This window comes from Achromobacter arsenitoxydans SY8 (assembly GCF_000236785.1).
GTDB classification, from domain to species: Bacteria; Pseudomonadota; Gammaproteobacteria; order Burkholderiales; family Burkholderiaceae_B; genus Achromobacter; species Achromobacter arsenitoxydans.
Window position 1 is genome coordinate 1 of the sequence record NZ_AGUF01000052.1, and the last position, 57,671, is coordinate 57,671.

General features: G+C 66.0%; 44 protein-coding genes (1 of these 44 running past the window's edge). 17 read left to right on the plus strand and 27 right to left on the minus strand.

Features of this window, described 5'->3' with window-relative positions; all coding sequences use genetic code 11:
* On the plus strand, positions 1 to 1,154 hold a 1,154-nt coding region (locus tag KYC_RS14200), incomplete at its 5' end, for a TerC family protein (RefSeq protein ID WP_008163381.1).
* A gap of 34 nt (positions 1,155 to 1,188) precedes the next feature.
* On the opposite strand, the gene KYC_RS14205 is transcribed toward KYC_RS14200, so the two are convergent.
* The 4 genes from KYC_RS14205 to KYC_RS14220 all read right to left on the minus strand — a co-directional run bounded on the left by KYC_RS14205 (position 1,189) and on the right by KYC_RS14220 (position 16,517).
* Entirely contained in the window at positions 1,189 to 1,695 is a 507-nt protein-coding gene (locus KYC_RS14205; RefSeq protein ID WP_043518446.1) for a hypothetical protein, read from the minus strand.
* A gap of 198 nt (positions 1,696 to 1,893) precedes the next feature.
* Positions 1,894 to 14,796 (minus strand): autotransporter-associated beta strand repeat-containing protein, encoded by a 12,903-nt coding sequence (locus KYC_RS30055; RefSeq protein ID WP_008163385.1) that lies wholly within the window; start codon positions 14,794 to 14,796, stop codon positions 1,894 to 1,896.
* Positions 14,797 to 15,417: 621 nt separating this feature from the next.
* Positions 15,418 to 16,059, minus strand: coding sequence for an FMN-dependent NADH-azoreductase (locus KYC_RS14215; protein ID WP_008163386.1), 642 nt, complete (start codon positions 16,057 to 16,059; stop codon positions 15,418 to 15,420).
* Positions 16,056 to 16,517 carry a GNAT family N-acetyltransferase gene (locus KYC_RS14220; RefSeq protein WP_008163388.1) on the minus strand — a complete coding sequence of 154 codons (462 nt, stop codon included), beginning with the start codon at positions 16,515 to 16,517 and terminating at the stop codon, positions 16,056 to 16,058. Before KYC_RS14220 ends, KYC_RS14215 begins: the two co-directional genes overlap by 4 nt.
* Positions 16,518 to 16,631: 114 nt before the next feature.
* Here KYC_RS14220 and pdxR point away from each other — a divergent pair, with 114 nt between their 5' ends.
* Positions 16,632 to 18,056, plus strand: coding sequence for a MocR-like pyridoxine biosynthesis transcription factor PdxR (gene pdxR / locus KYC_RS14225; protein ID WP_043518514.1), 1,425 nt, complete (start codon positions 16,632 to 16,634; stop codon positions 18,054 to 18,056).
* A 14-nt stretch (positions 18,057 to 18,070) separates the two neighbouring features.
* On the opposite strand, the gene KYC_RS14230 is transcribed toward pdxR, so the two are convergent.
* Positions 18,071 to 18,550, minus strand: coding sequence for a carboxymuconolactone decarboxylase family protein (locus KYC_RS14230; RefSeq protein WP_008163391.1), 480 nt, complete (start codon positions 18,548 to 18,550; stop codon positions 18,071 to 18,073).
* A 237-nt stretch (positions 18,551 to 18,787) separates the two neighbouring features.
* On the opposite strand from KYC_RS14230, the gene chrA reads away from it, so the two are divergent.
* On the plus strand, positions 18,788 to 20,044 hold the full coding sequence (gene chrA / locus KYC_RS14235) for a chromate efflux transporter (RefSeq protein WP_008163392.1): 1,257 nt from the start codon (positions 18,788 to 18,790) through the stop codon (positions 20,042 to 20,044).
* Between the two features lie 14 nt (positions 20,045 to 20,058).
* On the opposite strand, the gene KYC_RS14240 is transcribed toward chrA, so the two are convergent.
* Positions 20,059 to 20,853, minus strand: coding sequence for an enoyl-CoA hydratase (locus tag KYC_RS14240; protein ID WP_008163393.1), 795 nt, complete (start codon positions 20,851 to 20,853; stop codon positions 20,059 to 20,061).
* Positions 20,854 to 20,897: 44 nt separating this feature from the next.
* Positions 20,898 to 22,100 (minus strand): multidrug effflux MFS transporter, encoded by a 1,203-nt coding sequence (locus KYC_RS14245; RefSeq protein ID WP_008163394.1) that lies wholly within the window; start codon positions 22,098 to 22,100, stop codon positions 20,898 to 20,900.
* 99 nt (positions 22,101 to 22,199) lie between these two features.
* Here KYC_RS14245 and KYC_RS14250 point away from each other — a divergent pair, with 99 nt between their 5' ends.
* Positions 22,200 to 22,520, plus strand: a complete 321-nt coding sequence (locus KYC_RS14250; RefSeq protein ID WP_008163395.1) for an Rdx family protein — start codon at positions 22,200 to 22,202, stop codon at positions 22,518 to 22,520.
* A 78-nt stretch (positions 22,521 to 22,598) separates the two neighbouring features.
* On the opposite strand, the gene KYC_RS14255 is transcribed toward KYC_RS14250, so the two are convergent.
* The 5 genes from KYC_RS14255 to KYC_RS14275 form a co-directional block, all read right to left on the minus strand.
* Entirely contained in the window at positions 22,599 to 24,125 is a 1,527-nt protein-coding gene (locus KYC_RS14255; protein WP_008163396.1) for a tripartite tricarboxylate transporter permease, read from the minus strand.
* A 3-nt stretch (positions 24,126 to 24,128) separates the two neighbouring features.
* A complete protein-coding gene (locus KYC_RS14260) occupies positions 24,129 to 24,599 on the minus strand; it encodes a tripartite tricarboxylate transporter TctB family protein (RefSeq protein ID WP_008163397.1) in 471 nt (156 codons plus the stop codon).
* Positions 24,600 to 24,835: 236 nt separating this feature from the next.
* Entirely contained in the window at positions 24,836 to 25,315 is a 480-nt protein-coding gene (locus KYC_RS14265; RefSeq protein ID WP_008163398.1) for a nuclear transport factor 2 family protein, read from the minus strand.
* Between the two features lie 63 nt (positions 25,316 to 25,378).
* Complete coding sequence (locus KYC_RS14270) at positions 25,379 to 25,957, minus strand: TetR/AcrR family transcriptional regulator (RefSeq protein ID WP_008163399.1); 579 nt, start codon at positions 25,955 to 25,957, stop codon at positions 25,379 to 25,381.
* 60 nt (positions 25,958 to 26,017) lie between these two features.
* Positions 26,018 to 26,245: a TonB-dependent receptor gene (locus KYC_RS14275; RefSeq protein WP_008163401.1), complete on the minus strand. Its 228-nt coding sequence runs from the start codon at positions 26,243 to 26,245 to the stop codon at positions 26,018 to 26,020.
* A gap of 227 nt (positions 26,246 to 26,472) precedes the next feature.
* On the opposite strand from KYC_RS14275, the gene KYC_RS29660 reads away from it, so the two are divergent.
* Positions 26,473 to 26,628, plus strand: coding sequence for a hypothetical protein (locus KYC_RS29660; protein ID WP_008163402.1), 156 nt, complete (start codon positions 26,473 to 26,475; stop codon positions 26,626 to 26,628).
* A gap of 7 nt (positions 26,629 to 26,635) precedes the next feature.
* Here the strand turns inward: KYC_RS29660 and KYC_RS14280 are convergent, their stop codons facing one another.
* From KYC_RS14280 to KYC_RS14290, 3 genes are all read right to left on the minus strand, one after another.
* Positions 26,636 to 28,354: a GGDEF domain-containing protein gene (locus KYC_RS14280; RefSeq protein ID WP_238531927.1), complete on the minus strand. Its 1,719-nt coding sequence runs from the start codon at positions 28,352 to 28,354 to the stop codon at positions 26,636 to 26,638.
* A 225-nt stretch (positions 28,355 to 28,579) separates the two neighbouring features.
* A complete protein-coding gene (locus tag KYC_RS14285) occupies positions 28,580 to 30,130 on the minus strand; it encodes a sensor domain-containing diguanylate cyclase (RefSeq protein WP_008163407.1) in 1,551 nt (516 codons plus the stop codon).
* A gap of 85 nt (positions 30,131 to 30,215) precedes the next feature.
* On the minus strand, positions 30,216 to 31,295 hold the full coding sequence (locus KYC_RS14290) for a site-specific integrase (protein ID WP_008163408.1): 1,080 nt from the start codon (positions 31,293 to 31,295) through the stop codon (positions 30,216 to 30,218).
* 367 nt (positions 31,296 to 31,662) lie between these two features.
* Between KYC_RS14290 and KYC_RS14295 the strand changes: the two genes are divergently transcribed.
* Positions 31,663 to 32,688: a DNA-binding protein gene (locus KYC_RS14295; protein ID WP_008163409.1), complete on the plus strand. Its 1,026-nt coding sequence runs from the start codon at positions 31,663 to 31,665 to the stop codon at positions 32,686 to 32,688.
* Between the two features lie 71 nt (positions 32,689 to 32,759).
* Here KYC_RS14295 and KYC_RS14300 read toward each other — a convergent pair whose 3' ends face one another.
* The 4 genes from KYC_RS14300 to KYC_RS14315 all read right to left on the minus strand — a co-directional run bounded on the left by KYC_RS14300 (position 32,760) and on the right by KYC_RS14315 (position 41,071).
* The gene (locus KYC_RS14300) at positions 32,760 to 33,428 is read right to left on the minus strand and encodes a response regulator (protein WP_008163410.1); all 669 of its coding nucleotides are present in this window, start codon (positions 33,426 to 33,428) and stop codon (positions 32,760 to 32,762) included.
* Positions 33,429 to 33,805: 377 nt separating this feature from the next.
* Positions 33,806 to 37,078: a hybrid sensor histidine kinase/response regulator gene (locus KYC_RS14305; RefSeq protein ID WP_008163411.1), complete on the minus strand. Its 3,273-nt coding sequence runs from the start codon at positions 37,076 to 37,078 to the stop codon at positions 33,806 to 33,808.
* A gap of 10 nt (positions 37,079 to 37,088) precedes the next feature.
* Positions 37,089 to 38,309, minus strand: coding sequence for an EAL domain-containing response regulator (locus KYC_RS14310; RefSeq protein ID WP_008163412.1), 1,221 nt, complete (start codon positions 38,307 to 38,309; stop codon positions 37,089 to 37,091).
* On the minus strand, positions 38,309 to 41,071 hold the full coding sequence (locus KYC_RS14315; protein WP_008163415.1) for an ATP-binding protein: 2,763 nt from the start codon (positions 41,069 to 41,071) through the stop codon (positions 38,309 to 38,311). Before KYC_RS14315 ends, KYC_RS14310 begins: the two co-directional genes overlap by 1 nt.
* A gap of 393 nt (positions 41,072 to 41,464) precedes the next feature.
* Here KYC_RS14315 and KYC_RS14320 point away from each other — a divergent pair, with 393 nt between their 5' ends.
* From KYC_RS14320 to KYC_RS14350, 7 genes are all read left to right on the plus strand, one after another.
* Positions 41,465 to 42,244: a hypothetical protein gene (locus KYC_RS14320; protein ID WP_008163417.1), complete on the plus strand. Its 780-nt coding sequence runs from the start codon at positions 41,465 to 41,467 to the stop codon at positions 42,242 to 42,244.
* A gap of 77 nt (positions 42,245 to 42,321) precedes the next feature.
* Positions 42,322 to 42,678 (plus strand): hypothetical protein, encoded by a 357-nt coding sequence (locus tag KYC_RS14325; protein ID WP_008163419.1) that lies wholly within the window; start codon positions 42,322 to 42,324, stop codon positions 42,676 to 42,678.
* A gap of 173 nt (positions 42,679 to 42,851) precedes the next feature.
* Positions 42,852 to 43,943 (plus strand): AI-2E family transporter YdiK, encoded by a 1,092-nt coding sequence (gene ydiK / locus KYC_RS14330; protein WP_274428544.1) that lies wholly within the window; start codon positions 42,852 to 42,854, stop codon positions 43,941 to 43,943.
* 189 nt (positions 43,944 to 44,132) lie between these two features.
* Positions 44,133 to 44,858, plus strand: a complete 726-nt coding sequence (locus KYC_RS14335; protein WP_008163422.1) for an RNA pseudouridine synthase — start codon at positions 44,133 to 44,135, stop codon at positions 44,856 to 44,858.
* Between the two features lie 196 nt (positions 44,859 to 45,054).
* Positions 45,055 to 46,002 carry a S66 peptidase family protein gene (locus KYC_RS14340; RefSeq protein WP_043518523.1) on the plus strand — a complete coding sequence of 316 codons (948 nt, stop codon included), beginning with the start codon at positions 45,055 to 45,057 and terminating at the stop codon, positions 46,000 to 46,002.
* A 126-nt stretch (positions 46,003 to 46,128) separates the two neighbouring features.
* Positions 46,129 to 46,473 carry a helix-turn-helix domain-containing protein gene (locus KYC_RS14345; RefSeq protein WP_008163426.1) on the plus strand — a complete coding sequence of 115 codons (345 nt, stop codon included), beginning with the start codon at positions 46,129 to 46,131 and terminating at the stop codon, positions 46,471 to 46,473.
* A 44-nt stretch (positions 46,474 to 46,517) separates the two neighbouring features.
* Positions 46,518 to 47,807: a type II toxin-antitoxin system HipA family toxin gene (locus KYC_RS14350; RefSeq protein ID WP_008163427.1), complete on the plus strand. Its 1,290-nt coding sequence runs from the start codon at positions 46,518 to 46,520 to the stop codon at positions 47,805 to 47,807.
* Here KYC_RS14350 and KYC_RS14355 read toward each other — a convergent pair.
* The 4 genes from KYC_RS14355 to KYC_RS14370 form a co-directional block, all read right to left on the minus strand.
* Entirely contained in the window at positions 47,798 to 48,262 is a 465-nt protein-coding gene (locus KYC_RS14355; protein ID WP_043518449.1) for an Rrf2 family transcriptional regulator, read from the minus strand. The two genes, KYC_RS14350 and KYC_RS14355, sit on opposite strands and share 10 nt — an antisense overlap.
* A 106-nt stretch (positions 48,263 to 48,368) precedes the next feature.
* Positions 48,369 to 49,247 carry an SAM-dependent methyltransferase gene (locus KYC_RS14360; RefSeq protein WP_008163432.1) on the minus strand — a complete coding sequence of 293 codons (879 nt, stop codon included), beginning with the start codon at positions 49,245 to 49,247 and terminating at the stop codon, positions 48,369 to 48,371.
* Between the two features lie 39 nt (positions 49,248 to 49,286).
* Positions 49,287 to 50,636: an APC family permease gene (locus KYC_RS14365; RefSeq protein WP_008163435.1), complete on the minus strand. Its 1,350-nt coding sequence runs from the start codon at positions 50,634 to 50,636 to the stop codon at positions 49,287 to 49,289.
* Positions 50,637 to 51,063: 427 nt separating this feature from the next.
* Entirely contained in the window at positions 51,064 to 51,549 is a 486-nt protein-coding gene (locus KYC_RS14370) for a hypothetical protein (RefSeq protein ID WP_139026516.1), read from the minus strand.
* A gap of 208 nt (positions 51,550 to 51,757) precedes the next feature.
* Between KYC_RS14370 and KYC_RS14375 the strand changes: the two genes are divergently transcribed.
* The 4 genes from KYC_RS14375 (at position 51,758) to KYC_RS14390 (ending at position 55,373) form a co-directional block, all read left to right on the plus strand.
* Positions 51,758 to 53,839, plus strand: coding sequence for a hypothetical protein (locus tag KYC_RS14375; protein ID WP_043518452.1), 2,082 nt, complete (start codon positions 51,758 to 51,760; stop codon positions 53,837 to 53,839).
* A 37-nt stretch (positions 53,840 to 53,876) separates the two neighbouring features.
* The gene (locus tag KYC_RS14380; protein ID WP_008163441.1) at positions 53,877 to 54,353 is read left to right on the plus strand and encodes a type III secretion system chaperone; all 477 of its coding nucleotides are present in this window, start codon (positions 53,877 to 53,879) and stop codon (positions 54,351 to 54,353) included.
* A gap of 126 nt (positions 54,354 to 54,479) precedes the next feature.
* Positions 54,480 to 54,866 carry a DUF6152 family protein gene (locus KYC_RS14385; RefSeq protein WP_043518454.1) on the plus strand — a complete coding sequence of 129 codons (387 nt, stop codon included), beginning with the start codon at positions 54,480 to 54,482 and terminating at the stop codon, positions 54,864 to 54,866.
* Between the two features lie 21 nt (positions 54,867 to 54,887).
* A complete protein-coding gene (locus KYC_RS14390) occupies positions 54,888 to 55,373 on the plus strand; it encodes a DUF6644 family protein (protein ID WP_008163444.1) in 486 nt (161 codons plus the stop codon).
* Between the two features lie 30 nt (positions 55,374 to 55,403).
* Here the strand turns inward: KYC_RS14390 and KYC_RS14395 are convergent, their stop codons facing one another.
* From KYC_RS14395 to KYC_RS14410, 4 genes are all read right to left on the minus strand, one after another.
* Positions 55,404 to 56,339 (minus strand): SMP-30/gluconolactonase/LRE family protein, encoded by a 936-nt coding sequence (locus KYC_RS14395; protein ID WP_008163446.1) that lies wholly within the window; start codon positions 56,337 to 56,339, stop codon positions 55,404 to 55,406.
* A gap of 124 nt (positions 56,340 to 56,463) precedes the next feature.
* Positions 56,464 to 56,838, minus strand: a complete 375-nt coding sequence (locus tag KYC_RS14400) for a DUF1294 domain-containing protein (RefSeq protein ID WP_008163448.1) — start codon at positions 56,836 to 56,838, stop codon at positions 56,464 to 56,466.
* Positions 56,839 to 56,853: 15 nt separating this feature from the next.
* A complete protein-coding gene (locus tag KYC_RS14405; protein ID WP_008163450.1) occupies positions 56,854 to 57,540 on the minus strand; it encodes a GntR family transcriptional regulator in 687 nt (228 codons plus the stop codon).
* Between the two features lie 46 nt (positions 57,541 to 57,586).
* A protein-coding gene (locus tag KYC_RS14410) for an aspartate/glutamate racemase family protein (RefSeq protein ID WP_008163452.1) crosses the window boundary here: on the minus strand, positions 57,587 to 57,671 show its final stretch. It continues 647 nt past the right edge of the window; the window shows 85 of its 732 coding nt (coding positions 648–732); its start codon lies beyond the right edge, outside the window; it ends in the stop codon at positions 57,587 to 57,589.

A 57,671-nucleotide genomic window follows, 5' to 3' on the forward strand; every position in this document is an offset into this window, starting at 1 on the left:
ACGCGGTGTTCTCGCTGGATTCGGTCATTACCGCCGTCGGCATGGTGCAGGACCTGAGCATCATGATGATCGCCGTGGTGGTGGCGATGGCCGTCATGATGGTGGCCAGCCGCCCGCTGATGGCCTTTGTGGGCCGTCACCCCACCGTGGTCATCCTGTGCCTGGGCCTGCTGCTGATGATCGGCTTCAGCCTGGTCGCCGAAGGCCTGGGCTTCCATGTGCCCAAGGGCTACCTGTACGCCGCGATCGGCTTCTCGATCCTGATCGAGCTGTGCAACCAGCTTGCGCGCCGCAATCGCGCCCGCGGCACCCATGCCCTGGGACGCCGCCAGCGCACCGCCCAGGCCGTGCTGCGCCTGCTGCGCGGCGGCCGTGCCGGCCAGCCGATCCCGCAGGTGGACGAAGTGGTCGCGCTGGTCGACGGCGCGGGCGACGAGCCCGCCTTCGCGCCCGAGGAAAGCTCGATGATCGAGCGCGTGCTGTCCATCGGCGGCCGCGACGTGCGTTCCATCATGGTGCCGCGCGGCGACGTGATCTGGCTGGACGTGTCCGACACGCCCGACGCCATCGTGCGCAAGTTCGCCAGCGGCCACTCCCGCCTGCCGCTGTGCGCGGGCGATCCTGCCAACGTGCTGGGCGTGCTGCACTTCAAGGAAGTGCTGCCGCTGCTGCAGACCCCGGGCCCGCTCGACCTGGTCGAGCTGGCGCGCGAGCCGCGCTACGTGTTGGAAACCACGCCGGTGCTGAAGGTGCTGGATGAATTGCGCGCCTCGCGTGACCACATGCTCATCGTGGTGGACGAGCACGGCGTGTGCGAGGGCCTGGTGACGCCGATGGACGTGCTGACGGCGGTGGCCGGCGACCTGCCCGAACACCGCGAAGACCGGCCCGAGGCGCTGCAGCTGTCGGATGGCTCGTGGTTGCTGGAAGGACGCCTGTCGGTGAACGAGGCCGCGCGCCTGCTGGATGCGCAGGCCCTGGCCGATGACTATCCCGATGCCACGCTGGCCGGCTGCCTGCTGCGCGCCGGCGGCCGGATTCCGGAAACCGGCGATACGGTCCTGCTGCGCGACTGGGGGTTTGAAGTGACCCGGCGCGAAGGCCTGCGGATCGACCAGGTGCATGCGCGGCCGATCCAGCCGGAGGCCGCGTAGGCCGACTGACCGGGCGCGGTTTGCGCCGCGCGCCTCAGCTGCAGATGCGCCGCCACGGCGACCGGTTCACCGGGCAGTAGCCAGGACAGCGCGTGGCGACAGCCTTGCCGCTGAGGCATTCGTCATTGGCCTCGGTGAAGCCGTAGGGCGTGCTGCCATAGCATCCGCAAAGCTCCAGCACGGTGCCGGGCGGATGCTTGGCGGGTTCGGCGGCCGGCTTGGACGCGGCCTTGGAAACGTCTGCGGACTGCGCCGCGGCGGGCGGCGATGGCGCGGGAGCCGTCGCGGACGGCGCGGCGCGTGCGGCGGGTTCCGCTGCTGGGGCGGGCGCACGGGCAGGGCGCGTATCGCGGGCGGCGAGCCGGTCCTTCACGGCGTCGGGGCTCATGCCGCAGCGCTTGGCGATCGTCGATACGCTGCGGCCGGCATCGGCCATGGCGCGCAGCGTCTTGTCGCTGCAGGCCGCCTGCGCGGCGGTTCCCGCCAGCGCGCCCAGCACCAGCAGCGCGCACACCAATAGACCAGACCTGCATCGCGTCATGACTCGCCTCCCGCACGTGGGTGCGCCGGGGCAGCACTACGCCCGTGTTTGACCGCAAAGTTGCGGCCTAGCGTAAGGCGGGCAATTCCATGGTGTCAATGCGGCGCGAACGGATGGCCAGAATAGGTTGCGACGTGGCCGCGCCGACGCGGCCGCGGACGCCATCCGGTTGGTATCCGGACGGCGCCCGCCCTGGCCTCAGAAGCGCCAGCGCACGTTCAGGAAGCCGGCGTTTTCGCGGCTGCCATTGCCGAACTGGCCCTGGTAGCTCAAGCCGATCGCGGCGTTCTTGGACACCGAGACTTCCGCGCCCAATTCCGCCACCGCCGCATCGCGCGCGATCGGCGTGCCGGCAACGGTGAACGACGGGCCCGTGCTGAACGCCATGGTGCGCTCGGGATCCACGTCGCCCATCGCATGCCGCCAGCCCAGCGTTGCGCGCAGGCGGGCCGGAGCGCCCGCGATCTGCGTGTCGAGATTGCCGCGCACGCCGACCGTGGTGGTCGTGACATCGTTGCTTTCGCTGCCGGCCGACAGCGCGGCCGATCCGCCGTCTTCGGAGAAACCGCCCGTGCGCTGCTTGATCCAGGCTGCGCCGACGAAGGGCTCGATCGTCGCGTTCGGGGCGACAGGCATGGCGTAGCCCAATTCACCGAAGATCTGCGTCGTGTTGCCGTCGTAATCCGCCTTCAGCTCCTGGCCGTTCCCCCCGATGGCGAGGTTGCGCCGCGTTTCGATGTCCTGCCAGCTGTAGGCCGCGCCGGCCATGACATTCCACGCACTGCCCCCGGGCCGCACGAACGACTTGCCGCCGAACAGCGTGATGCTGTAGCTGTCGACGTCCGCCTTGGCGTTGCGGCTGTCCTGCCAGATCGTGCTGTCCTGGTAGCCCAGCGCCATGCCCACGCGCCAGCCGTCGCCCACGCGGATGTCCCCGCCCGCAAGCACGCCGCCGGTGCGCTGACGGTAGCTGGGCGCATTGCCGTCGCCGTCCTGGCTCTGCCAGTTGCCTAGCACTTCCGTCCATACGTTGCGCTGGCAGGAGAACTGCTCCGCGTAGCCGCCCGCGCTGCGTCCCGGGCCGCCGCAGGCCTGGCCGCGCCCTTCGCTGCGCAGGCTGTCGCGCAGGTGGTTCATCGGCAGCGTGCGCACCGATTCCGAACTGCGCACCAGCGCCGAGGCCAGCGAGGCGTGGCTGTCGCCCGAAAGCTGGCGGAAGGCTGCGGACGCCTGATCGCGGCTAAGCCCCAGGATGGACGCATACAGCGGCGAACCGGGATCGCTCCGACCCAGGGCTTGGGCCACGGCGCTCTGGTTCGACGTTTCGGCTACCGACTCGAAGCCGGTGTCGTTGCGCTGGAATGAGACGGTCACGTTGTTGGGGTCGTAGGCGACCGAGCCGTCCAGGAAGGCCAGCTCGGGCAGGGTGGCGCTGGCGAACGAGCCTTGTACGCCCTGGTCCGCCGTCAGCACCGTGTAGACGCTGCCCGCGGTCAACGGCGCGGTGCTGGTCACCTGCAATGCGCCGTCCAGCGTCGCCGAGCCCGCCACATGGACATTGGTGGCCGACTCCGGCCCCACATTGACGGCAAGCGTGGCCCCCGCGGCGTTGCTGAAGCTGTTGCTGATCTTCAGGCCGCCGCCGCTTGCGGGTTCGCTTTGCACCGTGCCGGCGTTGGTCAGGCTGGCGATGGCGCCGTTCCCGGTCAGGGTGGCGCCGGGATTGACCTGCACCGAAGCGGGCAGGGTGGCGGGGGATTGCGCGCTGCCCAATTGCACCGTGCCGGCCTCGATCGTTGCGTTGCCGCTGTACGTGTGGTCTCCATTGACGGCGAGCAGGCCGCCGCCCTGCTTGACCAGGTTCCCTGAGCCCGACAGGTTGCCCGCGAAGGCCCCGTCTTCGCCCTGGTTGAACACCAGCGTGGCGTTGTTGGCGATGGCGCCTTGCAGGCTGGACGTATCGCCGATAAGCGTGCCCGCGTTCACCTGGGTGCCGCCCGTGTAGCTCGAGACGCCCGCCAGGGTCAGTGCGCCGTCGCCTTCCTTGACCAATTGGCCCGCGCCGCGGACCGGGCCGGTCAGGGCGCCATCGCTGGCCTGGTTCACGTGCAGCGTGGTGCCGGCCGACGTATCGACGGCGCCCTGGATACTGGCGCTGTTGCCTTCCAACGTTCCTCCCGCAATCAGGGTTCCGCCCGTGTAGCCGTTGACCCCGTTAAGCACCAGCGTGCCATCGCCTTGCTTGATCAGCGCGCCGCTGCCGTTGATCGCCTGGTTCAGCGTGAAGGTCTGGCCGGCGGCCACCACGTCGATGCCGCCGCCTGCGCCGTCCAGCGAGATATTGCGCGCCGTCGTGGCGTAGGCCGGGTCCGCGATGCGCAGCGTGCCGCCGTCGATGGATACGGCGCCGCCGTTGCCCAGCTGATCGTCGGCGCTGACCTGCAGGACGCCGCTGCGGATGGCGGTGTTGCCGGTGTAGGTGTTCGCGCCCTCCAGGATCAGCGTGCCGCCGTTCGATTTCTCGATGCCGCCCGCGCCCGTGATGGGCGCCGAGATCGTAGCGGTGGCGCCGTTCTCCACGCGAATGGGCGCCTGCGCCTGGGCAACGGCGATCGCGCCCGCCGCGCCGGCCTGCAGCGTGTAGCCGTCGGTCAGGAACTGCAGTCCAGTCACGTTCTGCGCGCCCTCGATGCTGACCGTGCCGGCGGCACCCGAGAACACCGCGTACTTGCCGTTCCACGTTTCGGCGGTGGCGCCCGACGCGTCTGTCCAGTTCGTGCCGGCCGCCGACCAGGCGCCCGAGCCGCCCGCGATAATGCCGTCGGGCGTAGTCTTGGCGCCATTCCAGAACTGGATCTCGCCGGGCTGGCTCTCCAGCACCAGGTTGATCTGGTTCGGCTGGGTCTGAAGCGTCAATTGCGAGGCGGCCAGACCTGACGGCAAGGTCCCGTACTGCAAGGCGTTGTCCGTCAGCGTGCCGCCATAGGCGAACAGCCGATAGACGCCGGTTCCCAGGTTGCCGCCATCGGCGATGTTCAGCACGCCGTCCAGCCTGAGATCCTGCGCCACCGTCACTGCCGTGGTCGCCGAGTTGGGGGTGCCCAGCGTGAAGTCGAGCTGCGTGCCATTGGACAGCGCAAGGCTGCGCGCGAACGAAATCGGATTGCCGGGCGTGCCCGCGACCAGGTGCGCGTCGTCCTCAAGCTCCACGTCGGCCACGACCGCGCCCGAACCGCCCAGGTTTGCGCCGGCATTGACGGTCACGCCGCCACCCGTGAGCGTCCCGTCAACCCGCAGCGTGCCGCTGTTGACGGTGGTGCCGCCGCCCACGTTGTTGTTGCCCGTGAGCGTCAGGGCGGCGTTGCCGTCCTTGGTCAGCGTGCCGGTATTGTTGCCGGTCGTGCTGATGTTCCCGGCGTAGGTGCCGTCGACGCCGTTCTGGTCGAACACAATGGCGCTGCCATCGACCACCGTGATGTTGCCTTGTAGGCTGCCGGCGTTGCCGGCCAGCGTGCCGGCGTTCACCAGCGTGCCGCCCGTGTAGGTGTTGGCGCCGGTCAAGGTGACGACGTCGCCGCCGTTCTTGACCAGTCCGCCGCCGCCCGTGATGGCGCCCGCGTAGGCGCCGTCTCCTGCGTTCTGGTTGAACACCACGGTGGTGCCGGCGGCGGTCGCAATGTTGCCGGTCAAGCTGCCGGTATTGCCCGCCAGCGTGCCGCCGGTCAGCGTGGTGCCGCCCGTGTACTGGTTCTGGCCCGTCAGCGTCAGCGTCGACCCGTCGGCCTTAACCAGGCTCCCGCCGCCCGTGATGTCGCCAGCCAGGGTGAGGTCGTTGGCGCCCGATACCGTCAGCGGCGCATCCAGGGCGATGTCATTGCCCAGGGCGATGCCGGAAGCACCCGCCTGCAGCGTGCCCGGACCCGCGACCGTCAGGCCGCCCGTGCCCAGCGCGGCATTGTTGCCGGCGATGATCGCGCCGTCGGCCAGCACCGTTCCCCCCGCATAGGTATTGGCGTTGCCCAGTGTCAGCGTGGACGAGCCGGTCTTGGTCAGGGGACCGGTTCCGCCCACCACGCCGTTGAGCGCCAGGTCGCCCGACCCGCCCACCGTGACGGGGCCTTCGAGTTGCACCGTGTTGTCCAGCGAGACGCCGAGGCCCAGCAGTGTGGTGCCGCCGGCCGCGGTCAGCGTGCCAGTCCCCACGGCGGTATCGCTGCCCAGCGCCAGCGTGCCGCCCGCAAGCCGGGTGCCGCCCTGATAGCTGTTGTCGCCGGTCAATGTCAGCACTCCCGCGCCGTCCTTGACCAGGCCGCCCGCGCCAGCTATCTGTCCATTCAGGCTCAGGCCTGCTCCCGTGATCGTCGTGATGCCGGCCAATGTGATGCCATTGGCCGCGCTGACCGGAACACTAGTCGTCAGGGTGGTGCCGTCGGCCGCGCTGAGCTGGCCCACGCCCAGAGCGGTGTCGCTGCCCAGCGCCAGCGTGCCGCTATTGAGCGCCACGCCGCCCTGGAAGCTGTTGGCGCCATTGAGCGCCAGCGTGTCCGTGCCGTTCTTCACCAGGCTGCCCGTTCCGCCGATGCCGCCGTTCAGGGTCAGGTCCGCGGAGCCCGGCAAGGCGAGGGCGCCGTTGAGCACGACATCGTTCTGCAGGGTTGCCGTCGTGGAAGCATCCAGTGCGGTGCCGTCCGCGGCGACCAGCGTGCCAGTACCCAGCGCGCCGGACGCGCCCACCGTGATCTGGCCGGCGTCCAGGCGCGTGTCGCCCTGATAGCTGTTGGCGTTGGCCAGCGTCAAGGTGCCGGGTCCGGTCTTGATCAGGCCGCCGGGGCCCGCCACCTCGCCCGACAGCGTCATGGCGGCGCCATTGGCGAATGTGACATCGCCTTGCAGGCCGACATTGTTCGCCAGCGCGACCGCGACATCGTTGGACAGCGTGGTGCCGTCGGCCGCCGTGAGCGTGCCGCTGCCCAGCGCGGTGTCCGTGCTGACCTTGATCTCGCCGGCCTGCAGCAGGGTGCCCCCAACGTAGGTGTTGGCGCCCGCCAGGACCAGCGTGCCGGCGCCCGTCTTGGTCAGCGTGGCCGCGGGATCCACCCCCGACACCAGGCCTGTGACGGTGTACGGGCTGGTGGCGACGTCGATTGCGCCGGCGCCCTCCAGGGTGAAGTCGCGCGCGGTCGAGCCCGCCGACTCGCCCGCATAGCGCAGCGTGCCGCCGTCGAACACGACGCGGTTCGTCGCGTCGCCCAACTGGTCGTCGGCGCTGATCTGCAGAACGCCGCCTTCGAGGCGCGTGTCGCCGACGTAGCTGTTGGCCTGGCTGAACACCAGCGTACCCCCGTCGCGTTTTGCGATCGTTGCATTGCCCGCGACGCTGGTGTCCAGCGTGGCCGTCATTCCCGCTTCGACCCGAAGCGTGGCTACTCCGTCGCTGCCGGGCGTCGCATTCAGGGCGCCGCCCGCCAGCGTGTAGCCGTCGGTCGAGAACTGCAGGCCCTGGAAGGTCTGGGTTCCCGCCACGGCGACCGTGCCGGCCTCGCCCTCGAACACGCCAAACCGGCTTCCCCAGGCGCTGGCCGTGCCTGCCGCGTCGGTCCAGTTCTGGGCGACGCTATCCCAGGCGCCCGAGCCGCCTTGCCAGAACTGGATCTCGCCGGCCTGGGATTCGTTCAGGACATTGACCTGTCCCGCCACGTTGGTCTGCAGCGAAATGACGCCCGGAGGCAGCGCTCCCAGGGCCAGGTTCATGGATGTGGCCGCGCCGGAATAGGTGATGACGCGGTAGACGCCCACGCCGAAATCGGGCGTGCCCTCGATGTTCAGCGTGCCGTTCAGGTCGACGTCGCCATGGACATTGATAAGGCTGCTGGCATTGGCCGCGCCCAGCACCGCATTGATGCTGGACGCATTGTCCAGCGTCAGCGCACCCACCGTCAGGGCGCCCGGCGCGGCGGAGTTCACCGACAGGCGGCCGCCGTTGTTCACATTGACCGCGCCGTTGGCCGTGCCGGAGCCCGTCAGGATGGCGCTCGGCCCGTTGACGTTGACACCGCTGCTTGCCAGCGTGCCCGTCAGTCTGACCGTACCGCTGTTGATGTCGAAGACGCCTGTGTGGCTGCTTGCGCCGCCCAGCGCCAGCGTGCCGGTCCCGACTTTCGTGAGGCTGCCCGCGCCCGCCAGGTCGCCGCCGAAACTGCTGTCTACGTCGCCGCCCAGGGCCAGGCTGCCGTCGACCTGCAGTTTGCCCGCGCCGGACAGGGCGGCGATGGATTCGGCGCCCGTCAGTTGCAGCGTTGCGCCGTCGTCGATGCGAACGCCGGAGGCGGACGAGATGATGTTGCTGCCTTGCGTGGCCAGCGTGCCCTGCGCGACGCCAATGGCGCCCGTCAGCGTATTGGCGCCGCTGAGCGTCAGCGCGCCCGTTCCGGACTTCTCGACGTTGCCTGCGCCGGACAGGACCCCGGAATAGGCGCCCGAGGCATCCTGATTGAAGGTGAGGGTGGTGCCGGCGCTGGTGGCGACCGGTCCGGCGATGCTGTTCGAATCGCCCGTGATCGCGCCCGCCTGCAGCTGCGTCCCGCCGGCATAGCTGTTGTTGCCCGCCAGCGTGAGCGTGCCCGCGCCGGTCTTGACCAGGCCCGCATTGCCGGAGATGTCGCCGCCCAGCGTCCAGTTGCCGGCGCCATCAACCGTCAGCGCATTGTCCAGCACCACGGCGTTCGCCAGGCTTACGCCGTCGGCCGCGGACAGCGTCGCGCCGCCCGTTACGGTCAGCGCGCCGGCGCCCAGGGCGGTGTCGCTGCCCGCGATCAGCGCGCCGCCGGCCAGCGTGGTTCCACCTGCGTAGGTGTTGTCGCCGGACAGCGCGAGCGTGGCGCCGCCGTTCTTGATCAATCCGTTGCCGCCGCTGATTCCGCCAGCCAGCGTCAGGTCCTGGCTGCCGTTTACGGTCAGGTCGCCGCCCGACAGGACGATGCCGTTGTTCAACGTGACGGCTTGCGTCGCGTCCAGCGCCGCATCGCCCGACACGGTCAAGGCGCCGGCCCCCAGCGCCTGGTCCGAGCCGGCCACGATCAGGCCTTGCGCGAGCGTCGTGCCGCCCTGATAGGCGTTGTCGCCCGACAGCGTCAACGTGTTGCCGTCCAGCTTGCTGATGGCGCCCGAGCCGGACACCGTGCCCGCCAGCGCGATGTCCTGGCCGCCCGATACCGCAAGTGGCGCGCCGTCCAGCACGATGGCGTTGGCCAGCGTCACCGCCGTATCCAGTCCCTGCAGGGCCGCCGCGCCGTTTACCGTCAGCACTCCGCTGCCCAAAGACGTGTCCGCGCCGACGCGCAGCGTGCCGCCGTCGATGCGCGTGCCGCCCGCGTAGGTGTTGGCGCCCGCCAGCGTCAGCGCGCCCGCGCCGGTGGCGGTCAGGCCGCCGGCGCCGGAGATCTCGCCGTTCAGCCGCAAGCCATTCGTCGCATCGAGGGCCAGCGTTTGTTCCAGGACCACGTTGTTGGCCAGCGCCACTGCCTGATCAGACGCCAATGTGGCGGCGCCGGCCACGGTCAGCGCGCCCGTGCCCAGCGCCGCGTCGTTGCCGGCACGCAAGACGCCCGCAGACAAAGTCGTTCCGCCCGCATAGCTGTTTGCAGCATCCAGCGTCAGCGTCGACGCGCCGCTTTTGGCGAGCGCACCCGCGCCGTCAATTCCGCCGCTGAGCGTAATGTCCCGGTCTCCGGTCACGTTCAACGCCGCCGACAGCGTCACGCCGTTGGCGACGGTCAGTGCCGGCCCCGGCTGCGCGCCCGACAGGCTGGCGTCCGCATTGACGAGCAGGGCGCCGGTGCCCAGCGAAGCGTCCTGGCCCAGGCGCAGGTTGCCGCCATTGAGCTGCGTGCCGCCTTGATACGCGTTGGCGCCCGCAAGGGTCAGCGTGGTGCCCGGGCCGCCCACGATAAGACCGCCCGCGCCGCCGATCGTACCCAGCAGTTCGGTGTCGTGGGTCTGCGCCAGCGTCAGGTCCGCGCCCGCGGTCACCTCCACGGCATTGTCCAGCGCCAGGTTGCCGGCGCCTTCCAGCGCCGCATCCCCCGTCACGCTTAACAGGCCGGCGCCCAGCGCCGCATTGTTGCCCAACACCAGCAGGCCGCTGTCCAGCCGGGTGGCGGCGTGCGTATTCACGCCATTGAGCGTCAGGCTGCCCGCGCCGGACTTGATCAGCGTTCCGGATCCGGCAATGGCGTTATTCAGCGTCAGGTTGCCGGCGCCGCCGGCCGTCAGGTTCGCGCCCAGGCTGATCGCGTTGTCGAGCGCGTAGGATCCGTCGGACAGCAGGCCGGCCGCGCCGTTGACGTTCAACGCGCCGGCGCCCAGCGCGGCATTGCTGCCCACGCGGATCGCGCCGCCCGACAGTGCGGTGCCGCCGCCGTAGGTGTTCTCGCCATTGAGCGTCAGCGTGCCGGCGCCCGTCTTCGACAGCGCGCCGTTCGCGCCGGACACTACCCCGTTGAGCGTGAGGTCGTTGCTGCCGGGATTGGTCAGCGTCGCGCCCGCGCCGATGGCCACGTCGTTGGCCAGCGCCACGGCGGCCGACGCGTCGAGCGCGCCGGAGCCCGTCACGTCGAAGACGCCCGAGCCCAGCGCGGTATTGCTGCCAGCTGCAATCGTGCCGCCCGCCAGCGTCACGCCGCCGATGGCGCTGTTGTCGCCGCCCAGCGCCAGCGTGCCCGCGCCCGACTTGGTGAGCCGGCCGGCGCCCGAAAGCGCCTGGTTCAGCGTGAAGACGTTGCCGGCGTCGGCGATGTCGAAACCCGCGCCCGCGCCGACATCAATGGCCCGCGTGGTGCCCGTGTAGCCGGTGCCGGTCACGCGCAGGGTGCCGCCGCCAAAGCGCACGGCCGTGCCGGCCGCGCCCAGGTTGTTGTCCGCGCTGACCTGCAGCACACCCTCGCTGATCTGCGTGCCGCCCGTGTACTCGTTCGCGCCGCCCAGCACCAGCGTGCCCTGGTCGCGCTTGTTGAGCGCGCCCGCGCCGCGGATGACGCTGTTGATCGTGCCGGTGAGCGTCGGATCCACCCGGAAGTTGCTGGCGTCCGCGGCCAGGCGCAACGCGCCGCCCTGCAGCGTATAGCCGTCGGTGAAGAACTGCATGCCGGTCACGGCCTGTTCGCCCGCGACCGTGACCGCGCCGCCCGCTGCGCCGCCAAACACGGCGAAGCTGCCGCCCCAGGTCTGGCTGAGTTGTCCGGCCTGGTTGGTCCAGTTGGTCGATCCCGCCTGCCAGGTGCCGGCGCCGCCCGCCAGCGTGCCGTCCGCCAGCTGCTTCACGCCGTTCCAGAACTGCACGCTGCTGTCGCTGGTTTGCACCACCAGGTTCACCTGCTGGTTGACGGCGGTCTGGATCTGCAGATTCGATGGCACGGTGCCCGGGGGCAGGGAGCCCAGCGCCAGCCCGTTGTCCGTAAGCAGTCCGGTGTAGGTGATAAGGCGATAGACGCCTTCGCCGAATCCGCCCTTGTCGGTCACATTCAGGTCGCCGTCCAGCGTGAGATTGCCGTTGACCTGCACCAGCGTCTGCGGCGTGGCCTGCGGCGCGCCCAGCGCTACGTTGAACTGCGAGCCCTGATTCAGCGTCAGGCCGCCCATTGTCAGCGTCTGGCCGGACGTGGCCGACAGCGCGCCGCCCGATGCGATGGTGGTCAGGCCCGAGAGTACGCCCGAGCCCGCCAGCGTCGCGCCCGCGCCCACGTTCACCTGCGAGCTGGCCAGGCTGCCATTGACGTTCAGCGTACCGCCCGCCACGTCCATGTTGCCGCTCTGCGTGTTGTTGCCGGTCAGCGTCAGGCTGCCCGACCCGGCCTTGACGAAGCTGCCCGCGCCGGAAAGCGCGCCGCCGAACATCGAATCCGCGTTGTCCTGTCCCATCCGCACGGTCGCGCCAGCGCCCAGGTCCAGTCTGCCGGCGCCAGCAAGCGACCCAAAGGTCTCGCTGTCGGCCAGACGCAGCACGGTGCCGCCGCTCAGATTGACGGAGAGGGCGTCGGCCAGCGCCTGCCCGCCACGCGCTTCGACGGTGCCGGACAGCAGGTTCAGCCCGCCTGTGAAGGTGTTCACCCCGCTCAGCACCAGTGTGCTGGCATTGGCCGCCACGTCCACGCTGCCGGCGCCGCTGATGGCGCCGCCATAGGTGGCGTCGGCACCCTGGGCGATCACCAGTTTCGAGTTGTTCAGCACGCTCGCGCCCAGGCTTCCGGCGCCAGCCTGCACGGTTCCGCTGGCGATCGTGGTGCCGGCATGGCTGTTGGCGCCTGTCAGTGTCAGCGTGCCTGTGCCGTTCATGACCAACCGACCGGGCCCGGCGATCGCGCCGCCCAGCCCGACATCGTTGGCGCCCCCCACCGTCAGGTTGCCGTTGAGCGCGACGTTGTTCACGAAATTGCGCGCAGCCGTGCTTTGGAAGCCGGCATCGCCGCCGACCGTTAGCGTGCCGCCGCCCAGTGCCGTGTCGCTGGCCGCAACCAGGGTGCCCGCGTTCAGCGCCACGCCGCCCGTGTGGGTGTTGTTGCCGGACAGCGTGAGCGCGCCCGCGTCGTTCAACGCGATGGCGCCGCCACCGCTCAGCGCGCCGGACAGGTTCAGCGTCTGACCGCTTGTCGCGATGCCCAGCGTGCTGCCCAGGCGGATGCCGTTGGCCACCGTCAGGTTGCCGGCCGCCAACGTCGACGCGCCTTGCACGTCCAGCAGACCCGTGCCCAGGCCCTGCGCATTCGCCAACGTCAGCGTGCCCGCATTGAGCAGTACGCCGCCCGTGTGCGTGTTTGCCGCCGACAAGGTCAGCCCGGCGCCGCCGTTCTTGACCAGCGTGCCGTTGCCCGACAGCGCTCCGGCCAGCGTGAGGTCCTGCGAGCCGCCAATTGTCAGCCGATCGTTCAGCACGAACTGGTTGCCCAGGCTGACGGGGGCGGCGCTGTCCACCGTGGCGGCGCCCGCCACGGTGATCAAGCCCGTGCCCAATGCATTATTCGCGCCCGCAACCACCGTTCCGGCATTGAGGGCGCCGCCGCCGAAGCTGTTGACGCCATTGAGCGTCAGCGTGCCTGCGCCTGACTTGACCAGCGTCCCGCCCGCGCCGGACAGCGCGCCGTTCAGCGTCAAGTTGTTGTCCCCGGTCACGGTCAAGGCATTGCCAAGCGTGAAGTTGTTGGCCAGGACCGAGCCCGTGCCCGTCGCGCTGCCTGCCAGCGTCGTCGCGCCGCTGACATTCACCGCGCCCGTGCCGAAGGCGCCCGAAGCGCCCACGTTCACTGTGCCGCCCGCCAGCGTCGTGCCGCCAGCGTAGGTGTTGGCGCCGTTGAGAGTCAGCACGCCCGCGCCCGTCTTGACCAGGGATCCGCCTGCGCTGATCGGACCGTTCAAGGTCAGCGCATCGGCGCCGTTGAGGGTCAGCGCATTGTTCAGCACGATGGCGTTCTGCAAGGCCACATTGGTGGACGAGGCCAGCGTCGCCGCCCCGTTGACCGTCAATGGGCCGGCGCCCAGCGCCGCGTCGTTGCCGACGATCAGGCCGCCCGCGCCGAGGCGCGTTGCGCCATGCGAATTTGCGCCCGTCAGCGTCAGGACCCCGGCGCCGCTCTTGACCAGCGCGGCGCTTCCCGACAGCGCGCCCGACAGGGTCAGGGCGGCCGGATTCGTCAGCGCCAGGTCGGCGTTCAGCACGACGTTGTTGGACAGATTGGTCGCGCTGCCCGCCTGCAGGGCCGATGCGCCATACACCACCAGGTCTCCCAGCCCAAGTGCGCTGTTCCCGCCCAGCGCCAGACCACCGCCACCCAGCCGCACGCCGCCAATGTGCGTGTTCGCCCCATTGAGCGTCAGCACGCCCGCGCCCGACTTGTCGAGCGCGCCGGCGCCAGCGATAACGCCGGACAGCGTGAGGTTGTTGGCGCCCTGGACGCCCAGACCGCCCGCATTGAGCTGAATCGCGTTGGCCAGCGAGAGTCCGGCAACGGAAGGCGCCAGCGCGCCGCCATTGCCAGTCAGCGTGCCCGTGCCGAAGGCCAGGTTGTTGTCGAAATTGACCAGGCCGCCGTTCAGCGTCGCCTGGCTGCTGACGAGCGGCCCGTTGATCGTCCAGGTGCCGCCGTTCACCCGCAGATTGCTGAAGTTCCGGTACACGGCCGAGCTGGCCGTGCCAGTGCCGCTTACGCCAGCAGCGCCCGGGTTTTGCAGTACGAGGGTGTTGTTGCCGTTAGCGCCGCCGTCCACGGTTCCGCCCATGGCAAATCCCAGCGCAACGCTCGCGTTCAGCCCGGCCACCGAGGCGTCCACGCCAATGGCGGCGCCGCCCGCCGTCACGGAAGATCCCGTTACGGCGGTGAACGTGTTGGTGCTGTTCTGCCCCATGCTCACGCTGCCGTTGATGGCCCCGGCGTTGACAAAGCTGTTGCCGGTGACCGACCGGCCCAGCCCGACCCGTCCGTTGATCACGCCGCCGGCGGCGTTGTTCACGGTGATCGGCGCGCCGCCGTAGGCGGCAATGACCGGCGTGGCGGCAGGCAGCAGCCCGGCCAGGACACCCGGCTTTGCGCTGATGATGCCCGTGTTGTCGATGTTGATGCTGCCCGCGGCGTTGCTCTGCAGGATGAGGGCGCTGCCCTCGACGGTATTGAGCAGGGAGAGGCCCAGCACCGATAGCCCGGCGCCGTACAGCGTGCCGCTGTTGTTGACGCGCACCGCGCCGCCGTTGGTCGCGTTGCCCATCATGACGCCCGATGTGCCAAGCGCAGCCAGCGCCAGCGTCGGATCGACCAGCCCCTGGTTTGTGAGGGTGGTGTTGCGCCCAGTGAGCTTGATGGCCGCGGCGCCGGGCAGGCTGACGGCAGGCCCGGAAGATTGTCCGGTCGCCGTCACCTGGACCGTGACGTCATTGGCGCTGCTGGTGACCGTGTTCGGGTTCAGCAGGCTGAATGCGTCATTGCAGATGATGGTCGTGCCGGTCGTCGTGCATGCCAGCGCGGCGGGAACGGGCGCCAGCAGTACGGCCAGCACGCGCCAGACGTAGTTCAGGCCCAGGGGAACCAGGGGACAGCCATGCCGGTGGCCAAGTCTCATGACAGCTCCAGAAACAGAAGGAGCCTTCCCCGTTTCGCAAGCGTCAACCATTCCGAAACGGAAAAAGCGGTTGCTGCAACTCAGGAAACCAAGCGGCGGTGTGTTTTTGTTCCTGCCGCTGAATTAGGGGTCAGTGTTGGGGGCAAAGGCAGGGCGAGGCTGTTAATAATCTGCGTTAAAGGTAACCAATAATCTCCTTAAAAATACGGATTATCTCTTGATGAAACACACGATAAGTTACTAACGTTTCTTATGGAATTGTCTGTTGAAAATAATGCGGCGGCGCAATATAAGGTGGCTTGTTTGGCCGAAAAAAAGAAAATATCCAGATAATTCGATTCGCAATGATTGTCATGTTATATACATAAGTCATTGATTTTAGTTGCTTTTAGTCTGCGACACTGCGCGCACTAGAAAGTGGGTTGGCATCCTGCATAGTCTAGATATTTATTATCGGGAATGAGATTTGCTGAGAAATAGTAGTAATTTTCAGAAAACACCGGATTATATGGATCTGCAATTCGCGAAAAAAATTCGTAAAAAATCCCCGGAGACAGGAGTCATCCGGGGAGAATCCGAAACGTATTCCGGCGCCATTCGCAAGCAAGCGTAAACGAGGGGTCAGACGCTCATTTCGGGCTGTTGCGCGGCAAACGAAATGCCTTCGATGGCGGCTTCGGCGCGCTCTCGGGCCGCTTCAAGCAGCGCCGGCCCGCGCGCCGTCCCCTCGACCGAAACGAACGTGACCTGCCTGAGCCCGATGGTCGCCAGGACATGCCGTAGATAGGGCGTCAGAAAGTCCGGCTGCCGAGCCTCGTCGCCGCTGAACGCGCCGCCCGACGAAATCGCCACATACACCGGACGATCTTCCAGCACGCCCACCTTGTTTCCCTGCGGCGTGATGCGGAACGTGCTGCGCACCCGCACCACGTGGTCCAGCCAGGACTTGAGCGACGACGGGACGGTGAAGTTGTGCATGGGCGTGGCCAGCACGATGTGGCTTGCGTCCGCCAGCATCTGGATCAGGCGGGCGGATGCCTTCAAAGACCCGCGGCCCAGCACATCGTGGGCCGGATCCGCCGGCGCGGCCAGCGCGGCGGCGTAATCGCTGTCGGCATGGGCCAGCGTGGTGGCGTCGAATTCCACGATGTCCAGGCCGTCTGCTGGTCCGGTGTGCGTCAGGCGGTCGACAATGCGCTGCGACAGGCGATAGCTTTCAGAGGCGAGTCCACGCGGACTGCAACGGATACGCAGGATGCTCATGCGGGTAATGCTCCCAGAGGTTTGCTGAAACGGATGGCGCTGGTCAGAAGGCCTTGCCGGAAATAGAAGCGCTGTGCGAGCGCGTTGCCCAGTCCCGTATCGAGTACGAGCCTGTCGCAGCCGGAATCGCGCGCCAGCTCGTCCAGCGCGCCGATGAGCCGGGCGCCCCAACGGCCGCCGCGACGGCTTTCGTCGACCACCAGGTCGTCGATGTACAGGAATCGGCCGTAGATCAGGTTTTCCTGATGGCGATAGCCGGCCAGCGCAATCGCCGCGCCGTCCTGCACGGCGGCCAGCAGGCGGTAGTGTTCCTGGCGCATGCGGCCGATGCGCTGGATAAAGTCTGCTTCGTCCGACAGATGGGGACGCAGCGCGCGCATCAGCGGCAGGCAGGCCCGAAGTTCTTCGGGCGTTTCCAGGTGACGCAAGACGGGTTCCGTCTTGGATGTGGTGTTCATTCGATGGTTGCCTGAAAGGAGGGCGGCTGCGGATGTCCGCCCCTTGCTCAGCACCCATCTTAGAAAGCGCATGCCATAATTTGAAGGGCCATAAAGGCCAATTTGGACTATGCCATGATTCCTTCCCGCCCCGACGGCCTGCTGTCCCTGTCCGGCGCCAGCGGCATCCCGCTGTACCGTCAGGTCTATGAGCGCTTCCGCAGCGCAATCGCCGAAGGCACGCTCAAGCCTGGCGACCGTATTCCGTCGGCGCGCGCGCTGGCCAAAGAAATCGGCGTGGCGCGCGGCACCATCGAGGTCGCGTACTCGCTTCTTGCCGCCGAGGGCTACATCCTGGCGCGCGGCCAGGCCGGCACCATCGTCGCCCCGAATCTGCAGCCGCAGGCAAAGGCCGCGCCGGCTTCCGCGCCCCGGGCCGCCAGCCGCCCCGACGCCGCCTGGCCGCACGCGCCCGCGCCGATACCTTTCCAGATGGGCCTGCCGGCCCTGGACGCCTTTCCGCGCAAGATCTGGGCCAGGCTGGGCGCGCGCCATCTGCGCGCCACGCAGCCGCCCGACCTGGCGTATCCCGATCCCTGCGGCCTGCTGGCGCTCAGGACCGCAACCGCCGCCTACTTGCAGGTGGCGCGCGGCATCCAATGCACGCCGTCGCAGGTGTTCATCACGTCCGGCTACAACAACACGATGCAGCTCATCCTGCAGGCGCTGTTCAAGCCGGGCGACTCGGTCTGGGTGGAGGACCCCGGCTATCCGCCGACCCGCGCGCTGCTCAGGCAGGCGGGCATGCAGCCGGTGCCGGTGCGGGTGGACGCGGACGGCCTCGTGGTGGAGGCGGGCATCGCCGCCGAGCCGCGTGCGCGCGCGGCTGTCGTCACGCCCGCGCATCAGAGTCCGCTGTGCCTGTCCCTGTCGCTGCCGCGCCGGCAGGCGCTGCTGGAGTGGGCCGCGCACAGCAACGCGTGGATCGTGGAAGACGACTACGACGGCGAATACCGTTACGTCAGCCGTCCATTGCCGGCGTTGAAGAGCCTGGACCGGCAGGGGCGGGTGCTTTATGCAGGCACCTTCAGCAAGGTGCTGTTTCCCGGCTTGCGGCTGGCCTATCTGGTGGTGCCGGAAGCGCAGGCGCCGCGTTTCGAGCGGCTGTGCACGTTGCTGGCCGGCGGCGCGCCCGTGCTCATTCAGGGCATTCTGGCCTCGTTCATCAACGAAGGGCACTTCGGCCGCCATATCCAGCGCATGCGCCGCCTGTACAGCGAACGCCGCGATGGCGCGGCGGCGGGCCTATCGGCGGTGCTGGGATCGCGCCTGCGCATCGACCCGCAGCCCGGCGGGATGCACCTGGTGGCGCACATGGAAGGTCATCACACCGACCGGCCGCTGGCGGCGCGCATGCTCGAAAGCGGCCTATACGCGAACGCCTTGTCGCACTGGTCCGCGGCGCCGGACGCGCAGTCCGCGCTGCTGATGAGCTTCACGAATATCGCGTCGGCCGACCAGGCCGAGCAACTGGCTCGGCGGATCCTGGCGCTGATGTAGCGGGGCCGCGCGGCTCAGGTCAGGCCGGCCTTGTCCAGACCGTATTCCTTGTCCGCCGATCCCGGCACGGTGCGGAATGCGACGTTCAGGCGGTTCCAGCCATTGATGCCGACAACCAGGAACGTCAGGTCCGACAGCTCGCTCTCCGAAAACTGGGCCCGGACCGATTCGTAAATGTCGTCCGGCACGCCGTGAGGAGAAAGCGTGGTCAGGGCTTCGGTCCACGCCAGCGCTGCGCGTTCCCGGGCCGAAAACAGGGGCGACTCCCGCCAGATCGCGACATGGTGCAGGCGCAACGCGCGCTCGCCGCGGATCGTCGCTTCTTTTACGTGCATGTCCAGGCAGAAGCCGCAGCCGTTGATCTGCGAGGCGCGGATGTCCACGAGTTGGCCCAGTTCCTGGACCACGGGGACCTTTTTGAGCGTCATGCTGAAGTCCAGATACCGCTTGGACAGGACTTCCGAAACCTGGAAATAATTCAATCGCTGGCTCATGCCGATACCTTTCTGGTGTGTGGCGGTTCAAGGGCTGAGCGCCCATGATGCCGCCTGTTGGCCCAGCCATGAAGTGCCATGAACCCAGTTTTTGACTAGGCCATGATAAGCGCGGCTGCGGGTGTTGTGCGGGCCGCGTTTGGCCATTAATCCGATTGAATCGCGGGGCCGGCCCGGCTATAAGCTTGGATCTGGGGCCAGCGTTTCCGCGCCCCGGCCGCCACTACGCCGACATCCATGCCGCACCCATCGCCCCAAGACGAACACGTAGACAGCAAGCCTGCTGCTGGCACGATAGCCCAGGCCGGACGCGGTTCCTGTCTTGAGGTTTTCCTGATATTCCTGCGCCTGGGGTTTACGTCCTTCGGCGGCCCGGTGGCCCATCTTGGATACTTCCGCAGCGAATTCGTGGACCGGCGCCGCTGGCTGGACGACTACGCGTACTCGGATCTGGTGGCGCTGTGTCAGTTCCTGCCCGGCCCGGCCAGCAGCCAGGTCGGCATGGCGATCGGCCTGCGGCGGGCGGGATGGGCGGGCATGTTGGCGGCCTGGGTCGCTTTCACGCTGCCGTCGGCGCTTGCGCTGATCGGTTTCGCACTGGGTCTGGCCCATTACGGCTGGCTGTCGCAATCTGCCGCGGTGCACGGCTTGAAGGTCGCGGCGGTCGCCATCGTCGCCCAGGCGGTGTGGGGCATGGGCAGATCGCTGTGCCCCGACCGCTCGCGCGCCGCGCTGGCGGTAGCCGCCGCGCTCATCACGGTGATCCTGCCCACCGCGCTTGCGCAGATGGCGGCGGTGCTGCTCGGGGCCGTGGTCGGCGCCGCCTTTCTGCAGGTGCCCCCCCGGCCGATCCTGGCGAATTCCTCGCTGGGCGTGACACGCTGGGCAGGCTGGCTATCACTGGGCCTCTTCATCGCGCTGCTGGCCGGCTTGCCGGCGTGGGCGCTGCTGTCGAACGGCGCTCTGGCCAGCCAGATCGACGGGTTCTACCGCGCGGGCGCACTGGTGTTCGGCGGCGGGCATGTGGTGCTGCCGCTGCTGGAAACGGCATCGGTATCCACCGGCATGGTGTCCAGCGCCGACTTCCTGGCCGGCTACGGCGCGGCGCAGGCAATGCCGGGCCCGCTGTTCACCTTCGCGGCGTTTCTGGGCGCGCTAGCTTCAGGCCCCTTGTCCGGCTGGGCGGGCGGCCTGGCGCTTCTGTGCGTGATCTTCCTGCCCGGCGCCTTGCTGTTGACGGCCGCGCTGCCGTTCTGGGAATCCTTGCGGCGGCGGCCCGGCGTGCGCAACATGGTCGCGGGCGTCAATGCCAGCGTCGTCGGCATCCTGCTTGGCGCGCTGTACGACCCGGTCTGGACCAGCGCGATACTCGGCAAGGCCGACTTCGGCCTTGCGCTGCTGCTGTTCGCGCTGCTGGTCTATGGCCGCTGGTCGCCCGTATGGGTGGTGCTGCTGGCCGCGGCGGGCGGCTGGACGCTGGGCTGGCTGGTCTAGCGCCGCCTGCGCTTTCAGGACGTCCAGCGGGCAGGGCGCTTCTGCAGGAAGGCGTCTATGCCTTCGCACGCATCGGCTTCCATCATGTTCCTGGCCATCACGTCGCCCGCATAATCGTAGGCGTCGGCCAGCGCCATCTGGCGCTGCTTGTAGAACATGCGCTTGCCGTAACGCACCGCTGCCGGGCTCTTGGCCAGGATGTCGTCGACCAGCGCGCGCACCCGCGCATCCAGCTCCGCATCCGGCACGGCGTGGTTGATCAAACCCCAGTCGGCCGCCTGGGCCGCATCAATGAAACGGGCGGTCATCAGCATCTCGAACGCGCGCTTGGCCGACACATTGCGGCTGAGCGCGACGGCCGGGGTGGCGCAGAACAGCCCCACATTGATTCCAGACACGGCAAACTTCGCGGAGTCGGCGGCGACGGCCAGGTCGCAGCTTGCCACCAGCTGGCAGCCCGCCGCCGTGGCAATACCGTGCACCTTGGCGATGACGGGCACGGGCAGCGCCTGCAGTCCCTGCATGACGCTGCCGCACTTGCGGAACAGTTCGCGGTAGTAGTCCAGCGAGGGCTGGCTGCGCATTTCGCGCAGATCGTGGCCAGCGCAGAAGGCGCGCCCCTCGGATTCCAGCACCACGCAGCGCACGCCGGGATCGCGGGCCAGCACATCAATTTCCTGCTGCAAGGCGGCCAGCAGGGCCTCCGATAGCGCATTGAATTGGGACGGGCGGTTCAGGCGCAGCGTGACGACGCCGCCTTCGGCACTGCGCAGGAGCGGCTGCGGGTCCGCCTTGTTCTCTAGGGTCATGTCGCCTCCAGGAAGGGGTGTCCCCGGATACTAGCTCACGACGGTCAGGATGCGTGCGTCAGGCGCTTCGCGATGGCGGGCGACAGGCACAGCAATGGCGCGACGATGGCCGCACCCACCACCGCCATGGCCAACTGCGGCGCCATGCCGCTGTCCAGCAGCACGGTCGCGATGACCGCCGAACCGCTCATCTGGAAAAGGCCGTAGACTGCCGCGGCGGTGCCCGCGCGCTCGGCAAAGGGCTCCAGCGCCAGGCTCAGCCCGGAACCGAGGGCCAGCGAGAACCCCACGGTCAGTACGGCCACCGGCAGCATGAATATCCAGGCCGACATCGGCGCCCACAGCCAGGCGCAGAAATGCATGACCGATGCCAGCAGCAGGGCCGCCATGCCGACGCGCACCATGGTGTGGCGGCCAAAGCGCGCGATAAAGGTCGGCGCCAGGAAGAACGCCGCGATGTTGATTGCTGCATTGCCGCCGAACCAGGCCGAGAACCCCAGCTCGGAATAGCCCAGCTGCTGCACCAGCACCACGGGCGCGGCGGACACGAACACCAGGATCATCGCCATGCCGGCCATGCCGAACGCCGCGAAGTACAGGAAGCGGCCGCTCGCGGCGATGGGCGCATAGCGGCGCAGGCTGTACAGCGCGCCTTGGCGCTGGGGGGACGGCGCTCGGGTTTCCTCGAAACGCCGGGCCAGCAGCGCGGCCAGCGCCAGCGCAAACACGGCCATGAACACGAAGGTGCTGCGCCAGCCCGCATGCAGCGCCAGCACGCCGCCCAGCATCGGCGCCAGCGCGGGCACCGAGCACAGCGCACCGTTCAGGTAGCTGTACACGCGCGCGCCCACCGCCGGACTGAAGCAATCGCGCACCGCAGCGAACGCCACCAGCGACGCCGAGCAGGCGCCCAGGCCCTGGATCACGCGCGCCGCGTAGAACGCCTCCAGCGACGTGGCGGCCGCGCCCAGTGCGGAACCCAGCAGGTACGCCAACGCGCCCGCCAACGCCACGGGCCGGCGGCCATAGCGGTCGGCGAGCGGGCCGATCAGGACCTGCCCGACACCCACCGCGAAGATGAACAGGGTGATGCTGGCCTGCAGCGCGCCGATGGGCTCGCCAAAGCCCAGCGCCATGGCGGGCAGCGAGGGGAGATAGATGTCGATGGCCATCGGCGTAAGCGTGACCAGTCCCATCAGTAGACCGATCAGCCAGCGCTGGCCTCGGGGCGTCAAGGCAGACTTCATTGCAGGCTCTGGGCTCGTTGCGAACCCGGGAAAACCCGACATTATCCATGATCAACCGGGCCCGAGCCGGAATCCCGGCTCGCGTAGAATATTTTCCCCATGAACCCGCCCGCCTTGCGCCCTCGCATCGTCATCCTGTATTGCACGCAGTGCCAATGGCTGCTGCGCGCCGGCTGGATGGCCCAGGAACTGTTGTCCACCTTTTCGACGGACCTTGGCGAAGTCGTGCTGCAGCCCGGCACCGGCGGCATATTCCAGATCACGTACAACGGCGACCTGATCTGGGACCGCAAGCGCGATGGCGGATTCCCTGAGGCCAAGGTGCTCAAGCAGCGCGTGCGCGACCGCCTCGACCCGGGCCGCTCGCTGGGCCACATTGATGGCCATGGAGCGGCGCCTGCCGGCGATCCCGGCCTCTGAACGCCGCGCGCAAGGCCAAAAAAACGCCGGTCCCGAAGGACCGGCCAAAGCAGCACTACCCCAAAAATCGACGCCCGCTTACGCGGCCGACTCCGCGCGTTGCACCGCCTCCCGCGCCTTGCGCTGGCGCATCGCCGACGTCGCCAGCAGCGCGATCAGCGCCACGCACGCCAGGATGAAGCCCAGGCTGATGGGACGCGAGACGAAGATCGACAATTCGCCGCGCGACAGCAGCAGGGCGCGCCGGAAGTTCTCTTCCACCATCGGCCCCAGCACGAAACCCAGCAACAGCGGCGCCGGCTCGAATCGCAAGCGGATCAGCGCGTAGCCCGCAGCGCCGAACAGGGTCACCATCCCCACATCGAACAGGTTGTTGTTCGTGCTGTATACGCCCACGCAGACAAAGAACAGCGCGGCGGGGAACAGGTAGCGGAACGGCACTGTCAGCAGGCGCACCCACATGCCGATCAGCGGCAGGTTCAGCAACAGCAGCAGCACGTTGCCGACCCAGAAGCTGGCGATCAGCCCCCAGAACATGTCCGCGTGCTCGATCATCATTTGCGGACCCGGCTGGATGCCGTGGATGATCAGCGCGCCCAGCATCAGCGCCATGACAGGATCGCCGGGGATGCCCAGGCTCATGGTCGGAATGAAGCTGGTCTGCGTCGATGCGCTGGTCGCGGCTTCCGGTCCGGCGATGCCTTCGATGGCGCCGCGGCCGAAGCGGCGCGGTTCGCGCGCGACCTTCTTTTCCGTCGCATAGGAAATGAAGGAAGCGATCGTCGGGCCGGTGCCGGGCAGGATCCCGAACGCCGCGCCGATGGCGGTTCCGCGCACCAGTGCGCCGCGCGACTGCTTGATGTCGCCGGCTTCGGGCCGCATAGATTTCAGGCTGACCTTCGCCGACGTGACCTTGCTGTCGCCGCCGATGCGGTTGATGTTCTTCAGGAAGTCCGCCACGCCGAACAGGCCCATGGCCAGCGCCACGATCTGCAGGCCATCCGACAGTTCCAGGACGCCGAAGTGAAAGCGCATCGTGCCCGTGTTCACGTCCGTGCCCACAACGCCCAACAGCAGGCCGACCACCACCATCGCAACGCCCTTGATCGCAGAGCCCTTGGCCAGCGTCGCGCCTGCCAGCAGGCCCAGCATCATCATCGAGAAGTACTCGGCGGGACCGAACTTGAACGCCACGTCCACCAGCATCGGTGAGAACAGGATCATCGCCAGAATGCCCACCGACGCGCCGCAGAACGACGAGAACATCAGCATGAACAGCGCGGACCCGGCCTTGCCGTTGCGCGCCAGCGGATTGCCGTCCAGGCAGGCCACCGCGTGCGATGCCGTACCCGGCAGGTTCAGCATGATCGACGTGATGCCGCCGCCATATTGCGATCCGTAGTAGATGCCGGACAGCATCACCAGCGCCGCGGTGGGCGTCATGGTGTAGGTCAGCGGCAGCAGGATAGAGATCGCGGCCAGCACGCCCATGCCCGGCAGCACGCCGATCAGGTTGCCCATGAATACGCCGAACACGGCCCACATCAGGTTGTCCAGCGCGAACGCGACCGAAAACCCGTGCATCAGGTTATTGAAGATTTCCATCTATCAGCCCCAGCGGAACAGCGGAAACTGCAGCTGCAGCGCCCAGGAGAAAACAGCTACGCCAAGCACCGTCACGCCGGCGGCAAGCAGGGCCGCGGTGCGCCAGGTGTGCTGGCGATCGCCCATGGCCGATACGAAGACCAGCACGAAGGTCGCGGGCACCAGGCCGCCGAACTTGCCGACCAGGATGAAGGCCAGCAGGCCGCCGATGATGCAGCCCCAGCCACGCCATTCCGGCGGCGGGACCTCTTCGGCGTCCTCTTCGGCCACGGTAGGCGAGGCCGCCATCTTCGCGATCATCAGGCCCAGCAGGACCAGCAGAACGCCCAGGATCGCCGGGAACATGCCCGGTCCCATGCGCGCAAGGCTGCCCAGTGTGTATGTCGACGCCTGCGCGATGGCGCCCAGGCCCAGCACGATCATCGTGCCCGCGGCCCACGCCTCGCGCCTGACGGCGCTGCGTTTTGATTGCATGGTCTGTCCTCCCTTTGTTGTGCTTTTGACTGACGTGTGTCTGAACAAAAGCTGACACTGCAATGAATGCGGGAGTCTAAAAATCCAAACTTCCGTTCACCTTTCAAGGAATCGGAAAGTTGCGCGGCAGCGCTGCATTTGCCGTAAAACCGGGGGAAATCCCTAGGGCTCGCAATGCAAAGCGGCGACTTGCAATGCAAGCCGCCGCCACGTTGCGCAGAGCGCGCGGGATCGTTCTACAGGCCCAGTTCCGACAGGCCCGGATGATCGTCGGGACGCCGGCCCAGCGGCCAGCGGAACTTGCGGTCCGCCTCCTTGATGGGCAGGTCATTGATGCAGGCATAGCGGTTGATCATCAGGCCGTCTTCGCCGAACTCCCAGTTCTCGTTGCCGTAAGAGCGGAACCAGTTGCCGGAATCGTCGTGCCACTCGTAGGCATAGCGCACCGCGATGCGGTTGTCGGTGAAGGCCCACAGTTCCTTGATCAGCCGGTAATCCAGTTCGCGCGCCCATTTGCGCGACAGGAAAGCGCGCGCCTCATCGCGGCTCTTCACGAACTCGGCGCGGTTGCGCCAGTGGGTGTCCAGGGTATAGGCCAGCGCCACCTTGTCGGGGTCGCGGCTGTTCCAGCCATCTTCTGCCAGGCGCACTTTCTGCACGGCGCTCTTGTGCGTAAACGGGGGTAGGGGCGGGCGGACTTCAGGGGTCGACGACATGGCGGGCCTCGCGGCAGGGGTTGGAAAGCGGGGTGGGGAATTCGAAAGTATTGGATCGAGGCGTCACGCCTCGGCGGCCAGCAGCGCGGCCGCGGCGCGTTCCGCGCTGTCGGTGATGGACAGGTCGCCGGTCACCGTCGCCACGGCGATGGCGCCGTCGATCAGCACCAGGAGCTGGCGCGCGCATTCTTCAGCCTGCGCCAGGCCGGCGTCCCGCGCCAGCACGGTCACGTGGGCCAACAAGCGCGCTTTGTGAAGCCGGGCCACCTGGCGTATGGGGCTGTCTGCATCGCCGACCTCGCCGGCGGCATTGATGAACGCGCACCCGCGGAAGCCCTCTGACGCAAACCATGCGCGCAGCGCGTCGAAGATCGACATGAGGCGCGCGCGCGGCGTGGGGGCCGTTGTCGTGGCCCCGATGAACCACTGCATCCAGCGCTCGTCGCGCGCCTGCAGGGCCGCGGCCACCAGGGCTTCCTTGGTGCCGTAGTGCTTGTAGATGCTCTTGCGTGCGACGCCAGACGTCTTGACGATCTGATCCATGCCAGTGGCGTGGATGCCGCCGCCATAGATCAGGTGCTCGGTTGCGCGCAGCAGCTTTTCCTGCACGTCGGACGGGGATTCATGGGGAATGGCGGACATGGAGAATGATCGTTCTCATTGCAATGCGCAGATGGTAGAACGATCATTCTCTGGCGTCAATCACCAGTTGTAGCGCAGCGTGGCCAGCACGACGCGGCCCGGGCCGTAAAAGCACAGGTTGACGTTGTTGCAAGAGGCCACGTATTCCTTGTCGAACAGGTTCGACGCATTCAGGCTTAGCGTGGCGCCCTTCATTGCCGAGCTGGCGCGGCCCAGGTCATAGCGGATCGCCGCGTCGGCCAGCGTCACCGCCGGCACCTTCACGGCATTGTCTTGGTTGCGCTCCAAAGCGTCCTTGCGACTTTGTTCCTGATCATTATTTTGCTGGCTATTTCTGTCAAGATCGCGCTATAATCGACGATTCTTCAGCAAAACTATAAAAACGAGCTGACGAATATTTCCCGGCGGCGCCGTCTCTTGAATGCTCCCCCCGCATCCACGGGCATTCATGGCGCGCCTGAATCTGTGCGTTGCGCTTGGGCGGGGGAAGCACGCGTCTCTGTAGGAGCACGCTTATGTCTCATCAATTGGCTGCCAAGAAGGGAAGCTTCGAGATCCCTCCGCTGAACTGGAAAGCCCCCGACGCCAACAAGCAGTCCGACCGCCGCGATTCCGCGCCCGCGGATGCAAATTCCAGCAAGAAGGCAGAAGCTTCAAGCTCCAAGTCCTGACGCGCGCTCAGCCCAAGGTGCGTTGCTGCACCTGATTGCGCCCGTTCATTTTCGCCAGATAGAGCAGTTCGTCCGCGCAGCGGAATAGCTGGCCCGCGGATTCGGCGTGGCTCCAGGATATACAGGCCACGCCGAAGCTTGCGGTCAGCCTGATTGCCGCGCCGCTTTCCGCCGTAAGCGGCCGCGCGCAGATACAGGCCCGCATGCGTTCAGCCATTTCGATCGCCTGTTGCGCATTGCGGGTCCTGCACAGCACGGCAAACTCTTCTCCGCCCACACGCGCCACCACGTCGGACTGGCGCCAAGTCTTGCGGCACAAATCCGCCACGATCTTGAGCGCCTGGTCGCCGCTGGCGTGGCCATGCGTGTCGTTGATCAGCTTGAAGTGATCAATATCGAACAGGATGAACGCCAGCATAGGCTGGTTTTCGTCCCATTCCGCCCGGGCCGCTTCAAAGCGCTTTTCGAACGCGCGCCGGTTCAGCAGGCCGGTCAGATGGTCAGTTTCCGCCATGTGCGCCAAATCTGCGATCAATTGGTCGCGCTCGGCTTCCAACCGCTTGCGGGCCGCCGAGTTTTCTTTCAGCACCCGCAGCGCGCTGAATATTTCCTCCACCTCGCCCGCATACTTGCCCGGCGGAATGCGCGCGGGCGCCGCGCCGCTGGCGATCGAACCGATGATGCGCGTGGCCAGCGCAAACGGCTGGATCACCCGTTTGCGGAACTGCACCAGCGCCAGCGCCAAGGCAGCGACCAGCAGGGCGGTGGCCCCAAGCGTGATGGATAGCAGGCGCGCCGCGGCGCTGCGGTGCCCCTCGATATGCCGCTCCATTTCGTCCAGCACCACGTCGCGGAACTGGGTGATGGACGCCATCAGCGGCACATAGATTTCAGACAGGGTCAGCATGGTCACCGACGGCTCGTCGGATTGTTGCGACGCCTGGTCGCGCACCCGGGCCAGGTAGTCGAGGCCGTCGTTGAAGTAGCGCTGTTCCATGCGCGCATAGACCTGCGATGCGCGCACATCGGGATGGGTGGCCATGCGTGCGTCGATCAGCGCCCGCAGCCCTTGGATCCGCCCCAGCACGCGCTCGATGCGGAATTGTTCCTCGGCGCTCAGCTTGCGCTGGCGCGTCAGCGCGGGTGTGTAGGTAGAGCCCAGCAAGCCCGCCTGTTCGCGCAAGTCGCTGGCCAGCAGGGCCAGCGACAACAGACTGGGAGCATTGGCCTCATTGCGCATAACCAGCCCGGCGTTAGCCAACATGCTGGCCTGCCATTGCGGAATAACCCGCACCATGCCGTTCACGGTGTCCCAAAGCAATTGACCGGTCAGCTGTTCTCGCGGCGTCGCGATGCGCTGGTCCGCCACCAGGCGCGCGGCGTCTAGCGCCTGGCGGATGCGTTCGACCTCCGCGCGATCCGCATCGTCAACAGGGTTCGGGGAATTCGGATACAGCGCCAGCAGGTCGGCGATCGACGCGTCGGTGCGCGCGCGGGCTGCGTCCAGCGACGCCAGGACCGCGGCCGGCACGGGAAGGTCCGATCCCAGCGCAGCATTCATCGGGCCGCGTTCCGCCGACGCCAGCTCCATCACCCGGATCGTTGCGCGCACCATGCCGAAGGCCTGCCGGGCCTCGGACGCCGCGCCATGAGAGCGCCAGCTCTGGAAGAGCAGGATGCCCGCCAGCACCGCCACCAGCGACAGCATCCCCGCAGCGAGCGTCATGAAATGGCGTTCCAGGGATTTCGACGCGGAGGCGGGGCGCAACATACTCGGCAAGCGGTTCCATGCGAAGTCTAGGCTGCGCAGGATACTGTAATTGCGCGCGCAACGTCGCCGAATTGGCAGTAATCCCCTGATTTAGATCGTCTCGGGCAATACTATGTCGCAGCAATTCTTTTAATTGCAATTTCCTGCGAAAACTTGCATGGCTACTCGGATTGGCGCGGTTCACGCCTCGTGCATCACCACGCGGTTTCTGCCTTGCTGCTTGGCTGCGTACAGCGCCGCATCGGCGGCCTTGAATGCTTCGTCCACATCCGGTCCGCTGGACGGCCACTGGGCCACGCCGGCGGATATCGTCACACTGCTGGCCCCGCGCATCTGCCGCTGCGCTATGTGCGCGCGCAACCGTTCCGCGACATGGGTGGCCTCGCGCGCGCCTACGTCGGGCAGCAGGATCAGGAATTCCTCGCCGCCGTTGCGGCACAACACGTCCGACGGGCGCGAACACTCGCGCATGACCCGCGCCATGTCCCGAATCACTTCATCGCCCACGTTGTGCCCGTAGGTGTCGTTGATCTGCTTGAAATGGTCGATGTCCAGGGCCACGACCGAAAACGGCGTGCTACAGGCCTGCATCTGGTCCACCGCGTCCTGGGTGCCGCGCCGGTTGCGCAGGCCGGTCAGAGGATCGGTAATGGTGGCCAGGTTCAGCTTGCCGATCTTGTCCTGCAGGCTCGTGAAGCTCCAGATCACTGCCCGCTTGAGGCGTTCCGCCTCGAAATACCAGGCCTTGACCGAGTGCACCCGCTGCATCGCGACCGCCACGTCCTGGTGCTCTACGTTGGTGGCAAGCTGGGATAAGGGCAGGGAAATCATCCGGGCGCACCACCAGATCGCCAAGAGGAACGCCAGCGCCAGCGGGGCCGCATAGCCCACCAGGGCCCAGATCAGGTCGTGAATGGGCTCGAGCGTGACCTGCGCGGGCCGCTGCGCGATCACACCCCAGCCGCTCATCGCCACAGGCGCATAACCGGCCAGCATGTCCACGCCCCGCGTGTTCACCACGCGCTGCGCGCCAGCATTGCCTTTCGTCACGGCGGCCACCACCGGATTGGACAGCACGACCTCGCCCACGCGGGCCGCCTCGGTGTGATAGATCAGCCGCCCGTCGCTGTCCACCACGTATAGGTATGACCCGTCCTGGTAATGGTGCTTGCCCAGCAGATCCTGCAACACGCTTTCGTTGCGCAGGTAGATCGTGCCCGCCACGTAACCCAGGTAGGCGCCGTCATTGGAAAAAATCGGGTGCGACAGATTGATCAGCAGGTTGCCCGCGATAGATACGTAGGGTTTGCTGATCAGCGGCTGCCTGGATTTCAGGGCGGCGCGGCTGCCGGGACTGTCCACCTGCGTGCCAAGGAAACTGCGAGAAGTCTGCGTGGTAGCCAGGATGGTGCCGTCCGGGCCCACCACGCCCACCGAATTGAAACTGTCGGTCTGCTGCTGCATCCGCATCACTTCGGCGGCAAGCCTGTCCGCAGACCCTATCAATTCCGGCAGGTGGCGGGCGCTGTAGCCCAGCTGCTGCTGGGCGGACTTCAGGAAACCGTCTGTGCTTTCCGCCAGCTTGGCGGCATAGACCCGGTTCGATTCCAGCGTATTCAAGATCAATTGCTCGCGTTGCACGCGATAACTGGCGTACAGCGCGTTTGCGGTGGCGGCGATGGCGCTGAGGATGGTAAGCGCAAGCACGAGCCCGCGAAGGTTGATTTGCATGGGGTCAGGTCAGGCGGGGGAGGGGCTGGCCGGCGCGCGTTGATTGTTATGCCGCTGCCGGTATTACGGCAGATCCGGCGCTTTCCTATAGGTGCGAATCCTGGGGATCGTCCAACAGGCGGGCGGCGGGAGACTGCAGGGCTGAGCCTGCGCGGAAATAGCCCATGACCGTAGCCACGCTGGCGTGGCCCGTCATGGCCATCGTGTCGCCCAACGGGATATTGCGCCGGCCGGCTTCGGTCACGAAGCCCGAGCGCAGGCTGTGCGCCGAAAACGCGCCGTCCAGTCCGGCCAGCTCGCACCGCTCCAGCACAATGTCCCGCACCGCGGCCGCGGCCAGCGGCTCGCCGATCACACCGCCACGGCGCACCCGGCGAAAGATCGGCCCCTGGCGGATGCCGCTGGCCGCCAGCCAGCCGTCCAGCGCCAGCGCGGCCGCGCCCAGGATCGGCTTCTGGTCGTCCGCGCGGGCGGCGCCGGCCTGGTTGGTCTTGGACTGCGCCATCGTGTACAGATAGCCGTCCGGCGTGCGTTGCGTGTTCTCCATGGTCGCCCGCACCACCTCCGAGCGCCGCCGGCCGCCGCTGGCCCATGCGAACAGCAGCAAAGCGCGGTCGCGCTTGCCGCGCAGCGTGTCGTCGCAGGTGTCCAGCATGGCCTGCAGCGGCTCGCGCGTCAGGGCCTCTTTCCTGGCGGGCGCGACGCCGCGCCGGGCATAGGCGCGGCGGGTCTTCGAAAGCAGTTCCCGCACCGTGGCGCTGCGGCAGGGGTTCGGATGGCCGTGCAGTTCGTGCGCCTTGGACAGCACCGACAAACGCTGCAGCAGCGTATTCAAGCTGGGAGCGCCCAGGCGCCCCTTGGCCTTCAGGCGCACCAGCTCGCGGTCGAGCGCCAGCGGCAATTCCCACTTGAGTCCATGGTCGGTGGACCGCTGCGCATGGTCCACCACAAACTGAATGACTGCCGCCTCCGGAACGGGCAGGGCGAACATCCGCCCGTAACGCAGCTCGAACCAGGCCGTCCAGTAGCGGATGGCGGCCCGGTAGCTGGAAGCCGTGTTGGCGGAACTGCCTTCGCGCAGTAGCCCCCGCACAGCCGCGTCCGCTTGCGCGTCGAGCGTCTGCGGATCCAGCAGAGGAAGCGAAGCGAGCAGCTTCAGCGGCATTCCGGTTGTCTCGTTCATCGCGTGATTTTAGGGCGTATGGCGCGTCCATCCGGTTTCAGGCGGCAGTTCAGAATCCGTCCCGGGCAGGGTGCGGGCGGTGCAAGATCGGCCGGCGGCTTGGTCGGAATCCATGTCGCACGCCTTTCAGGCGCGCGGCCGGGTACCGTCCGCGCCGACGGCCTGGGCAGATGCTCGGGCGTTCCGAAAGTGCCGTCGGCACGAACTTCGCAGTGTCGTGCCGGCCAAATCCCATCGTTTGTTTTAAATAATACATATCGTGTACGATATATAACACAGACAGAAAATTACCGACGATAAGATTCCATTATCGTGGGTAATTTATCCGACTTCACACAAGGACTTGGCCATGGCCACGGGAATCACCGAATCCGACGTATGGGCCGCCGCCGATGCGCTGCTGCTTGAAGGCGCCCGGCCCACCATTGAGCGTGTGCGCCAAAAGATCGGCCGGGGTTCGCCCAATACGGTCAGTCCGCACCTGGACGCGTGGTTCCGCGCATTGGGATCGCGCATCGCGGATCCAGGCGCCTTCGCGGCTGCGCCGGAAATTCCCAGTCCCATTGCCCAGGCCGCCGCGCATTTCTGGGAAGCGGCCCTGGCTGCCGCCCGTGGCGAGCAGGCCCAGGCCTATCAGCAACGCTGGGAAGAGCTGGCCAGGGAAGGGGAGCGCTTTGCCTCCCGGGCCGAGCAACTGCAGCAGCGCGAGGCCCACCTGCTTAACCGCGAGCGCGATCTGCAGGAAAGCCTGAAGCTCGCCACCACACAACTCGAGGCCACGGAAGAACGGCTAAAAGCGGTCGAAGCGCAAGTGCGCCAGCGCGATCAAGCCCTGGCGGCGGCCCAGGCAAGCCTGGCCGACTCGCGCGGCGCCTGCCAGACGCTTCTAGAGGAAGCGGATGCGATGCGCGAATTGCACGCGCAGGCGCTTGCCACGCGGGATTCGCGCCATGCCGCCCATGAGCGCCGCTGGCTGAACGAACTGGACGCGGAGCGGGGCGCAGTCAAGCGCCTGCAAGCGCGGCTGGATGACCTGCAAGCAGCAAGCCTTCGACAAACCGAGGAACTGCGGCAGGCCTTGGCGACCGCACAGGAAAAGCAGCGCGCGGCAGAACAGCTGACGCAGGCGCAGCGGGCCCAGGCCCAGTCCGACCTGCGCCAAAGCGAAGACCGGGCCTTAGCGGCCGAACAAGCGTTGCAGGCCAGCCAGGCGCGCGAATCGGACCTTAACAACCGACTGGCCGCCTCGACAGCGCAAGCCGGTGAACTCTTCTCGCAGCTGAAATCCCGGGACGAGCAATTCGGCGACCTGGCACGTCATCTGCTGGCCCTGCAACAGCCGGCCGGACCCGATGCCACGCCGCCGCAGGCATAGGCGGCACGGCACGAAATTGCGGCGCGTGGGTTTGAATCCACGCGCCACTATGGTTGGCGAGAATCCGTTGATCAGGAAAACCCCTGTTCGTCGGCGTACCTGAGCAGTTCGGCGTTGGTCTCGATGTTCAGCTTGCGCATTGCGGATTGCTTCTGCGTGCCGATGGTGGCGACGGAGCGATGGAGCCTGCGGGCGATTTCGGTCACGGACAGGCCGGCCGCAAACATTCGGACAACTTCCAGTTCCTTCGGCGATAGTCCCTTGGTCTTGCCGGCCCGGCCCATGGTCACATCATTGTGGCTAAGCCGCTGGCTGATGGTTTCCGACAGAATGGTCTCTTTCTCAGTCAAGGCGCGCACGCAGATTGCCACCAGGACGTCGATGGGTTCTTCCTTGCTGACGATGCCGACCACCCCGACTTGCCGCAATTGATTGAGGATGCCGCTGTTCGACAGCATGGTGAACACCACGATGGGAATGTGCGGAAACATGCGCTGTAAACGCTGGATGAGGCGCAAACCATCTTCGTCGGGCGACGTGGATCGCATCGAAAAATCGGTAACGATCAGATGGCAGGAGTGCTCCTGTATGGCCGTGACCAACTCCAGACCGGATCGGGCTGTGGCGACTACTTCGAATCCAGGGATTTCATTGAGCGAATCAGCTAGCGCGAGCGATATGACTGGGTGATCGTCCGCAACGATAATGCGCACATTCTGGCCAAACGGCAGTTTGCTCATGGATGGGTCATCCAGTATGCAATCATTCGAGCCTGGTGAGTCCTGCGGGGGGGAAACCTGTCCGGCCAGCGGAAGTTGGTTCGTGGGCCGATCCAAGCAAGGGGCGCCAGGATGCTCAGTGCTTCCTTCGTTGACCATTTTATGTCCAAACTCAGCTGAAAAGGCTAGAAAAAACGGACGAGGTTCTGCGATCAATTTCTGCGCCAAGGGCGTAGAAATCGCGTGAATCTAACGTTTTGTTTGATCTATCCGAATAGAAAAATTTCGAAAAATATATTTACATCAACGGTGTGCTGAGCCAAAGAGGCGGCCACGGGCCGCCCCAGCCAAGCTGACAAGCCAATTTCTGGTTCTTTCTTGTTTAGATAGTCAGCCGCTCATACATTCGCCACCATGTCCCGCAGCAGCTTCAGCACGTCCTGGCCTTCCGCCTGGGCGGTGGTGTCGAAGCCATCGCTGCGCAGCATAGCCTCCAGCGCTTCCAGCCGCGCGGTCAGCGTTGTCATCTGCATGACGCTCAGCGCGCCGCGCATCCTGTGCAGGATTCTTGCAAGCTGCCGCAGATCGTCCGATTCCAGCGCGTGTTCCATTTCAGCGAGATCGGCCTCCATCGTGCTGACGAACAATGCCCGGTATTTGGCAGGAACGGCCGGAGGGGCGCCCGCCTCGGGCGTTGTCGACAGCGGAAGCGCTGCGGGTTCGGCAACCCCGGCGGAGGGCGTCCCGCAGCCCTGGAGGTGACGCAGCAAGGTGCTCAGGCTTATGGGTTTGACTAGCCAGGAGGTCATCCCCGCGGCCAGGCAGCGTTCTTCTTCTTCGCGCATCGCATTGGCCGTGAAGCCGATGATGGGGATGGTGGCGCCCCTGGCTCGCAGCTCACGCGCCAGTTCGTAGCCATTCATTTGCGGCATGTTGACGTCGGTCAGCACCACGTCGTATTTCGACAGCCCCCAATACATGAGCGCCTCTGATCCGTCCGAAGTCAGGGTCACTTCGCACCCCAGTTGCTCGAGCTGCTGCCGCAGTGTGGCCTGGTTGATCGGGTTGTCTTCAGCGACCAGGACCGACAGGCCCAGAGGGGCGAAGCCGGCGGGTCCCGATTTGACCAATAGCGAGGATTCGCCCCGTACGGCGGCCAGAATACCGGCGGCGATATGGTCGATGCTGGTGATGACCCTGATCGTGCGCGCGGAAGTCTGTTTGTCGACAGCGCTTGCCAGCACGTGACGACCCGGCCAGTTCAGGACTTCAAGGCTGCTGTCGTACAGCACGTCCAGCAGCACATCGTCGGGCGTTCCCGCAGCGAGCGGGTCCGGCGCCGGGGCTGCCTTCGCGCCCCAGCGCTTGAGCCACTGGCAGACGTTGTCGGTCAACTCATGGTGGGGGCTGCGGACAAGGACGCTGATGTCGCTCAGGTCCGGCGCGTTGGCCGGCTGGCCAGTTACCACCGGCAGCGCCAGTTCCAGCGAAAAGCTGCTGCCGAGACCGAGTGCGCTGGTGACGCGGATTTCGCTGCCCATCAGCTTGGCCAGGCGGGCGCATATGGATAGGCCGATGCCTGCGCCGCGCACCGTATGAGACGTGCTGTCGATCTGGTGAAAGGGAACGAAAAGCCGCGCCTGTTCTTCCTTGCCGATGCCAACACCCGTGTCGACGACCTGAAGAATCAGGTGTGTCTTGTTCTCCTGCACGCTGGACACTCCCAGGCGCACGATCACGTGCCCGGAGTGGCTGAACTTGATGGCGTTGCTCAAGAGGTTGCTGAGGATCTGCCGGATGCGCACGGCGTCGCCGGTCATCCATTCCGGCACGGCGACGTCCACGCAGGAAAACAGCAGCAGGCCTTTCTGGGCCGCCGTCGCGGCATAGGAGTTGGTGCAACTTTGCACGAGCTCGCGCGGGTTGAAGTCGACGGATTCCAGCACAAGCTGATCGGTTTCGATCTTGGTGATGTCCAGGATGTCGCTGATAAGCTGCAGCAGGATCGCCGAAGAACTCTGCATGCGCTCCAGATGCTGGCGCTGATTGCTGTCCAGCCTGGTCAGACTCATCAGTTCCAGTGTTCCCAGCACCCCGTAAAGCGGCGTGCGGATTTCATGGCTCATCGTGGCAAGAAATGTCGACTTGGCTTCGCTGGCCTTGTCCGCTTCCCGTTTGGCGTCGGCCAGCGTTTGTTCAATGACGGCGCGGGCGCTGATATCGGAAAACGCGCACAGCACCACGTCCTGATTGTTGTACCGCGTTGGCGCATAGGCGACGTACAGCGGCCGGCCGTCGGTGGCCTGGAAGCTTGCTATCGTGCCGGGGCCAGTGGCGCCCAGCACCTGGCGCAGGAACAGATTCGTTTCCGACGAATTGTCCAGCTGTCCGCCAACTTCAGCTTCCAGCCATTGCAGGGCCAGGCCGTTTCCGAACACGACGTTGCCGGCCGGGCGGGAAAGCACACATAGGGCGACGGGGGCGGTTTCAATCATCGTCCGGCTGAATTCCTCTTTTTCGACGATATCGCGCTGGGCCTTCAGCGCCGGCGCGATGACCTGGCGGTTGTACCAGCGGGAAGAAACGATGCCCGTGCCCAGGCTTAGCAACAGCAGCGCACCCACAAGCGCCGGCACCCAGAGGTTGTCCTGGAAAAAGGCGCCATAGCTCACGCGGTACACCCCGGACCATATGCCGGAAGAGTCCGTGATGCGCAGCACGATGCCATCAGCCGTATACCGCAGTCCGTCCTGGGACAGAATGGGTTCAGGCCCTTCGCCGAGCAGCAAGCCTTCGTTTCGGTGCGACAGCCAGAATCCGCCATGTAGCGGGCGCCGCATGGTCTTTTCGAACAGGTTGATCCGCTGGCTGTTGAACTGCGTGGCTGCGTACACCGCGGATGGAGAGCCCTGGCTGTTGCTCCAGACGGCCTGGGGCATATCGGCGTAGATGAGCCCGAGCATGCTTCCAGACAGCGCTTCGGACCTGAACCAATGGACGCGGCTTGCCGCAGCGGCCTCATTGCCGCCAGGCACGTCCAGGTCGATCAGGCGCTGGTGCGCCGCCTTCAAGCGGCGCAGTTCGGCCCGCACCGAGTCCGTGACCGCCAGATACGTGCGAAAGTCCAGTTGGTCGAAGCCGGAAGGGGCCCCGACCGCAGGCACGCTGAGGCTGAGGCTGTCGGATTCATTGATCAGGAAGATTGGCGAGGCGTGGTAATAGGAAGACGCCCAGAAGCTTGCGTAGAAATTTGCCACGAATCCGCCCAGGTTCGCCAGCCTGCGGCCGGCTGTCGAGCATTCCGAGGTATCCTCGCAGCCCAGCGAGAAGGGCATTTCCACCGTCGAACGCTGTCCTTCGAAGATACGCATGCTGTAGCGTTCCGGCACGGCCGCCGCCCGCAGGGAGACTCCCGCGGGTTCGCCTTCCAGGGGCAGGGCAGAGTTCTTCGAGCGCAGTTTGCCAAGGAATTCCTCCTGGGCGTGGATGTAGCCGATGAAGATGGAGAATCCCTGGGTCAGCCGCTCGCGTTCTTGGTCGACGATCCGGTTCAACCCCCAGTAAAGTGCTCCCACCAGCACCACAGCGAAGGGAAGGACTCCGAAAAGGACGAAATTCAACCAGCGCGACGTGCGCGTGATTCTGGTGAAAGGGGTGTCCTGCTTGCCCATGGCCGTCTGCTCAGGATTGCCGCAGATCCAGCGACTGCCGCTCCAGGGCCAGCAGTTCGCTGAAGCCTGCAATGTCGACGGCGGCGGAAATCAGGAAACCCTGGGCGCAGTCGCAGCCGATGCGGCGAAGGAACTCCAGGTCCTTGCTGGTTTCTACGCCTTCGGCCGTCACCTGGAGGCCCAGTTGGCGCCCGAGCTGCACGGATAACACGAGCGCCGCGGCCCGGCCTTCGTCATTGGCCGCGCCGCTGACGAACGCACGGTCGATCTTGAGCTCGGTGAAGGGCGTGGAAATTAGGCTGTACATGGAGCTGTATCCCCTGCCAAAGTCATCCTGGGCAAGCCCGAATCCTTTCAAGCGCAGCCGGCTTGCTCCCATATAGTATTGGCCTTGTATGGTGGTTGTCCCGTCTTCGAGCAGTTCGAAGGATATTTCCTGTGGCGCGACCCCCTTGGACAGGACAATTTGCTCGAGTTCGTCGGGCAATTCCGGGGCGTCGAGGAGCTGGGTTGGAAGATTGACCGACACCGGCATGCGATATCCCTGCTGGCGCCAGCGCAGATGCGCCTCCAGGGCGTCCTCGAGCATCCGCAAGAGCAGGTGTTTGTCCAGGCCATGCCGTTGCACGGCGGACAGGAAGGACCCTGGCAGCATGAAACCGAAGTCCGGGTGTTGCCAGCGGACCAGCGCCTCGGCGCCGACGATCCGTCCGCTTGCCAGGGCCTTTTTGGGCTGAAACCATGCGCGCAGCTGGCCTAGCTTCAGCGCGTGTTCGAGCGAACTCCGGTCAAATATGGTGCTGTTGTCAGCCTGGAGCAGGGGTTTTGGGGGGTCTAGACGGCTCTGGCGAAGCTGGCTGGCAAGTTGCCTGGCGTGGTCGGCGGTCAGGGGCTTTGAGAATGCGCCAAGCACGGCAAGGCCCTTTTCCTTGGCCATCAGCGCAACGCTGTTCATGATCCGGCGGGGACAGGCCGACACGATTGCCAGCATGGGGTTGTGACGCAGCCTGGCAAGCCGGTCGATGAACTGCACACCATCCATGCCAGCCATATTCAGGTCCATAAGCACCAAATGGTAGGCCTGGAGCCCGATCATGTCCAAAGCTCTCTCTGCCGACGACGCCACGTCCGCCAGGCCGAATCCTTCCGATTCCAGCAAATCCGCCAGATGCACGCATTGGAAGGGATGATCGTCCACAATCAGGATTCGGTAGTCGGACAGCTTCTTCATCATGTGAATTCCTTTAGGGCGATTAGCGCGTCGCGCAGGGCGGAAATCGGCAATGGCTTGAGCAACACCGTGGTGATGCCCGCATCGACGCTACGCCGCATGTCGTCTGTGAACGCGTTGGCGGTGATCCCTACGACAGGACGCTTATAGCCTCGGGCGCGCAAGGCGCGGGCAAGACCGTAGCCGTCCAGTTCCGGCATCTGCAGGTCGGTCAGGATGGCGTCGAAAACCGACAGGTCGGGACAATTCAGCGCCGCCTTGCCGTTTACGGCCGTGACAACCGAACAGCCCAGGTGTTCAAGTTGTTCCTGCAGAATCTGCCGGCTGATCGGATTGTCTTCCGCAACCAGCAAATGCATGTCCAGGGCGTCGCCCGACGTTCGGCGTTCCAGCGTGACCTTGGCGGCCACGCCGTCTTGCGCAAGGCGCACCGCGGCAACGATGCTTGTCAGGCTATGCGCGTTGGCTATCCATCCATTGCGCCCCCGTTCTGTCCGCGGGCCGACTCCCGGCGGCTGCGCAATGACCCGGGCTCCGACCCAGGGCGCCGGATTGGCAGTATGCGGCCAGGCATCCACGAGCACGCCGCCGTCGAGCGGGCAATCAAGCGCCGACCGGTAAGGGATGGCCACCGCGCCCCGCAGGCGCAGCCATTGGCACAGGTTGTTGACGACGTCGGTCACGGCGCCGCGCACGAATACGGGCGTCGGGTCGAGCCGTATCGCCATGTCCGATTGCGGTTCGGCTCCCAGGGGCAGCGTCAATTCCAGCGACATGCTGGTCCCGAGGCCGGGTTCGCTGACGGCGGTAAGCGTGCCGCCCATGATCTCGGACAGCCGGCGGCTGATGGCCAATCCCAGGCCTGTTCCGGGCACGGCCTGGGAGCGCCCGCTTTCGGTCCGAAAGTAGGGCTCGAATACCTGCGCATGATGCTCCGGAGGAATGCCCATGCCCGTATCCGCCACCTGGAACTTCACGGTGACGGCGCGCGCGTCCCGTTTGAGGGTCTGCAGGCGCAGCACGACATGGCCGGAACTGGTGAACTTGATTGCGTTGCTGACCAGGTTGTTCAGGATTTGCCGCACGCGGGTTACGTCGCCGCGGACTGCGGCCGGCGTCGCGGCGTCCGGCAGGGCGTAGATGCGCAGGCCCTTGGCGTCCGCGCGGGCGGCGTAGCTGCTGACGACGCTGTCGAGCAGTTCCGACGGCGAGTATTCCACGGACTCAAGTTCCAGGTAGCCTGCCTCGATGCGTGAAAGATCCAGCGTGTCATTGATGGTGCACAACAACGTCGCCGAGGACTGCTGCATGGTGTCCAGGTATTGCTGCTGTTGTTCGTCCATGGCCGTGAGGCTGAGCATTTCCAGCGTGCCCAGGATACCGAACAGGGGAGTCCGAATTTCGTGGCTCATTGTGGTGAGGAATTCGGTTTTTGCCTGGTTCGCGGCGTCGGCGTGCAGTTTGGCCTGGGTGATGGTGCGTTCGACCCGCTTGAAGGCGGTGATGTCGCTGATGCTGCACAAGATGGCGTCTTCGCCCTGGAACATGATGGAGGCGAAGGTCAAATAGACGCAGCGGCCGTCGTGCAGGACGAATTCGCGACCGGTGTAGCTGTCATTCGGGGCGAGCAGCTTGGTCAAGAGTTCGAAATCCCCCAGCAGCCACTCTCTTGCCTGTTCGTTCGAAAGGAGCGGCGTGCCGTCGTTGCGACGCAGCAGGCATAGGCCAACCGGCGCGACCTCCACAAGCCTGCGATTGAGCGCAACGCTATCGGCCAGCGCCTGATACTGCCTGAGCGCCGGCGCGACGAGCTTTCTTTTGATATGGCGGATCCCGAGGATGACGGCTGCGAACAGGACCATCGCCCCGGCGAGTGTTGCCTGGATCTGGTAGGCGGTGTCGCCAAGAATCCGGTTGACCGGCGTGAAGTAGACCAGGCGCCAGCCTGCATCGCCCATCGACTTGTTCAGCGCCACAAAGCGCGGCAGCAGTCCCTTGTTCAACCAGCCGAAGGCGTCTTCCTTGCTGGCTCGATGGTCCAGGGCCGGCAGGAGCGGCGCCGCGGCAGGGCTGTACATGACCGGCGCGTCGTTCTGGTCGAACAAGGCGTAGCCGCCTCCAGGAAAGGACGTCCCGTCAATCGCCGCGCCAAAGTTGCCGAGACTCAGGCCGATCCAGCCGGCCTCGGCGTTGGAGGGGTCCACGGGCGTGTATAGGTAAAGCTGGTTCGCGGGATCCATGGGCGGCTTGAGCCAGACAATGCGGCTGGCGCCGCCCGCGGGCGCGCTGGGGTTCTGGGAGGCCAGTGCGCCCGCGATCCAGGACTGCGTTGCCGCGTCCATGTGCGGCGAGGCCTCGGCAGCAAGCTGGCCGACGAGCGAGGTCCGGCCGGAGCGCAGCGACGTGAACAGCAACTGCGTGCGCGCGAGGGCGATGTCGTTCAGGTCGCGGGGCGTGAGGATCAGTGCCCAGTCGTAGGCGTTGGTTTCCTCGTGCAGGGGGAGGACCTGGATCTGCCGCGTATTGCCAAAGTAGGTGGGCGTCTCGGATGTGGGCGCGTGGTCGGTGTTCTGGACAGACGAGGATGCGAGGGAGCGCAGCAGGCTCTCGCGTTGGTCAAAAAACAGCTGCGCGTTGTAGGCCGCGGCGTTCATTTGCCGGCGGTACGTGGAGACAGTGTTGGCGAAAGACCAATACAGGAAAAAAATCGCGCCCGCGACGATGCACGCCAGCAGCGCTGCCGCGAAGAAATGCAGCAGCAATGACGGCGCACGCGGGGCAGACTGAACGTCCTGCGCGAGAACTCTTGATTGCTTTCCAAACATGCGCCCATCGTAGGTTTGGGCTTGATGGCTGGATATAAGAAACTTTTGAAAGCGCGTGAATTCCCCGAAATGGCCGAAGACGGCGCCGGGAGGCTTACACGCCGCCATGCGAATAAGATTTTTATGATGGAACAACGAATCCGTCGTTCCTACACTCCTGACCCAGCGCTACGCCATGGCCTACGGTCTATCGGCCGTTCCCAGTCGCAGCCGTCACATCCCGGGCGCCACATCCCGGGCACCACATCCCGGCCGCCAATTCCCGGGCGTCACATCCCAGTCGTCACATCCAGGTCGTCATATCGAGGGCGAGCCCATTTCAAAAGGCATATGAACGCTATCTATTCGGGCGAAACCGCCAAGCTCCTCAGCGAGCCTCTCAGAATCCAACCTGTGCTGGACGCCACTGGCGCCGTACGCGAAATGGCGCTTGTGGGCGGATGGATGAACCGCGCGCCGACTGGTCTTACGAATCATGCCTCCGCAGACGCGTTGCGCATGGCGGGGAGCATGTTCCGGGCTGCCGGCTGCATGGCGCCCCTGACGATGGACCATCAGCTCGACGTGTACTCTGAAGTCAGGCTTCCCGAACAGCTCTGCCACGACCTGCGAATCGGAGCGGTCGAGGGCGATCTGTTGCATGAAATCAGCAATGAATCCGACCGCACCCTGCCCATTTACCCCTGCGCCAAAGTCATCTACAACGTCCCGCTCAGCGATCGCCTGGTCGAAGGCGCAAGCCTCTTTCAGCTATACCGCGAATTCCGCCCGGCGTTGCGTGTCCGCCTGCTGCCAAGCTCGGCAAGCGGCGAGGACATGCAATTCGGGGCCATAAGAGGGGTGGGCATCAGGGTTGCGGTGCCGGACGGCATCAGCCGCAACCGCACCTTGCAGGAGCGCTTTTTCTGCCTGCTGGGACATGCTTCGCGCAAGGGCCTTAAAGTACTGGCGTGCGACATCACCGTCATCGAAGACTTCAATTGGCTGCGGGCGCAGCCCGACGTGCTGTTCCAGGGCGAAGCATTGTCCATCGCGCTAAGCATCGAATACGTCCAGGACTGGATTAGCGGGGCCGGATCCGATTGGAGGGCCTTTCACCTGGGCGCATGAAACCGCCAGTCCCGCCGGACGGCGACCGCGCCCGCCCAGCCGCGCACCGGCCTCGCCGAACCGATTAAAATCGGCGCATGCTTCCCACTCAAGTCATCCTGGCGCTGCTCGTCCTGCAGCTGGCGCTTGCCATACCGCTGTTCGCCGTCGTCATCCAGCTGCTGCGCTGGCTCCATTGGTGCTTCATGGCCAATCCGCTGTCGCGCGGAGACCGGCCGCAATTCACCGGGCCCGTGCTGGCGCTGGTCTTCAGCGCGCTGGCCGCGACCGACTTCCTGTCGTTCGAGCCCTTTGTGACGATGTCGGCGATGAATCCCATCCCTGAAAGCGGCCGCGCCTACTTTACGGTGGCCATGCTGGCCCTGGCGGTCTGGAGCTGGGCCTACGCTGGCACGATACGAAACCGCGTCCGCGCATTGCTGGGCGCGGCCTGAACATTGCATCCCTGACGCCCCCCCTGCGGCGGGCAGCAGGGAACGGATAATGTTCCCGCACAGCTCCCCGGTTTTCGGATACATTCGACGGCAGCGCGGTGGCGCACGGGGCGGGCGGCCCGCCAGACCTCATCCACCGCAATCCACGGCGGCAGTCTTGCCAGGAGCAGCGGGTGATCCCACGCCAGTCAGTCGATATAGCCCGAGTGCTGCTAGTCATCGTCATGCTTTTGGCGTTGATGATAGGCAGCCTGTACATCCTTCAACCGTTCCTGCCTGGCCTGATCTGGGCGACGACCATTGTCGTCGCCACCTGGCCCGTGCTGCTGGCCATCCAGCGCCGATGCGGCGGGCGGCGGTGGATCGCCACCGTGGCGATGCTGCTGATTTTGCTCTTCGTGATCGTGCTGCCGCTTTATCAGGCCATTTCCACGCTGGCGCTGCACGGCGGGGTGATCATAGCGGCAGTCAAGAGCCTGCCCGAGTACGCCTTGCTGGCGCCGCCCGGATGGATCAAGAGCATTCCGCTGGCCGGGCCCAGAATCGCCCAGGAATGGCAGACGCTTTCTGACGCGGGCGCAGGCGGCCTGCTGGCGCGCCTGGAACCCTATCTGACCACCGCTGCGCACTGGCTGCTCAGCCATGCCGCCATCGTGGGCGTGTTCGTGCTGCACATGGCGGTGACCATCATCATCGCCGGCATTTTGTACAGCCAGGGAGACCTGGCAGCCGATTTCGTGCGCAGGTTCTCCAACCGACTGGCGGGGCAGCGCGGCGTGGCGGCCGTCCGGCTGGCGACGGCTGCGATCCGGGCCGTGGCGCTGGGTATCGTGGTGACCGCGGTGGTGCAGTCCGCACTGGGCGGCATCGGGCTGTGGATCGCGGGCGTGCCCGCGGCTGGCATTCTTACCGCCCTTATGGTGATGCTCTGCCTGGCCCAGCTTGGCCCATTTCTTCCCATGCTGGGCGGGGTTGCCTGGCTCTTCCAGAACGACATGAAGCTGGCTGCGGCGGTTCTACTGATCTGGGCCATCGTGGTCGCCATGCTGGACAACCTGTTGCGACCGCTGCTGATCAAGCGCGGCGTGAATCTGTCGATGCTGCTGATCTTGTCCGGCGTGCTGGGCGGGATGTTTGCGTTCGGCATTGTCGGCCTGTTCATCGGCCCGGTGATCCTGGCCGTCACGGCCACCCTCGTGAAGGCCTGGATAGACGAAGTGCCGCCGCCGGCGGAAACCGACGCGCGCGAAGCAGCGCCCGACTGAGGGTCGTCCAGGGTACGCGAAAGGGGGGCGCGAAAAGGGCGTAACATCCGTTCCAAGGCGCGGGCGATGACGCCCGCTTGTTTGCAACACCCCGGCAATACCCATGACGATGCACCCGCTTATGCCGCCTGAAGGCGCAGCCCACCTTTCCGTTTTCGAGCTTTTGTCGCTGCGGCCGGAGGCGGCGCAATGAGCGAAACCGTGCGCCTGGCCAAGCGGGTGGCCGCCGAGCAATCCTGTTCCCGCACAGACGCGGAACGCTACATCGAGGGGGGCTGGGTGGCCGTGGACGGAAAGGTCCAGGAGGAACCCGGCTTGCGCGTTGCGCCGAAGCAAGCCGTCAGCCTGCTTCCGGGCGCCCGCCTGGAAGATCTGCGGCCCGTCACAATCCTGATCCACAAGCCGGCCGGCACGTATGCCGACGACCAGCCGGGGTCGGCGCGGGACTTGGTCCTGCCCGAAAACCAGATGCCGGGAGACCGTTCCGGACAGCGCTATCTGAAGCGGATGTTCAACGGGCTCAAATTGGTGACGCCGCTGGAGCGCGCGGCCAGCGGCCTGGTGGTGTACACGCAGGAATTCGCGGTCGCCCGCAAGCTGGTGGAAGAGGGCCGCCATGTCGAGCAGGAGTACATCGCGCGGGTGGACGGTCAACTGACCGATGCGCAGCTCGCACGCTTGCAGAAGGGCATGGCGTACGAAGGCCGCGCCGCCACGCCGATGAAGGTCAGCTGGCAGAACGAAACCCATCTGCGCTTTGCGCTGAAGACGCCGCAGCCCGGCTTCATCGAATACGTATGCGATTCGGCAGGCTTGCGGCTCCAGGCCTTGCGCCGGCTGCGAATCGGACGCCTGCCCATGGCGGGCCTGGCGGTGGGCCAGTGGCGCTACCGGCTGGAGTACGAACGCTTTTGATATGGAAAAAGTACCGGGTAGCCAGGATGTGTCCACCAGTGCAGCGCGCCGGCGCCTGTTGCTGAATGCGGGCGCGCTGTGCCTGTCCGGCCTGGGCCTGGCAGGGTGCGCGGGGCGCAAGCCCGAGGCGCGCAGACGCGCTCCGCCCCCGAAAACGGCGCCGGCGCCATCGCATGCCCAGACGGGGGCTAGCCCTGTGCCCGCGCTTCGGCCTGGCGCCAAGGTCGCCATCGTGGCCCCGGCTTCTGCTGCCCGGAATGCAAGCGATCTTGCCGCGCAATGGCTGGAGGACCGCGGATTCGTGGCGCAGATTATGCCGGCGTCGCGCGTGCGGCTCGATTCCCCCTACGAGTATCTGGCCGGCACCGACCAACAGCGCCTGGACGACCTGCACGCTGCGTTCGCCGCGCCGGACATCGGCGCGGTGTGGTGCCTGCAGGGCGGCTTTGGGTCGTGGCGGCTGCTGGACCAGCTGGATTTCGGTTTGCTGCGCCAACATCCCAAGCCATTTATCGGCTACAGCGACATCACCGCGCTTCATCTGGCCATGCAGCGGCACGCGGGTTTCGTGACGTTCCACGGGCCGATGCTGGCGCAGGACCTGCTGGCGGGCAAGCGTGAACCCACCGAGTCGCATCTGTTGGCCATGGTCGGCGGGCAGGTCGGGCAGGGCGCGTGGATCGAACCGCCGCCGCTATCCCGTCCGGTTGAACTGGTTGCGGGCACGGCAAGCGGACGCCTGGTGGGCGGCAATCTTGCCCTGATTGCCGCGCTGACCGGCACGCCCAATGAAATCGACACCGAAGGCGCCATTCTGTTCTTCGAAGATGTCAACGAGGCGCTGCCCAGGGTGGATCGCCTCTTGAGCCAGCTTGCGGCGGCGGGCAAATTCGAAGGGATCAGGGGTGTGCTTGTCGGCAATTTCACCCGCATCCTGGGAACGCATATGGATGACGCGCAGGCCCAAAGCCTGCTGTATCCGCTGGTGCTGGAGCAGTTTGGCGCGCTGGGGATTCCTGTCCTGGCGGGGTGGCCCAGCGGGCACGGGGATCCGAACCTGACCTTGCCGTTGGGCGCCAATATCACCCTGGATACCGCGCGGGCCGCGTTGCGGCTGGATCAGCCTATCACCGTCGCGGGTTGAATCTGAACAGTTCGTGCGCTATTAATGATGCATTTGGCGTATAAATGACTTATAAATAAGTCAATTATGGTTCTGTTTTGTCTTGTTAATAGCACGCAAGGCACCATAAAGCACTATTATTGAGTCATGAAAAAGAAGATCGAACCCAGCTTCGATGCGGCGGAAGCGTTGGCCCGGTTGGGCGCCAATATCCGCACCGCCCGGCTGCGCCGTGGTGAAACAGAATCCATGCTTGCCAGCCGCATGGGCGTATCGCGCGCCACCGTTACCCGGCTGGAACGGGGCGATGGCGGCGTTTCGCTTGCGCTCGCCCTTGAAGCGCTGCTGCTGTACGGCTACGGCGACCAAGTCTTTGCCTTGGGCGACCCCGACCTGGACGGCGTGGGCAAGCGCATGGATGCGGCGCGGCGCCCCAGTCGGGGCAGCCGCAAGCCGGTGCATGCGCATCGCGCCGATCCGGCCAGCCTGTAACGCAGCGGGATCCAGCAACCGTGCCAGCACGAAAACATAAAAACGTGGAAGGCGAGCTCTTCGTCTATGTGGACATTCAGGGCGAGGCCGTGCTGGCCGGCGTGCTTACCCTGGACGATACGGACGAAGACCGCTTCTACGCGGAATTCACCTATGTGCAGTCCTATGTGAACGACCCGCGCGCATTTTCGCTGGACCCGCTCAATCTGCCGCTGACCGACGCCCGCACGACCTTTCGCACCGAAAGCCGCTACCAGACGCTGGGCGCCATTTTCGATGCCGCGCCGGACGCCTGGGGCCGCAACGTCATGCGGGTCGACAATGCCGGCGCACGCGTGACCGAAAACGAAGTGCTGCTCAAGGGCAGGGGCATGGGCGTGGGCGCGCTGTTCTTCAGCGCCCGTCCGCTGACGCCCAACATGCGCAAGACCTACAGGCTGCCCGAAGTCAGCCAGGTGGAATCGCTGGGCGGCCTGTTGGCCGACATCGACCAGGGGATCAAGCCCAAGGGGCTGTACCGCGACATCCTGGGCAGTTCCTGGGATATCGGCGGCGCGCGCCCGAAGACGATCGTGCGGGACGGGAATGGCGAAATGTGGATCGCCAAGTTTCCGCGCAAGGGGGACTCCTACGACCGCCAGCGCGTGGAATACGCCAATCTGCAAATGGCCAGGGCCATCGGCCTGAATGTGCCGGCCATCAGCCTGGCTAATACGCCCCTGGGCGCGGTGCTGCTGACGCATCGCTTCGACCGCATTCTGCTGCCCGCCGAAAGCGGCGCCGATCCGGTGATCGCGCGCCGGCACTTCCTGAGCGGCGCGTCGCTCATCAGCCCCTCCGTGCAGATAGGCAAGCGCGAGCTCGACGGACCGCGCGGCAAGGCGACATATTCCTATGCCCGGCTCGCCGACGTAACGCGGCGCATATCGTCCAGGCCCGTGCAGGACCTGCTGGAACTGTATGCGCGGATGATCCTGAACGTAGCGGTCCACAACACCGATGACCACCTGAAGAATGTCGGCTTCCTGAAGGACGACGGGGCGGAAACCTACCGCCTTTCACCGTTGTTCGACGTCGTCACCCAGGAAGGCTCCGCCAAGCATTACCTGCATATCGGAAGCGGCGGACGGGAGAGTTCCTTCGCCAATTGCCTAAGCGAGTACCGGCGATTCGGACTGCGCTCCGAGGCCGCGGCGACGTCCATTCTTGACCGCGTCCTGGACGTGGTGCGCGACCGCCGGCGCTACTACGAAGCGGCCGGCATGGCGCCGGAAGAGATCGCCCTGGTCGAATCGACCTTGACGGCCTTGCGCCAACCGAGTGCTCAGGCCTGATGGACGGCCTGCGGGTCGAACGTCTGCCCGCGCGCAAGCATGCGCAGATGGAAGTCGCGGCTCAACGCGGCAAGCGTGACCTTGCCGAAGCGGTTCAGCAGAAGCGCCTGGGCCTCGTCGAAAGCGCCGTCCAGCGACGCATTGACGGCTTCTTCGACCAGGCATCCCGGGGCTTCGCTGCGGTTGCCCATCGCGAAGATCTCGGGCGAGCCCAAGGCTGTGTAGATATCGCGCAGTGTCACGTCCTTGAAGTCGCAGGAAATGGACCAGCCCCCGCCATGGCCTTTTTCGGACCGGACCAGGCCCTGTTCGCGCAGGCCGGCCATGATCCGGCGGATGACGACGGGGTTGGTCTGCATGACGCGGCCCAGGTCTTCGGACGTCATCGGGCCGGCGTGTTCGGCCATGTGCAGCAACACGTGCAACACGCCGGAAAGCTTGCTGTCTCTTCTCATGCAACAGATGCTATTGCATGACGGCCCGGCCGGTCAACGTGAAGGGCGGTCGACCGGCAGCGCGCCCGGGCGTAAGCCCGGAAGCGCTGGCGCTTTCCCGTGCGCGTCAGTTGCGCTTGGCCGTCCATTGACCCTTGCCGGCCGCGCTGCCGCTCATGCTGCGGCCATTGACCACGCCGGCGTAGCGCACCCCGTCCGCCGTGAAAGAAATGGCCGAGCCGTTCAGCCGCGCATCCGAGATCGGCCGCGACCCCAGCGTGCCCGAGAGCATCTGGTAGTGCTGGTCCAGCTGCAGGGGTTGGCCGCCCAGATCCCATTTGCCCTGGACCTTGGCGGGCACGATCCATAGCAAGGCGGTGCAATAGGTCTGGCAATGCTCGGTCACGGTTTCGGAGGCATCGGGTTCCCAATCGCCCATGCGGAAAGTGTTGGACACCACGCGCGTGCCCGCTGGCAGTTCCAGGAGCCTGGGCCGCAGCTTTTCGTTGATCGTGGACAGCAGGAACATCGTGATCACGTCGGCCTGGGACAGGTCGGTGGTAAACAGGTCCGCGGCAACGAAGGTGGCGCGGTCGGCCACCCCGGCGCGCTTGGCGTTCTGGCGCGAAAGCTCGACCAGGTCGGGGTTGTATTCGATGCCCTGGGCTTTCAGGCCGCGCTGGGCGGCCGTGATGACCGTGCGCCCGTCGCCCGACCCCAGGTCCATCAGCCTGTCCTTGGGCGTGACCTTGGCCATGTCTAGCATCTTGTCCACCAGGGCCTGGGGCGTGGGCACCCAGATGACGTCCTTGCCTTCCTGCCCGACGTCAGGAACGTAGTCCTTCTTGGCGTTCGCCTGCGCCGGGGCGGCGGCCGTGCCCTGGGCGATGGCGCCCGCCGCATGGAACAGCGCGAGCGCCATCGCCGAGGCCAGCAGCGCGACGCGGAACCGCGAGCCGGACACCGGCTGGCGGACGGATAGGGAAAGCTGGGTAGAGCGTTGCATGATGGAATTCCTTGGACGGGGACGAGGGAAGAACCAGGGCTAGCCGTGCGTCTGCGCGGGCTTGAGCACGCGCAGCAATGGAATGCCTGCCGCCAGGACGGCCAGGCCGATCAGTGCGCCCGCGCCGGCATAGATGGCGCTGGATACGACCAGTCCGGCGCAGGTCAGGGCGAGCAGCAGCGGCGGCAGGGGGAAGAGGGGCACGCGGAAGGGGCGAGGCCGATCCGGTTCGAGCTGGCGAAGGCGCCACACGGATGCCGCTACCAGCATCATGAACAGCCAGAAGACCGGGGCGGTATAGGCCACCATGGTCTGCACGCTGTTCTGGCTGAACGCGCCCAGCGCCACCAGCGCCAGCGTGATCGCGCCCTGCACCAGCAATGCGCTGACCGGCGTTTCGTTGCGGGCGCTCCATCCGGCCAGCGCGTGCAGGCGCGGCACGTCCCGGCCCAGCGCGTAATACACGCGGGCGCCGGTGATGATGGTGCCGTTGATCGTGCTGAGGGCGGTAGCGCAGATCGTCAGGCTGAGCAGGGCCGCCGCGTACGGGCCGGCGGCCAGCTGCATGACCTCCGCGCCCAGCGCGGGCGTGTCGCGCAGACCTTGCAGGCCGAAGATCTCAAGCAGCGCCAGATTAGTCAGTACGTAGGCGCCGGTCACCACCGCGGTGCCGATCAGCAGCACCCGGCTCATGTTGCGGCCCGGATTGCGCAGTTCGCCGCTGAGGTAGGCTGCTTCGTTCCAGCCGCCGTAAGTCAGCAGCACGAACACCATGCCCATGCCCAGCAGTCCGGCGGGATGGCCCGACAGCGGCGCGGGCTCGGCGGCGGTCACCGGGCCGCCACCGGAGGCGGTCAGCGAGGCCGCCAGGACGGAACCCAGCGCGATCAGCGTCAGGACGGTAAAGACCCACTGCAGGCGTTTGGAATAGCGGGTGCCCACCAGGTTCAGCGCGGTCAGCGCCACGACCGAGATAGCGGCGTGCGCCGCCGGCCCGTTTGCGCCCAGCGGCAGCAGGCGCTGGGCGTAGTCGCCATAAATGAAGGCGACAACCGCGATGGCGCCTGTCTGGATGACGGAGCAGCGGGCCCAGGCGAACATCAGGCCGACTCGCGCGCCCCAGGCCCGCGTCAGGTAAAGGTATTCGCCTCCCGCGCCGGGATAGGCGGAGCCCAGCTCCGCGTAGCAGAGCGCGCCCACCAGCATCACCAGTCCGCCCGCGCACCACAGGGCGATGTAGATAGCTTCCGAGCCGGCGTGCTGCGCCACCAGGGGAGGAAAGCCGAAAATGCCGATGCCGATGACCACGCCGACCAGCACCATGGTCGCGTCCATGACCGACAGGCCTGCGGAGGGGTGTCCGCCCAGGGTATCCGGGACGCTGCTCATGGCCGTGCGCGCCCGAAACATTGCGCGGCGCGAACGGAGACGTCGTCGAGTATTGATATTCCGGGAGGGCGCGCGGTCGGGGTGGACAGATTCGCGAGTGGACGCGAGTGGGGCAGGGACATGCGATTCTCCCGGGTGGGCGCGCGATGGGGGTTCAAGGCTAAATGTCGGCATATGCTGACAACTGCCTGAACATAAAGCGACCGCGTGCATTTGGGGAAGTTCCGCAGGGTTTTCCTGGGGGGAGGTCCGCAAGGCGTCGAAAGGCGGAAATCCGGCACTCCCGCTCAATCAATCCAAATTATGAGATTTATTGTTTATCTAATTGATTATCAAGGATATTCAATTGATTTGTTTCTTCGGACTTAAAGTAATACTTTAAGTCTGGACTCATCCAAAAAGCCTGGCCAGGCGACACAGCTTGCGGCTAACCCAGGTACTGTCGGACCCAGTTGTCGGAACTTGCAGGTAGCGAAATATCGCTTGCCGCGGCGGCCGCGGGTTTGCACAGGTAGATGGAGCAGGCGGCATAGCTGCCGCCTCCCAGCGCCAGGATCAGGAGGGGACGCGAGAATTCCGACGGGAATGCCTGATGCAAGCGCAGGACGAACCGTTCGGCCTGGCCCTGGGCGAAGGCGTCGCGCAGCAGTTTCAGCGTCACCCCGTAAAGCCAGGACGCGACGGCTCCGCGTCCTTGTCCGCGATAGGCATCGGCGCAACTGCGGAAGGCTTGCGCATACAGGGGATTCGTCTGCTGCATCTGTTCCCCCAGCAGTTGTTCCAACTGGCCGGCGTGCCGTTGCACCAGGTCTCGCAGTTGCACGCTTGCAGCGGGTTGCGCGGCGTCGATCCGAGCCGCGGCGGCAGCGCAATCATTCGTCAAACTGACCATTTCCACATTCGTTGTTGCCATGGAACGCCGGCGCGGGCAGCCGACGGCGACACCGCAACGCCATGGGTGCGGGCATGGAGGGGATTAGATATTGCGCGGGTATCCCTTGGTATCACTGAAACTTGGTATTTAGCGTCTTGGGAGGGCCGGATTCGGAACCTGGGACCGCTTGCGCGTTACTCAGCGCGCGAACACGGTCACGGGGAATACCCCAGAAGAGGCGACAACCATGGTGGGACTATCCAGCTTTATCTCAGCGGCGGCGCAGGGAAATCATGTGCGGCTCGACGACTCGGGATCCGCCGCGCAGGGCCGTGGCGTGGTGGGACGGCTGAAAGACTGGATCGTCAGCCTGCCGGGCGGGCAGGGGGCGGAAAGCGTCAAACAGGACAACATGAAAGCCACTGCCGTTTTCGCTCAGGCGCTGGCGGGCGAGTACGGCTTCAAGGCCGCGGCGGCCGCCGTCGACCGGGTCATCGGCCGGAATTTCGACGCCGCGCTCGACAAGGCGAAGATCGACAAGATGGTTTCCGTGGCGCAGGGGCTGTCCGGGCTGGGCGCGGCGCGCTCCCTGGCCCGCAACGTCTGCCTGAATTCCTGGGCCCGTGAATCGTCCGGGCTGAACATCCAGCGTTCCGGCCATTCGGCCGTGGCGATATCGAACGGACTTTCGGCCAACACCTGGAGCCATGAAAAGCAGTATGTGAGCTGGTGGCCGTCGACCAACGACAGCGTCCAGGTCGACCGCAACCGGTTGCTCGAGAAGCTGCCCGTGGTGGGGGACTATTTTCACGCCCGGCCCGCCATGAGCGCCCCGGACTACGACAGCGATCGGGGGGACGAGATCTCCGAGAAGACCAACATCAACCTTCAGCGCGGAGAGGCCGCGCGCGAGGTCTTGCGCTCGGCGGCCAGGTTGGCGAGCGAAGGCCGCGCGGATCCACTGGCCGACGCGCTGAAAAAGCACGCGGATGACCTCAAGGGCCTGGAGTTTGGCGACAACCCGACGCGCAAGGACCTGGAAAGCGCCGCCAAATTCTTCGCACGCGACTCCCAGGAACTTGTCTCCGACCGGCAATGGGGCGCGGCTGCCGAGAAGGTCTTTTTCCCGCTGGCTGGCCGCAACGGCGAGCACACCGCACAGGGACTGATCCCGCAGACCACGCTGTTCGGGCTGGTCGAACACGACATGCTGGCCGATGCCAGGCAGCTCAAGGACGACGCTGCGCACGGCCGGATCGGCTACTCCATGTTCAGCACCACGCAAAACTGCGCCGCCATCGCGGCGCGGTCGCTGCAGGCCGGCGGCTCGAACATCTATGTGCCGTTCGAGGCAAGCTGGATCACCGAAGATCCCAACAAGACCTACGACTATGCCAGGCAGTTGCAGGGGGCGATAGACGGGCTGAACGGTAAGGCGGACGGGATCAAGAAGTTTTGCGACACCGCCTGGCAGAGCGCGCCGGCAGACGCGGACGCCATCCGCCAGCTGCGCGACGCCTTGCATGAGACCGCCAATGATCAGGCGATCTTTGCGCAGGCCAAGCAATTGGCCTTGGGTATCGCCGCGGATCAGCGCATCGACTCGCTGCGCGCGGAAGTGGCCGACCGTAGCGGCAAGATGGATCAGGCCCGGAGCTTGCTGCAACCCCTGGACCGGCAGATCAGGGCAACGGAGAAGGATGTCGGCGACAGGCAGAAGGCCGTCGACAACAAACAGAAGGCCGTCGACGGCATGAGCCGGAGCGCGAAGTCGAGCAGTCCGCATGCTGCAGCCAGGCTGGCGGACAGCAAAGCGGAATTGGCAGAAAGACAGGATGAACTAAAAAAGGGGCAGGCTGAACTGAACGATCTGCGAGGGCAGAGAAGCCGGTTGGACACCCGTATTCTGGCGATGAAAGACGAACGGCGAGCCCTGAAGGATTTGATAGAGGAACGTCAGGCGAACCCGCTGGAAGCCGCGCGCCGCAAGCTCGGCGGCGAAGACGATTACTACGCCAAGCTGCGTGGGGGGCTGGCTGAGGGCGTCACGGGCTTGGCCCACGCCTTCGGGGCGCGTGCAAGCGGCCTGGACACTCAGCAGCAGCGGCTCCTGGCCCCGCTGGGCCAAGCGGTGCAGGACCTGGAGCGGGGCGTACGCAACGGGTCCGACATGAAGACACTGCTGTCGCACGCCAAACAGCTGGTGCAAACGCTGCACGACGCGATCAACGGTACGCCCGCCCCGGACCGCGTTGCGGCGCTGGCGGCTGGCGCTCTGGTGCAAGCCTGCGAATTCCTGGTCGTCAACGACCAGGATCGCCACAGCTAAGCCTCACATCACCCCATCGAAAAAACGAGAGAACACCATGCCTAGCCCGACCTGCCTTGCCCTGCTGCAAGCTCTGAGCCAGACCATCGGCATCGAACTGTCCTTCGACGAGCGCCAGCATTGCATGCTGATGCTGGACGACGACATTCTGATCTCCCTGCGCTGCCTGGACGACGACACCCTGGGCCTGTACGGCCTGCTGGGCGAATTCCCGCAGCCGCGGCCGGCGGCCGACTTGATGGCGCTGCTGTCCGTCAATCTCCTGCTCATGGAGCGCTGCGGCATGTCGGTTGGACTGGATCGCGCCACCGACGCGGTGCTCTTGCTGGAGCGCCTGCCGGTGGCCGGCGTCACCCGTGAAGACATCGCGGACCGGGTCGCGCAGTTTGCCGACCAGGTGCGCAAGCTGGTAGGCTGGCTGCGCGAACGCGACGACGCTGGCGGCCCTTCCGGGGATGAAATGCCCGCGTTATCGGCGCCGCATGCCATCGCCGCATTCGGCCAGATCGTGTAAGCGCGCGTGGCGGCCGCCCGGGTCAGGCTGCTATGCTGTTTTCATCGACAGCCGTTGCTGCGGCAGCCGTCGCTGCACGTGGACAGACGCAGGGACCAGGGCACTCGCAACTCCAGGAGCATCGACATGAAGCTTTCCAGACGCGCAACACTCGCAGGATTGGCGCTGACCGCGCTGGCCGCCGCGGCCGCCCCGGCAATGGCGCACCACGGCTGGTCATGGGCCGAATCCGAACAAATGACGTTGCAGGGCACGGTCGAGCAGGTGCAGATTGCGCCGCCGCATCCGATGCTGAAGGTGCGGGCTTCTGATGGCGTGTGGACCGTGGAGCTTGGCAACCCCACCCAAACCAAGGAGGCCGGTTTTGTCGAAGGGTCCGCCAAGCCGGGCGACGCCATCACGGCGGTCGGCAACCGGGACCAGGACAAGGCCAACAAGCGCATGAAGGCGGTCCAGGTGCAGGTGGGCGGCAAGACCTACGACATTTATCCCAGCCGGATCAAGAAGCCCTGAGCCGCCGGCGGGACGGCCTCGATGCCCGAACTGATCCGGCTCGCGCTTGAACACCTTGAAGCCATGCCGCCGTCGACCTGGCTGCGGCGGTCAGGCACGCTGTACCTGCTGGTCAATGCCGCCCACATCGGGGCCATCGGGCTGCTGATCGGCTCCATCGTCCCGCTGGACTTGCGGCTGCTGGGTGTCATCAGATCGCCGCATCTGGCGGTCCTGGCGCCGGTCCTGGCGCGCACGGCCGCGGCCGGGCTGGGGCTGGCGCTGCTGACGGGGGCGCTGCTATTCAGCGTGCGGCCGCAAGAGTACCTGCAGAATCCCGCGTTTGTCGTAAAGATGGGCCTGCTGCTTGCGGGGACGCTCAATGCCTGGCTGGTGCATCGGGGCAGGGCGTGGACGGGCGTGCTGGATGGCGGCAGCCCGGCCGACGGGCTGCGCCTGCAGGCGGGGGCGTCGATGCTGTTGTGGCTGGGATGCCTGGTGGCGGGACGCTGGATCGGCTTTCTGTAGCTGGCGCCAGGCGGCTTTCAAGCATGTGATTCAGGGCCAGGCCGCGCCCTGGGCATTCACATACAGCCCGAACAGGCATTGACCCGTCACCATGAACAGCCGGTTGCGCCGTGCGCCGCCGAAGCACAGGTTGGCGCAGCGGTCGGGTAGCGCGATGCGGCCGATGGCCACGCCGTCCGGCGCGAAGACCATGACCCCGTTCAGGCCCGGCCCCGCGCCCCAGCCGGCCCAGACATTGCCGTCCGTGTCGCAGCGTATGCCGTCCGGGATGCCCAGGTCGCCGGCGTCGACGAAAGTGCGTCCCTGATCCAGGCCGCCGTCCTCGGTCACGCGATAGACCAGAATGCGGTTGGGCCGGGAACCATTGTCCACGACGTACAGCAGCGTCTCGTCGGGCGAAAAGCACAGCCCGTTCGGATTCTGGATGTCGTCAACCACGACCTGCAGCCGGCCGCTGGCGGGGTCCAGCCGGTACACGTGGGTGGGCAGTTCCGGCGCCGCCTTGAATCCTTCGTAGTCATTGAGGATGCCAAACGTGGGGTCGGTGAACCAGACCGAGCCGTCTCGCCGCACCACCACGTCATTCGGAGAATTCAGGCGCTTGCCGTCAAAGCCGTCCGCCAGGACGGTCAGCGCGCCGTCGTACTCGGTGCGCACCACCCGGCGCCCGCCGTGCTCGCAGCTCACCAGCCGGCCTTCGCGGTCGCGGGTATTGCCATTGGCGAACCCGGACGGGGTGCGGTGGACGGACACCGCGCCGCTTTCCTCGTCCCAGCGCATGAGGCGGTTGGCGGGGATGTCGCTCCAGAGCAGGCATCTGCCGTCCCCAAACCACACCGGGCCTTCGCCGTACCGGATGCCCGTCGCCAGGAGCTCGATCGCGGCGTTGCTGAGCCGGTATTGCAGGAATCGGGAATCCAGCACTTCTATGGCGGGATCGGGATAGGTTTCGCTAGGCTCCCACATGTCGTCTCCTTGGGCGGCAAGCAGCCAGTCTGGCCGACCATGGCAGGGCTGTCCATCCATCAGTTCGGCGGCCGATGCCGCGGCGGCCGGTGCCGCGGCGGTCGATACCGCGGTCCTGGATTCCTTATAACGCCGCCAGCGATCGTCCGGCCGGCGTGCAGAGCAGCACAAAAGCCGCGACGTTCACCAGGGCCGTCAACCAGAATACGGCCCGGAATTCCGTTTTGACGGACTTGTGCCGCAGCCATTGCTGGCCGAGCAAGGCGCCGGGCCAGCCGCCCGCCAGCGACAGCAGGTGCAGCGTCCGTTCGCGGATCCGCCGGCGCCCGGCTCTGGCCGAGGCCTTGTCGATGGCGTAAACAGCAAGCGTCAGGGCGCTGAGCGCCAGATAGGCCAGCCCCACGAGGCCGGGCGCGGCCCATTTGAGCCATGCCAGCGCGTACAGGCAAACGAATGCGGGGATCGGCAGCAATTGCGCGCCAAATCGCGCCTGGGTCATGGAACCATCCGGATCCTACTGCCGCCGCGACGCGTCGGGCATGTAGATATGGGCATAGCCTTCGCGGATGGCCGAGGTGATCTGGTCCATGCGGCGGTCGATATGCTGCTCCAGGATGGCCACGCCTTCGGCTTCGTTGCGCGCCTGCAGCGCCTCGAGCAGGCGGTGGTGCTCGCGCTGGCTGGCGGGGCGGTCGCCGCGGTTCATGTCGATCCACCGCACGAAACGGATGCGCGCATTGACGTTCTTGAGCACGCGCAGCATTTCGGCGTTGCCCGACATCGCCATGATGCGTTCGTGGAAGGCCTCGTCCAGCGCAACCATTTCGGCCACGCTGCGCTCGCCGGCCTCGGGGCCTGTGGAATCCAGGAAGGACAGGGCATCCCGGATATCGTTGTCGGTAGCGCGCTGGATGGCCAGGCGCAGCGCGGAAACCTCCAGCGACTTGCGCAGTTCATACAGCGCGAAGATTTCCTGCACGTCGAGGTCGCGGCAGAAAAAGCCCTTGCCCGGAAGAAAGCGCAGCAAGCCTTCGATGCTGAGGCGGTTCAGGGCCTCGCGCAGCGGGGTGCGCGAGACGCCAAGCTCCTTGGACAGCGCCACCTCGTTGAGGCGTTCGCCGGGCTTGAATTCGAAGTCGATCGCCATATCGCGGATGCGCAAATAGACTTTCTCGACGATGCTGTCGCTGGCGGCGCTCAAGGGGTCTCCGGTACGAATAGAAGCAGGGGCGGGTCCGCCCCCACCGCTATTCGAATTTTCGGGGGCGCAGGCCGGCGTGGAACCAGGTGATCATGGAATAGATGTCATACACCGGCAGTCCCGTGGCCGCC

What these genes read in the sequence shown, in the direction of transcription:
- KYC_RS14205 (WP_043518446.1), bottom strand. Translation starts at nt 1,695, where the DNA reads ATGACGCGATGCAGGTCTGGTCTATTGGTGTGCGCGCTGCTGGTGCTG.
- KYC_RS30055 (WP_008163385.1), bottom strand. Translation starts at nt 14,796, where the DNA reads ATGAGACTTGGCCACCGGCATGGCTGTCCCCTGGTTCCCCTGGGCCTG.
- KYC_RS14215 (WP_008163386.1), bottom strand. Translation starts at nt 16,059, where the DNA reads ATGAGCATCCTGCGTATCCGTTGCAGTCCGCGTGGACTCGCCTCTGAA.
- KYC_RS14220 (WP_008163388.1), bottom strand. Translation starts at nt 16,517, where the DNA reads ATGAACACCACATCCAAGACGGAACCCGTCTTGCGTCACCTGGAAACG.
- pdxR (WP_043518514.1), top strand. Translation starts at nt 16,632, where the DNA reads ATGATTCCTTCCCGCCCCGACGGCCTGCTGTCCCTGTCCGGCGCCAGC.
- KYC_RS14230 (WP_008163391.1), bottom strand. Translation starts at nt 18,550, where the DNA reads ATGAGCCAGCGATTGAATTATTTCCAGGTTTCGGAAGTCCTGTCCAAG.
- chrA (WP_008163392.1), top strand. Translation starts at nt 18,788, where the DNA reads ATGCCGCACCCATCGCCCCAAGACGAACACGTAGACAGCAAGCCTGCT.
- KYC_RS14240 (WP_008163393.1), bottom strand. Translation starts at nt 20,853, where the DNA reads ATGACCCTAGAGAACAAGGCGGACCCGCAGCCGCTCCTGCGCAGTGCC.
- KYC_RS14245 (WP_008163394.1), bottom strand. Translation starts at nt 22,100, where the DNA reads ATGAAGTCTGCCTTGACGCCCCGAGGCCAGCGCTGGCTGATCGGTCTA.
- KYC_RS14250 (WP_008163395.1), top strand. Translation starts at nt 22,200, where the DNA reads ATGAACCCGCCCGCCTTGCGCCCTCGCATCGTCATCCTGTATTGCACG.
- KYC_RS14255 (WP_008163396.1), bottom strand. Translation starts at nt 24,125, where the DNA reads ATGGAAATCTTCAATAACCTGATGCACGGGTTTTCGGTCGCGTTCGCG.
- KYC_RS14260 (WP_008163397.1), bottom strand. Translation starts at nt 24,599, where the DNA reads ATGCAATCAAAACGCAGCGCCGTCAGGCGCGAGGCGTGGGCCGCGGGC.
- KYC_RS14265 (WP_008163398.1), bottom strand. Translation starts at nt 25,315, where the DNA reads ATGTCGTCGACCCCTGAAGTCCGCCCGCCCCTACCCCCGTTTACGCAC.
- KYC_RS14270 (WP_008163399.1), bottom strand. Translation starts at nt 25,957, where the DNA reads ATGTCCGCCATTCCCCATGAATCCCCGTCCGACGTGCAGGAAAAGCTG.
- KYC_RS29660 (WP_008163402.1), top strand. Translation starts at nt 26,473, where the DNA reads ATGTCTCATCAATTGGCTGCCAAGAAGGGAAGCTTCGAGATCCCTCCG.
- KYC_RS14280 (WP_238531927.1), bottom strand. Translation starts at nt 28,354, where the DNA reads ATGACGCTCGCTGCGGGGATGCTGTCGCTGGTGGCGGTGCTGGCGGGC.
- KYC_RS14285 (WP_008163407.1), bottom strand. Translation starts at nt 30,130, where the DNA reads ATGCAAATCAACCTTCGCGGGCTCGTGCTTGCGCTTACCATCCTCAGC.
- KYC_RS14290 (WP_008163408.1), bottom strand. Translation starts at nt 31,295, where the DNA reads ATGCCGCTGAAGCTGCTCGCTTCGCTTCCTCTGCTGGATCCGCAGACG.
- KYC_RS14295 (WP_008163409.1), top strand. Translation starts at nt 31,663, where the DNA reads ATGGCCACGGGAATCACCGAATCCGACGTATGGGCCGCCGCCGATGCG.
- KYC_RS14300 (WP_008163410.1), bottom strand. Translation starts at nt 33,428, where the DNA reads ATGAGCAAACTGCCGTTTGGCCAGAATGTGCGCATTATCGTTGCGGAC.
- KYC_RS14305 (WP_008163411.1), bottom strand. Translation starts at nt 37,078, where the DNA reads ATGGGCAAGCAGGACACCCCTTTCACCAGAATCACGCGCACGTCGCGC.
- KYC_RS14310 (WP_008163412.1), bottom strand. Translation starts at nt 38,309, where the DNA reads ATGAAGAAGCTGTCCGACTACCGAATCCTGATTGTGGACGATCATCCC.
- KYC_RS14320 (WP_008163417.1), top strand. Translation starts at nt 41,465, where the DNA reads ATGAACGCTATCTATTCGGGCGAAACCGCCAAGCTCCTCAGCGAGCCT.
- KYC_RS14325 (WP_008163419.1), top strand. Translation starts at nt 42,322, where the DNA reads ATGCTTCCCACTCAAGTCATCCTGGCGCTGCTCGTCCTGCAGCTGGCG.
- KYC_RS14335 (WP_008163422.1), top strand. Translation starts at nt 44,133, where the DNA reads ATGAGCGAAACCGTGCGCCTGGCCAAGCGGGTGGCCGCCGAGCAATCC.
- KYC_RS14345 (WP_008163426.1), top strand. Translation starts at nt 46,129, where the DNA reads ATGAAAAAGAAGATCGAACCCAGCTTCGATGCGGCGGAAGCGTTGGCC.
- KYC_RS14355 (WP_043518449.1), bottom strand. Translation starts at nt 48,262, where the DNA reads ATGAGAAGAGACAGCAAGCTTTCCGGCGTGTTGCACGTGTTGCTGCAC.
- KYC_RS14360 (WP_008163432.1), bottom strand. Translation starts at nt 49,247, where the DNA reads ATGCAACGCTCTACCCAGCTTTCCCTATCCGTCCGCCAGCCGGTGTCC.
- KYC_RS14365 (WP_008163435.1), bottom strand. Translation starts at nt 50,636, where the DNA reads ATGAGCAGCGTCCCGGATACCCTGGGCGGACACCCCTCCGCAGGCCTG.
- KYC_RS14370 (WP_139026516.1), bottom strand. Translation starts at nt 51,549, where the DNA reads ATGGCAACAACGAATGTGGAAATGGTCAGTTTGACGAATGATTGCGCT.
- KYC_RS14375 (WP_043518452.1), top strand. Translation starts at nt 51,758, where the DNA reads ATGGTGGGACTATCCAGCTTTATCTCAGCGGCGGCGCAGGGAAATCAT.
- KYC_RS14380 (WP_008163441.1), top strand. Translation starts at nt 53,877, where the DNA reads ATGCCTAGCCCGACCTGCCTTGCCCTGCTGCAAGCTCTGAGCCAGACC.
- KYC_RS14385 (WP_043518454.1), top strand. Translation starts at nt 54,480, where the DNA reads ATGAAGCTTTCCAGACGCGCAACACTCGCAGGATTGGCGCTGACCGCG.
- KYC_RS14390 (WP_008163444.1), top strand. Translation starts at nt 54,888, where the DNA reads ATGCCCGAACTGATCCGGCTCGCGCTTGAACACCTTGAAGCCATGCCG.
- KYC_RS14395 (WP_008163446.1), bottom strand. Translation starts at nt 56,339, where the DNA reads ATGTGGGAGCCTAGCGAAACCTATCCCGATCCCGCCATAGAAGTGCTG.
- KYC_RS14400 (WP_008163448.1), bottom strand. Translation starts at nt 56,838, where the DNA reads ATGACCCAGGCGCGATTTGGCGCGCAATTGCTGCCGATCCCCGCATTC.